This is a genomic window from Amycolatopsis sp. NPDC045836, assembly GCF_056431745.1.
This window is the reverse complement of sequence record NZ_JBWKKF010000011.1, coordinates 228709-283707: the sequence shown is the minus strand read 5'-3', so window position 1 is coordinate 283707 and position 54999 is coordinate 228709. Positions and strand designations below refer to the sequence as shown.

The window sequence follows — 54999 nt, the reverse complement described above, 5'->3', positions numbered from 1 at the left end:
CGTGATTCGGGGAGGTGAGCCCCTTCCCCGTCCCGGGCAGACTTCGGGTCGTGCGGCGGCGTCGGCCGGGGAGCGGTCGGCGGAACCGGCCGGGTTCACGATCGCGCCGGACCTGAACAACCGGCAGCACACCAGCTGAGGCCGGTGGTGCCCTCGGCCCGGTCCGGGCCGAGGGCACCGCTCGGGTTCACCAGGGGTGCCAGGCCCCGTTGAACCACTGCTCGTGGGCGGTGTCGTTGTGGTGGTCGACGTTCCAGTCCTGCGGGTAGTTGTACATGTGGTTGTTCGGGTAGGTCCAGATGCCGGCGGATTCGTCGCAGACGTAGTCCCAGTGGCAGATGGACTTCACCGGCACGTTGCCGAAGTAGCGGTCGGCACCGGCCAGGGGGTAGCCGACGATGCCGCCGAAGGGCACGCTGCCGCCGTTGAGCCCGGGCGGGGCCTGGCGCTTGGGGTCGGCGATGAGCACGGCGTTGACGTTGCCGAAGGTCTGCCAGTTCTCGGTGACCCACACGTGCACCACCGCGGCGCCGAGTGAGTAGCCGACGGCCTTGGCGTGCTGGCCGGGGCACAGGTGGCGCTGCTCGCGCAGCAGCCGGTTCAGCTCGTCGACCCCGGCGCGGACGCTGGCGCCGTTGGGGATGGCGGTGGGATAGCCGACGTGCTGCTGGATGTTGCCGGTGAAGCCGTCGTTGTTCCAGGAGCTGCCGGTGCCGCCGACCACGATCGTGTAGGTGCCTTCGCACGGCGCTTCGGCGGCGGCGGCCGGGCTCGCGGCGGCGGCGAGGCCGGTGCTCAGCAGGATTCCGGCCAGCAGTGCGGGAATTCTTCTCTTTTTCACGGTGTCCCCTCGTCATGGCGGAAGTTCACCGGGGGAAGTTAGCGCCGGGCGATGAATTCGGGATGAAACAGCAACTATAGTGCTAGCTACCTAGTCAAGTGGAGGTAGCGTGCTGGAGTTCCACCTGGACGGCCGGTCCGGGTTGTCGCCGTACCAGCAGCTGGTGCGGCAGGTCCGGCACGCGCTGCGGCTGGGCGTGCTGGCCGAGGGCGACCAGCTGCCGAAGGTCAAGGACGTGGTGGCCGCGCTGGCGATCAATCCCAACACGGTGCTCAAGGCTTATCGGGAGCTGGAGCACGACGGACTGGTCGCGGCGCGGCCCGGGGTGGGCACGTTCGTCACGGCGACGCTGTCCGGGGCGCCGCCGGGGGCGCTGGGGCCGTTGCGGCAGGACCTGCGGCGGTGGCTGGTGAAGGCGCGGCGGGCCGGGCTCGACGACGAGAGCATCGAGGCGTTGTTCACCGCGGCCTTCCACGACACCGCCCGGGAGGACATCGCGTGAGCGTGCTGCGGGCCAGGGGGCTGGGACGGCGGTTCCGGCGCCGGTGGGCGCTGTCGGGGTGCACGCTGGACATCCCCGCCGGGCACGTGACCGGCCTGGTCGGGCCGAACGGGGCGGGCAAGTCGACCCTGCTCAACCTGGCCGCGGGCACGCTGGTGCCCTCGGCGGGCACGATCGAGGTGTGCGGCGGGGTGCCGGGCAGCGGGCCGGGGCAGCTGGCGAAGGTGGGTTTTGTCGCGCAGAACGCGCCGGTGTACGCGTCACTGACCGTGGCGGAGCACCTGCGCCTCGGCGAACGGCTGAACCCGGGCTGGGACGCGGCGCTGGCGCGGGAGCGCGTCGCGCGCACCGGGCTGGCTCCGGCGCGGCGGGCGGGGCAGCTGTCGGTGGGGCAGCGGGCGCAGCTGGCGTTGACGCTGGCCGTGGCGAAGCGGCCCGAGGTGCTGCTGCTCGACGAGCCGGTCGCGGCGCTGGATCCACTGGCGCGCCGGGAGTTCCTGGGGGAGCTGATGGCGGCGGTGGCCGAGCACGGGCTCAGCGTGGTGCTGTCCTCCCACCTGGTCGCCGAGCTGGAGCGGGTCTGCGACCACCTGGTGGTGCTGGGGGATTCGCGGGTGCGGCTGGCCGGTGCGGTGGAGGAGCTGCTGGCCACCCACCACCGGCTGACCGGGCCGCGCCGTGCGGTCGACCGGTTGCCCGGGGTGGTCTCGGCCAGCCACACCGAGCGCCAGTCCACCGTGCTGGTGCGCACCGCGGCGCCGATCCTGGATCCGGTGTGGACGGTCGGGCGGCTGAGCCTGGAGGACCTGGTGCTGGCGTACCTGGCGGAGTCGGCCGCCGCGCCGCCGTCGCTGGCGGTGGTGCGGTGACCTGGCTGGCGTGGCGGCAGTTCCGCCTGCCGCTGCTGTCGGTGCTCGGCGTGCTGGTGGTACCGGTGGCGGTGCTGGTGGTGGCCGGGCGGGTGGAGGCGGAGCTGCTGTACCGGGGCGGGCAGGTCGCGGTGTACGCGCTGCCCGCGCTGCTGGGGGTGTTCTGGGGTGTTCCGCTGATCACGCGGGAGCTGGAGGCGGGCACGCACCACCTGGTGTGGAACCAGAGCGTGAGCCGGGGGCGCTGGCTGGCGGTCAAGCTGGCGGTGGTGGTGCCGGCCGCGGTGGCCGCCGCGGGGTTGCTGAGCGCGGTGGTGAGCTGGTGGGCGGCTCCCTTGGACGAGGCGGCGGCGGTGGACCCCGACGCCGAGTTCGAGCCGCGGGTGGCGGTGGCGATCTTCGCCGCACGCGGGGTCGCCCCGGCCGGTTACGCGGTGTTCGCGGTGGTGCTGGGCGTCGCGGCGGGTTTGCTGCTGCGGCGGACGGTGACCGCGATGGCGGTGACGCTGGTGGTGTTCGCCGCCGTGCAGCTGGCTGTGCCGTTGCTGGTGCGCCCGCACCTGCTGCCCGCCACGGAGCAGTCGGTGGTGCTGACCGCGCAGACCATCGAAGGCGTGCAGTCCGAGGAGGGCCCGTCGGGGGATGTGCCCGTCACGTTGCAGGTGAGCAGGCCCGCGGGTGCGTGGGTGCTCACCGATGAAACCGTGGACGCGCAGGGGACCCCCGCCCGCCCCCTGCCCGAGGCGGTGCGGGGCTGCCTGCCACCTCCCCCGCAGCCGCCGGACCTGCACCGGGTGCACACGTGCTTCGCGCAACTGGCCGAGCTGGGCTACCACCAGCGGCTGGTCTACCAGCCGGGGTCGCGGTTCTGGCCCTTGCAATGGCTGGAAACGGCGTTGTTCGCGGCTTTGTCGGGGGCGCTGGTGTGGTGGTGCTTTCGCAGGCTGCGTCACGTGTCCTGACGCCGCAGAGCAGACAGGGCGAGCAGCAGCGCGACCACGCGGCTGCTGAGCGCCTTGCTGGTTCCGGCGACCACGATGGAGCCGGCCCGCGCGCTCGGTGTCACGCCGAGCTCACCTGAGGTGGTGCCGGTCCAGCCAGCCGGTGAGGGCGGCGGTGACCGCCTCGGGCTGGTCTTCCGGGGTGTGGTGGCCGGCGACGAGGTCGTGGGCGGCGAGGTCGAGGCCGGTGATGTGGGTGGTGCACCAGTCGATGAGGTCTGCGGTGAGCATGGTGCCGAAACCGGGGCGGAAGGTGATCAGCAGTTTCGGCACCTCGGGGCTGGTGGCGAGCCAGTCGACGTGGTGCTCGACGCGGCCGGCCACGTCGGCGGGATCGCCGTCCAGCGGCATCATGCGGGCCCAGCGCAGCAGCGGCAGGCGGCTCTCCCGCGTCGGGTAGGGCTTCCGGTAGGCCGGGGGCAGGCCGTCGAGGAACACCGCGCGGTCGAGCATCAGCTCCTCGCCCACGCCCGGGGTTTTCAGCGCCCGGAACAGCTCGCGCCCGGCTTCGGGGAATTCGGCCCAGGTCATCGGTTTGACGATGGTTTCGGTGACGGCGATGCCGCGCACCCGCCCGGGGTGGCGCGCGGCGTGGTCGAAGGCCAGCGCACCGCCCCAGTCGTGGCCGACGAGCACCACCTGGTCCAGGCCGAGCGCGTCGAACCAGGCGTCGAGGTAGCGGGCGTGGTCGGCGAAGGTGTAGCCGATCGGGGGTTTGCCGGATTCGCCCATGCCGATCAGGTCCGGGGCCAGCCGCCGGCCGGGGCCGACCGCGGGCAGCACGTGGCGCCACAGGTACGAGGAGGTGGGGTTGCCGTGCAGGAACACGATCGGGGCGCCGTCGCCGAGCTCGCGGTGGGCCATGGTCGAGTCGAGCACGCGCTGCACGGCCATCACTGGAACGCGGCGGCGTTGCGGGCGGCCCAGGCGGCGAAATCCCGGGGCGGGCGGCCCAGCACGCGCTCGGCGTCCGGGCTGACTCCGCGTTCGGCGGGCAGCGGCGCACCGAGGAGGTCCAGGGTGGACTCGACGACCGGCTCGGGCATGAACCGCACCATCGCCGCCTTGGCTTGGGCGCGGGTCAGTTCCTCGAAGCGCACCGGCTGCCCGAGCGCGGCGGCCAGGGCCGCGACCCGCGCGCGCGGGGTGAGCGGAGCCGGGCCGGTCAGGGTGTGGGTGCGGCCGTGGTGCCCCGGCCGGGTCAGGGTGTTGCGGTGGAAGCCGCCGGGGCACAGCACCGTCCATTCCGGACTCAGCGTGGTGACGGCGTGCTCGGTGGTGGCGGGGTGCCTGCCGGTGGCCACCCCGAGCGAGGACAGCACCACGATGCGGCGGATCCCGGCGGTGACGGCCGTTTCGACGACCCCGGTGGCGTCGAAGTGGCCGGGGGTGAGCAGGAACAGCGCCGAGGCGCCGTCGAGGGCGGGCCGCAGGGTGTCCGGGCGGGTCAGGTCGGCGTGGTGGTGGCGCACGCCCGGCGCCGTTCCGCGGCGGGACACCGCGGTCACCCGCGCGTCCGCTCCGCTCAGTGCCCGGACCAGTGGCTGCCCCACGTTGCCGGTCGCTCCGGTGACCACGATCATGTTCGCTCCTGGTGTCTGTTGTGGACTGCGGAGCACGCTACTGGCGCGGATATAGTAGGTACCTAGAGGAAAGTATCGGCGAGAGGCGGTTCGCGTGATCGAGAGCACATCCCCGGAGCTGGCGTGCCCGATCGCGCCGGTGGTGGACGTGGTGTTCAGCCGGTGGACCACGCCGATCCTGTGGGCGCTGCACGAGTACGGGCGCCAGCGGTTCGTGGAGCTGGAGCGCCGGATCGCCACGATCACGCCGAAGGTGCTGACCCAGCGGCTGCGGCAGCTCGAGCGGGACGGGCTGGTGGTGCGCACCTACCACCGCGAGGTCCCGCCGCGGGTGGAGTACGAGATCAGCGAGCTGGGCCGCAGCCTGGCGCCGTTGTTCGCGGCGCTGGCGCAGTGGTCGGTGCACCTGCCCGAGGTCGAGCGGTCCCGGGCGGCCTACGACGCCGCCGGTGGCCGCCGCTGAAACCCGGCTGCAGCGGACACCGCGTTGCCGGTCACCTACCGGTGTGATGACCGTGAGAGCGAAACGGGTGAAGGTGCCACCTCCTGCCGAACCCGACACCGAACTGTGGGAGCGCGCGGCCTCGGGTGATGCCGATGCCTTCGGCCGCCTGTTCGACCGACACGTGCAGGCGGTGTGGAACCACGCCTACCGGCTGACCGGCTCGTGGTCGGTGGCCGAGGACCTGGCTTCGGCGACCTTCCTGACCGCCTGGCGCCGGCGGGCGGAGGTCCGGCTGGTGCACGAGTCGGCGTTGCCGTGGCTGTACGCGGTGGCCGGGAACCTGGCGCGCACCGAGCACCGGAGTTCGGCGCGCCGGCTGCGGCTGGTGCGCCGGGCCGAGCCGCCGCCGCAGGTGGCCGACCACGCCGATGCCGTGGTGGAGCGGGTCACCGCCGGTGACCGGTTGCGGGAGCTGGCCGCGGCGGTGGCCGGCCTGCCCAAGGCGCAGCGGCGCGTGGTGGAGCTGTGCCTGCTCGGTGAACTGCCGCCCGCCGACGCCGCCGAACTGCTCGGCCTGGCCGAATCCTCGGTGCGGGCTCACCTGTCGCGGGCTCGGGCCCGCCTGCGCCGTGATCTGGAGGGGAAATGACGACCGAGTTCGACCTGCCGCCGCGGCGGGAGCTGCCCGACGCGGTGCGTGACGGGATCCGGCTGAAACTGCAGGCGGGCATGGACGGGCCGCGGCGGCGTTCGTGGCGGGGCCCGGCGGTGGCCGCGGCCGCGGTGGCGGTGCTGGCCGGTGGCGCCGTCGTGCTGACGGCCGACTCCGGGGAACCGCCACCGGTGTCGGTGGCCGCGTTGCCACCGGGGTTGAGCCTGGATCCGCAGCTGGCGGCGGAGGCGCTCGACCGGTGTTGGGCGGCGCTGCGCACCGCGGGCAAGGACGGGGCGTTCCCGGATCGGCAGCAGTGGCGGCCGGTGGCCAACACCAGGCCACGGCCCGAGCTGGCGCCGTACCAGGTGACGGTGCTGGCCCGGGCCGAGGGCAAGCCGGTGGTCTGCGACACCACGGAGACCACGGTGACCGTGTCAGACCCGAACGCGCTCCCTGCCCACGCGCCGGGGACCTCGACCGCGGCGCTGCTGGCGAGCCCGAACGGGATCCTCGCCGGGATCGGCGAGGGTTCGGTGCCACTCAGCGCGAGTTTCCCGCCCCGGCCGGGCGGTCCGTCCGGCATCAACACCGAGGTGCCCTCGGTCGACGGCCTGTTCCTGTGGCGGAACGCGCCGAGTCCGGTGAAGGCGGTGTTCACCACGAAGGGTGCGCCCCTGGTCGCACCGCCGCCCGCGCTGAGCGTGGTCGACCGGCCCACCTCCGGCGTCGACCGGACCAGTGAACGCGGTCGCCTGCTCGGTACCTGCCTGGCCGAGTCGGGCGCGGTCATCCTCGACCCAGGCAGTTTCCAGCCGAAGGCGTCGCTGGCCGAAGGCCCGGCCACGGTGCTGACCGGGACTTACGGCGAACGCATGGTCTTCTGCGAGATAACCGAACGTGACGGCTTGCGGCACTACCACGCGGAGGAACCGCTGCGCACCGGGTCCGGCCCGCTGCGCAGCTTGAGCGGGTTCGCCAACGGGATCAACTGGTCCGAGCCGGACGGCGGCCGGCCGGTCGCCGGGGGTTTTGTGCCGCCGGAGACCACGCGGATGGAGGTGCGGCGGGGTGGTGGCAAGGCACCGCTGAAACCCGTGGTCGCGAATGGCACGTTCCTCACCGTGCTCCCCGAGGACTTCGCCGTGGATCCGGAGCTGAGCATGCCCCGGGAGGAGGTGACGGTCGCCCTGTACGACGCGCGGGACACGCTGATCCTTGAGCAGCCCCTGCGCTTCCCGATGGGTTAGCGTGGTTTGAGCCGGCGCAGGGTGAAGCCGTGGCCTGCCGGGTCCAGGGCGCGGGTGGCCTGCTTGAACAGGTATTCGGCGCGTTCGTAGGACAGCCTGCGGCGGCCGGTCTCGGGGCAGAGGTCGGCCGCCGCGGGGGTGCGGGCGGGGCCGGGGCGGCGGCCGGCGAGGAACAGCGGGCCGCGGGTGCGCCCGTCGAGCAGGCCCGGCAGCAGGCGGGCGGTGCCCGAGCGCCAGGTGACCCAGGTGCGCCCCGCCTTGGCGCGGCGGTCGTCGAGGTCGAGGTCTTCGACGTTGAGCGAGAGCACGGTCCGCACGCCGGCCCCGGATTCGTGCAGCAGCCGCCACAGGGTCCGTTCCCGCAGCGCGTGCTCGCCGGAGCACAGCGCGTCGAGGGTGCCCGGTTCGATCGGCGGGGTGCGCGGGCGGGTTTCGGCGCGGCGGGCGAGTCCGGCGCCGAGGTCGTCCATCCCGGTCCAGGTGGCGAACGAGCGCACGGCGGCGCGGTGCCGGTTCCAGGTGGCGCCCGCGGCCTGGCCCCAGGCGGTGGTGCACACGCGGGTGACCTGGTCGGCGGTCAGCGAGGCGAGGGGGAGCTGGTCGCCGAGGGTGGCGCGCAGGCGCCGCAGGGTCTGGCCGTAGGAGCGCGCGGTCTGGGCGTCGAGGGTGGCGAGGAACTCCGCGGCGGCGTCGGCGAGGGTGCGCACCGGGGTGCCGTCGGCGGGCAGGGCGCCGGCGCGGCGCAGCAGGAAGGCGCGCTCGGCGGCGTTGCGGGTCAGCGCGGCGGCGCGCTGGAACTCCAGGCGGGCTTCGTCGTTGCGCTCCAGTGCGGCCAGCAGGTCACCGCGGACGCCGGGCAGCAGGTGGTAGTCCTGCAGCGCGGGATCGGCCAGCAGCGCGTCGGTCATGGCCAGTCCGGCGGCGGGGCCGTGTGCCCGGCCGTAGGCGACCGCGCGGTTGAGCCCGACGATCGGGGTGGGCAGCAGCCGGATCAGTGCGTCGTAGAGGGTGGCGATCTGGGCCCAGTCGGTGTCCTCGGCGGTGCGGGCCTGGGCGTGGCACACCGCGATCGCGGCCTGCAGCAGGTACGGGCCGGGTTTGCCGCCGGCTTCGCGGGCCTTGAGCATGGCGGTGAAGCCGCGGCGGATGAGCAGGCGGTCCCAGCGGCCGCGGTTCTGCTCGTGCAGCGGGATGGGTTCGCCGGAGGGGCCGGTGCGCGCGGCCGAGCGGGAGGCCTGGATCTCCATCAGCGCGACCAGGGCGTGCACCTCGGCCTCGTCCGGGGCGAGCTTGGCCAGCAGCCGCCCCAGCCGCAGGGCCTCCAGGGTGAGGCCGGGGCGCATCAGGTCGTCGCCGGAGGTGGCCGAGTAGCCCTCGTTGAAGATCAGGTAGACCACTTCGAGCACGGAGGACAGCCGCCCGGCCAGTTCGGCGCGGGCGGGCAGTTCGAAGGGCACGCGTTCCTCGGCCAGCGTGCGCTTGGCGGTGGCCACGCGCTGGGCGATCTTGGCTTCGCTGAGCAGGAACGCCCTGGCGATCTCGGCGTTGGTGAGCCCGCCGAGCAGGCGCAGGGTCAGCGCCACCCTGGCCGGGGCGGGCAGCACGGGGTGGCAGGAGAGGAACATCAGCCGGAGCACGTCGTCCGGCTCGGGTTCGGCGGGGGCTTCGGCGACGGCGGGCTCGGCTGCCTCGTCGAGCCCTTCGAGCCGCTGGGACCGCCGCAGGTGGTCGATCGCCCGCCGCTTGGCCACGGTCATCAGCCAGGCGCCGGGGTTGTCCGGCACCCCGGACTCGGGCCACTGCTCCAGCGCGGCCACGAGCGCGTCCTGCGCCATTTCCTCGGCGAGGCCGACGTCGTGGACGAGCCGGGTCAGCCCGGCGACCAGCCGGGCCGACTCCAGCTTCCAGACCGCGTCGATCGAGCGGTGGGCGTCCATCCGCAGCTCAGCTGTAGACCCGCTGGATCACGCTGCGGCTGTTGCCGACCATCTTGACGAAGCGGCGGGCGAGCTCCACGACCTCCTCCTCGCTGCGGACCTCGACCAGCGCGAAGCCGCCGACCTCTTCCTTGGCCTCGGCGTAGGGGCCGTCGGTGACGGTGACCTCACCGCCGCTTTCGGCGACCTCGATGCCGGCCAGGGCCATGCCGCCGGTGGCCAGCAGCACCCCGGAGGCGGTCAGTTCCTCGATCCAGGCACCCATCTCGGCCTCGAGGTTGGGGTTGGTGGTCTCGCCGGTCGGGGTGGACATCATCAGAAAGCGCATCGTCTTCTCCTCGGGGTTTCGGGGCCTTCGCTGACACGTCGGGCGGGCGATGTGACAGGGAATGTAGCCGTTCCCTGTCACATCGCGGGCACGACGTGGTGGTGTCCGGAGAAGATTTCGACGAAAGGCACCACGATGACCCTCACCGCTTCCCGCCCCGCGCTCTCCACCCGTTCCCTGCTGACCTGCGCGGTGGTCGCCGGTCCGCTGTGGGCTTCGGTCTCGCTGCTGCAGGCCGCCACCCGGGAGGGCTTCGACCTGACCGTGCAGCCGCTGAGCATGCTCAGCGTCGGCTCGCTGGGCTGGGTGCAGATCCTGAACTTCCTCGTCGGCGGCCTGCTCTCGGTGCTGGGGGCGGCCGGGCTGAGCCGGGTGCTGCCCGGGCGCTGGGCGGCGCGGCTGCTCGCGGTCAGCGGCGCCGGCATGGTCGCGGCGGGGGTGCTGGTCATGGACCCGGCGAACCCGTTCGGCGGGGCGAGCCTGGGGCACATGGTGGCGGGCACGGTCAGCTTCGGCACCGGCATCGCCGCCTGCTACGTGCTGGGCAGGCAGTTCGGCCGGGCCGGGCAGCGCCGCCGCGCGGTGGCCTCCTACGCGGCCGGGACCGCGTTGCTGGCCGGGGACCTGTGGGCGATGAGCGGCGGCACCGCCGGTTCGCTGACCCTGGCCGCCGGCTGGATCGCCGCGATGGTGTGGCTCTCCCGCGTCGCCGCCCTGTACCGCTGACCCCCTCCTGCACGGAAAGGACACCGATCATGCCCAAGTTCACCACCGTCGAGGACTACCTCGGCGCACTGCCCGAAGCGCAGCGGGACCTGCTCGGCGAGCTGCTGCCGCTGATCGAAGCCGAACTGCCGGGCGCGGGTGCGCTCTGGCACGGGCACCCGGTCTGGAGCCTGGGACCGGCGCCGGGCAAGTCGCCGGTGTGCCTGGTCAAGGCCCACGGCGGATACGTCACCTTCGGTTTCTGGCAGGGGCAGGCGCTGGCCGACCCCGCCGGGCGCCTGCAGCCCGGGGCGCGGGAGATGGCCGGGGTCAAGCTGCGTGCCTCGGAGGACATCGACGGGGAGCTGTTCACCGGGTGGCTGCGCCAGGCCCGCGAACTGGTCCAGCCCGCTCATTGATAAACCGAGTACGCGGTCTATTATTCGCCGACATGACGCGCACCTCCTCCTCGACCGTCGTCGCGCTCGCTCCCGGCTGGCGGGTGCTGGGCTGGCTGGCCTGCCCGCTGCTGGGCGCGGCGCTGCTGTGGGGCCTGCAGCGGGCCGCGAGCTGGGTCACCACGCTGGCCTGGTTCCCGTTCCAGGGCCCGTTCCGGCTGGTCGACTCGATTCCCGAGCCCGCCGCCACGCTCGGCGCGCTGGGCCTGGGCGCGGTGGCCGGGCTGGTGCTGGCGCTGCTGGGCGAGCTGGACCTGCTCCGCATCGAGGTCGGGGCGGAGCAGGTGATGCTGAGCCGGGGCGGGAAGAGCCAGCGGTTCGACCGGGCCGGGGTCGGGGCGGTGTTCCACGACGGCAACAAGGTGGTGCTGCTGGGCACCGCCGGTGACGAACTGGCCAGAGAAGCCTCGGACCTGGGCAAGCGGCGGGTCCGGGCGGCGTTCGAGGAACACGGTTATCCCTGGCACGCCGAGGGCGACCCGTTCCGGGAGGACTACCGGCTCTGGGTCGAGGGCACCCCCGAGCTGTCCGGCCGGGCCAACGCGCTGCTGCGGGCGCGCCAGCAGGCGCTGGCCGAGGACCAGGGCGAGGAGGTGCGGGAGCTGCGCCGGGAACTAGTCAAGGCCGGGGTGTTCGTCCGCGAGGAGAAGAAGCGGCAGTACTGGCGCACCACCGGCTGACCGCCTGCTGACCGCACTGACAGCCGGTGGTGCGCATTCGGTCAGCGCCGCGGCCCAGGCTCACGGCCATGACGAAGAAGATCCTGATTTCCGGCGCCAGCGTCGCCGGTCCCGCACTGGCCCACTGGCTGCACCGCTACGGCTTCACCCCGACCGTGGTCGAGCGGGCACCCGGACTGCGCGGGGGCGGGTTCGCCGTGGACTTCCGCGGGGACGTGCACCTGCGGGTGCTGCGGGAGATGGGGGTGCTCGAGGAGGTGCGGCGGCGGCAGACCGGCATGGGTGACCAGGTGGTCGTCGACGCGCGGGGCAGGCAGGTGGCGAAGCTGCCCTCGGCGTTCATGAGCGGCGAGGTCGAGATCGAGCGCGACGAGCTCAGCCGCCTGCTCCACGACCGCACCAGGGACCACACCGAATACCTGTTCGGCGATTCGATCGCGTCGATGACCGAGGGCGCCGACGGGGTGCGGGTGTGCTTCGAGCACGGCGAGCCGCGCACGTTCGACCTGGTGCTGGGCGCGGACGGGCTGCACTCCAACGTCCGGGCGCTGGCCTTCGGCCCGGAGTCGCGGTTCATCCGGTTCCTCGGCCACTACGTCGCCGCGTTCGAGGTGCCCAACTTCCTCGGCCTGGACCACAGCGGGGTGCTCTACAACGAACCGGGGCTCGGGGTGAACCTGGGCAGCGCGGGCGGCAAGACCGACGGCGGGTTCGTGTTCCCCTCGGCGCCGCTGGACTACGACCGGCACGACCTGGCCGCGCAGAAGCAGCTGGTCGCCGACCGCTGCGCGGGGGCGGGCTGGGAGGTGCCGCGGCTGCTGGAGGCGATGTGGGCGGCGCCGGAGCTGTACTTCGATTCGATCAGCCAGGTGCGCATGCCGCACTTCCAGCGCGGCCGGGTCGCCCTGGTCGGCGACGCCGGGTACGGGGCCACGCTGGGCGGGCTGGGCACGGGCACCGCGATCGTCGGGGCCTACGTGCTGGCGGGGGAGCTGGCCATGGCGGGCGGGGACCACCGGGTGGCGTTCCCGCGCTACGAGGAGCGGATGCGGGACTACGCCGCGGGCTGCCAGAAGCTGGCCGAGGGCGCGGGCCCGTTCCTCGCCCCGCCGACGAGGTTGCGGATCTGGCACCGCAACCAGGTGTACAAGGCGCTGGCGTGGCGGCGGCTGGCCGGGATCTTCGACCGGATGACCACGAAGGCGGCCAGGAACATCACGCTCCCGGACTACCCGGTGCCCGCACCCCGCAGCCGCGCTTGACAGCGGCGCTGAAGGCGTCGGCGCAGCCGGTCCTTCGACGAGTTCGCGACCGGGAGGTCCGCCTCACAAGCCGTCCAGGCCCGAGCGCAGCAGGCCGAACGCCTGGTCGGCTTCGGCGGCCGCTGCGAGGTAGCGCTGCGCGGCCGCCTCGCCGGCGGTGATGCGGCGGTGGTTCTCCAGCGCGAGCAGGCGCTGCACGGTGACGATCTGCCCGGCGGCCAGGCGCGGCACCAGGCCGCTGCGCCCGGTCACCTCGCGCAACGCGGTGGTGAGCGCCTCCACGGCGTGGTCGTGGAACCGGGACATGCCCGCGACCAGCGCCGGGGTGTCGTAGATCAGCCGGTTGAGCGCGAGCACCTCGGGCTCGTCGCACAGCCCGGTGATCGGGTCGCGCCGCTCCAGCCCGGCCAGGAAGTGCGCGTGCAGGGCGGCCAGCGGCGGCTGCCCGGCCGCGGCGCGCACCACCGCGGCGGCTTCCTCGCGGTGGTCGGCCAGCCGGTCGATGACCAGGTCCTCCTTGGCGGGGAAGTACTTGAACAGGGTCGGCTTGGACACCTCGGCGGCCGCGGCCACCTCGGCCACGGAAACCCGGTCGAAGCCGGCGTCGAGGAACAGCGAGATCGCCGCGTCCGAGATCGCCTGCCGTGTGCGCAGCTTCTTCCGCTCCCGAAGGCTCATGGCGGCATGCTAACTCCCGGTTGTCCTGGTTCAAAACTTGACCGAGTTAACTTTGGTCTGCCAGGCTGCCGCCATGACCACCACGACCACCCGCACCGCCCGCCGCTGGCCGGGCTTCGCCCTGCTCTGCACCGCCCAGCTGATGGTGCTGCTCGACACCACGATCGTGCAGGTCGCCCTGCCCACCGCCCAGCACGACCTCGGCATCTCCGACACCGACCGGCACTGGGTCGTCACCGCCTACCTGCTCGCCTTCGGCGCCCTGCTGCTGCCCGCCGGGCGCCTGTCCGACGCCGTCGGCCGCCGCCGCGCCCTGCTGATCGGCGTGCTCGGCTTCGGCCTGGCCTCAGCCGCCGGGGGAGCGGCGGTCAACGGCGGCCTGCTCATCGGCGCCCGCGCCGCCCAAGGCGCCTTCGCCGCCCTGCTCGCCCCCACCGCGATGGCCCTGCTCACCGCGTTGTTCACCGACCCGGTCGAACGCGGCCGCGCCTTCGGCCGGTTCAGCGCGGTCGTCGGCGCCGGGGGAGCCGCGGGCCTGCTCGCCGGCGGCCTGCTCACCACCACCCTCGACTGGCGCTGGTGCCTCTACGTCAACGTGCCCATCGCCGTGGTGACCGCCGCGCTCACCCCCGCCCTGCTACCCGAAACCCCGCGCCACCCGCTGCACCTGGACCCGCTCAGCGTGCTGCTCGGCGTCCCCGGCGCCGCCGCGCTCGTCCAGGCCACCACCGGCCCCCTGCTCTGGCTCGTCCCCGCCGCCCCGCTGCTCGGCGCCTTCGCCCTGCGCCAGCGCCGCACCACCCACCCGCTGCTGCCACCCCGCCTGCTCACCGACCGCCGCCGCCTCGGCGCGCTCACCGCGATCGCCACCACCATGGCGGCGATGTTCGGCACCATGCTCGTGCTGACCTACCAACTGCAGGAGGTGCTCGGCTTCGACCCGCTGCGCACCGGGCTGGCCATCCTGCCCGGCACCGCGGCCACCATGCTCGCCGCCTCCCAGCTCTCCGGCAGGCTGATGGCCAAACTCAGCCCCCGCCTGCTGGTCGTACCCGGCATGCTGCTCACCGCCGGCGGGCTCGCCCTGCTCACCGGGCTCACCCCCGAAAGCACCTACACCGGCGGGATCCTGCCCGCCCAGCTCGTCTTCGGCCTCGGCACCGGACTGGTCGTCTCACCCAGCATCAGCGCCGCCCTGACCGGCGCCGGCCCCCGCGACACCGGCACCGCCTCCGCGCTGGTCAGCACCGCCCAGCAACTCGGCGGCTCGATCGGCATCGCCGTGCTCAACGGCATCGCCACCGCCGGAGCCGCGACCACCGCCACCCAGGTCCACGGCCACGCCCTCGCCGCCGCCGTGGCCGCCGGGCTGGTGCTGGCCGGAGCACTGCTCAGCGGAGCGCTCTTCGGCCGCTAGCGCGTGCAACCGCGCGGCCAGTTCCCCCGGCCGCGACAACGCCACCCCGTGGCTGCCCTCGATCACCTCCGGCTCGATCCCGAGCCGCTCCCGCGCCACCCGCCGCATGAACCCCAGCGGGAAGAACCGGTCGTCCCGGCACACCAGCAACCGGGTCGGGACGACCGGCCACGCCGCCAGCGGCCACGGCTGCTCCCACTCACCACCCGCCGGCGCCCGCCCCTTCGCCAGCGCCAGCTCGGCCAGCTCACGCGGCACGTCGTGCAGGAACGCCCCGACCGGATCCACCTCCACGTCCACAGCGGACTCATGCCCGGTGTTGGCCCACCACCGCGACGGCGGCTCACCCGGCCGCGGGATCATCCCGGCCAGCAGCACCAGCAACCGCACCGGCAGCCGATCGCAGACCAGGGGAGCGACCAGCCCGCCGTAGGAGTGCCCCAGCACCACCAGGTCCTCACGCGCACCCACCGCGGACACCACCGCGTCGGCGAACTCGACCAGCCCGCAGGCCGGATCCTCGATCGGCAGGTCCGGCGCCACCACCTCGTGCCCGAGCGCCCGCAACTCCGGCGCCAGCAAGTGGAACTCCCACCCGCTGCCACCACCACCGTGGATCAGCACAAAAGTCGCCATCGGCCCTCCTCGACCACCCGGCCCGCCCGGTCTTCCAGCCCACCGACGAACGCACTACGCCCGGACCGACACCTCCGCCAGCCGCTTCTCCAGGAACCGCCGCTCCACCCCGGTCGGCGCCAGCTCCAGCGCCTGCCGGTAAGCCACCGCCGCCTCCGCCACCCGCCCCAGCCGCCGCAGCAGATCGGCCCTGGCCGCCGGCAGCAGGTGATAACCGGGCAACACCCCGGCCAGCTCGTCCACCAGCAGCAACCCCGCCTCCGGCCCCTCCGCCATGCCCACCGCCACCGCCTGGTTCAACCGCACCACCGGCGAATCCACCACCCGCGCCAGCCGCTCGTACAACGCCGCGATCTGCGCCCAGTCGGTGTCCTCCGCCCGCACCGCCGTCGCGTGGCACGCCGCGATCGCCGCCTGCAACTGGTACGGCCCCGGACGCCGCCGCCGCAACGCCGACTCCAGCAACCGCGTGCCCTCCTCGATCCCGGCCCCGTCCCACCGCGACCGGTCCTGCTCCTCCAGCAACACCAGCTCACCGGCGGCATCCACCCGCGCCTCCCGCCGCGCGTCGTGCAGCAGCAACAACGCCAGCAACCCCAGCGCCTCCGGCTCGTCCGGCATCAACCCCACCAGCACCCGCGCCAGCCGGATCGCCTCCGCACTCAGGTTCCGCCGCACCAACTCGGCCCCCGCCGACGCCGAATACCCCTCGTTGAACAACAGGTACAACACCCCCAGCACGGCGTTCACCCGCTCCGGCAGCAGGTGCGGCGGCGGCACCCGGTAGGGGATCCCGGCATTGCGGATCTTCCGCTTCGCCCGCACCAGCCGCTGCGACATCGTCGCCTCCGGCACCAGGAACGCCCGCCCGATCTCCGCCGTGCTCAACCCCGCCAGCGTCCGCAACGTCAACGCCACCCGCGCCTCGAACGCCAGCGCCGGATGACAGCAGGTGAAGATCAACCGCAACCGGTCGTCGGCCACCCCGCCCTCGTCGGGCACCTCCTCCTCCGGCGGCGGCGTGCCCATCGCCGCCAGCTCCCGCAACTTCGCCGCCCCGACCGCCTCCCGCCGCAGCACGTCGATCGCCCGGTTCCGCGCCGTCGTGGTCAGCCAAGCCCCCGGTCGCCGCGGGACCCCGTCCCGCGGCCAGCGCCGCAACGCCGCGGAAAACGCCTCCTGCGCGCACTCCTCGGCCAGCTCCCAGTCACCGGTCACCCGGATCAGCGTGGCCACCACCTGACCCCACTCCTGCCGGAACGCCGCCGCGACCGCCTCGCGGACCCCAGCGCTCACCGCGCCTCCGGCGGCAGCTCCGCCGGATCGACCACCGGGCGCACCTCGATCACCCCGAACCGCGCCACCGGATGCGCCGCCGCCACCCCGACCGCCTCGTCCAGATCCGCGCACTCGATCAAGCTGTACCCGCCGACCTGCTCCTTCGTCTCCGCGAACGGCCCGTCGGCCAGCAACACCTCACCACCACGCACCCGCAACGTCGTCGCGTCCTCCGCCGGGTGCAGCAACTCCCCGTCGAGCAGCACCCCGCGCCGGGTCATCTCCTCGACCCACGCCTGCACCTCCGCACGCCCGCACACCTCGACCGATTCCTCCCCGGTGTCCTCGCCACCGATCAGCAACAGGTACTTCACCGCGTCCCTCCTCCTCCGCTTCCCGCCCGGTTTCTGTCGGTACGGGCGCCTACCGTACGTCGAGCAGGCGACAGCCACAGCCAGAAAGGCAACCCATGTCCCGCACCCTCGACGTCCCCGGCGCCACCCTGCACTACGACGTGCACGGCAGCGGCCCCGCCCTGCTCTGCATCCCCGGCGGCCCCGCCGACGCCGGCTCGTTCGCCCGCTTCGCCCCCGAACTGGCCACCAGCCACACGGTGATCACCTACGACCCCCGCGGCCTCTCCCGCAGCGCCATCGACGGAGCACCGGGGGAGGACCTCATCGGCCAGCACGCCGACGACGCCCACCGCCTGCTCACCGCCGTGTCCACCGAACCCGGCCACGTCTTCGCCAGCAGCGGCGGCGGCATCACCGCACTCGAACTCCTGCGCCGCCACCCCGGCCGGATCCGCGCGGCGATCCTGCACGAACCCCCGATCACCTCGCTGCTGCCCGACCAGGAGGACGAAGCCCGCCGCACCGCCGCCATCGACGAGGCCTACCGCACCGGCGGCGCCTTCGCCGCCGTCGGCGTGTTCGCCGCGGGCGCCGGCCTCGGCGGTGACAGTGGTGACGGTGGCGACCAGCAGGCCGAACCCACCCCCGAACAACGCGAGCAAATGGCCAGGATGAAACCCAACCTCGACTTCTTCTTCCAGCACCTGATGCACGCCCTCGGCGACTACCGCCCCGACTACACCGCCCTGCGCGCCCTGCCCACCCGCATCACCATCGCCGTCGGCGAAGACTCCCACGGCCAAACCGCCCACCAAGCCGCCCTCGCCGTCGCCGAAGCACTCGGCGTCCAACCGGCGTTCTACCCCGGCGGCCACGGCGGCTTCGACGAACACCCCGCCACCGCGGCCGCCCTCACCCGCAAGATCCTCACCACCTAAGCACCGCCCGGCGCACCGTAGCGACGCGTCAACTCCACCCCGATCCGAGCCAGCTCGGCCCGCACCGGCTCCGACTCCACCACCTCCACCTGCGCCCCCCACCCGGCCAGCTGCTGGGCGATCATCACCGGAGCCGGCGCGGCCAGCCGCACCCGCGCCCGCCCATCCACCGCCACCCCCACCACCTCGCAGTGCCGCCCGAAATGCGACCGCAGGACCGGCACGAACCGCTCCTCGATCAACACCGTCGCCGACACCAAACCCCGGCGGCGCTCCACCTCCTCGACCACCCGCCGCCACGCCCGCGCCAGCTCGAACCCCGCCGGCCGCGCCGCCGGCTCCTCGGTCACCACCGCCTCGGCGATCCGATCCAGCCGGAACGTCCGCTGCCCACCCTCGGTCCCGGCGATCAGGTACCAGAGATCGTCCTTGTCCACCAACCCCCACGGCTCCACCAGCCGCGTCCGCCGCTCACGATCCCGCCCGGTGTAGACCAACCGCACCTTGCGCCGCCGCACCGTCGCCTCCTGCAGCAACCCCACCAGCTCCGGCCGCTCCCGCTCACCCTCACCCCACCGCGACGAATCCACCACCACCGCACTCGCCGCCACCTCCGCCTCCGCCCGGAACGTGTCCGGCAACGCCCGCACCAGCTTCCGCAACGCCGACCGCGCCTCCGCCGACACCGCCGCCCCCGGACCGGCCAGCAGGAACAACGCCCGCGCCTCCACCGAGGTCAACCCGCTCAGATCCGTCCGCGCCCCACCCACCAGCGACCACCCCCCACCCCGCCCCGGCTGCGGGTACACCGGCACCCCCGCCGCCGACAACGCCTCCAGGTCCCGCCGCGCCGTGGCCACCGACACCTCCAGCTCACCAGCCACCTCCGCCGCGGTCACCCGCCCCCGCGACTGCATCAGCAACAACGTGGCCACCAGCCGATCCGCACGCATGCCCCAAGTCTGGCAAACAAAGTGCGCACAAGATGAGCACTTTACCCGGAAGACTCCTCCCCAACACCAACGGAAAGGACCCCCAAATGCTCCGCGGACTCGCCCAGACCACCTTCTACGCCGCCGACCTCGAAGCCGCCAAAACCTGGTACACCGAACTCTTCGGCATCGAGCCCTACTTCAACCGCATGCCCGGCTACATCGAGTTCCGCATCGGCGACTACCAGCACGAATTCGGCATCGTCAACGCCGCCTACGCCCCACACCGCGGCCAGTCCGAACCCGGCGGCGCCATCGCCAACTGGCACGTCGACGACATCGAAGCCGCCTTCACCCACCTGCTCGACCTCGGCGCCACCGAATACGAACCCATCACCGAACACGGCCCCGGCTTCATCACCGCCGCGGTCACCGACCCCTTCGGCAACGTCCTCGGCATCATGTACAACCAGCACTACCTCGACATCCTGGGGGAGAAGCAGTGACCACCGTGCTCGACACCGCCGACCCCGCCGAATGGCGCGACTGGCTCGCCCGCCACTGCACCACCGCCACCGAAGTCCAGCTCGTCCTGCACCGCCAGGACAGCGGCACCCCCACCCTGCGCCAGGACCAGGCCGTCGAAGAAGCCCTCTGCTACGGCTGGATCGACAGCACCTCCGTCCGCCGCGACCACCACAGCCGCTACCAGCGCTTCAGCCCCCGCAACCCCCGCAGCCACTGGAGCCGCATCAACCGCGAACGCGCCGAACGCCTCATCGCCCAAGGCCGCATGACCCACCACGGCCAAGCCCTCATCGACCTCGCCCACCGCACCGGCACCTGGACCGCCCTCACCGACGCCGAAAACCGCCTCGTCCCCGCCGACCTCCAACACCGCCTCGACGACAACCCCACCGCACTCGCCAACTACGAACGCTTCCCACCCTCCTCCCAAACCCGCATCCTCGCCTGGATCCTCACCGCCAAACGCCCCGAAACCCGACAACGACGCATCAACCGGACCGTCGAACTCGCCGCGGCAGGCATCCGCGCGAACCACCCCGGCACCACGGTGTAGCGTCCCGGCCCCGTGCACGAAGTGATCAACAGACTCCGCCAGGCGGGCTGCGTCTTCGCCGAAGACGAAGCCCGCCTGCTCACCCAAGCCGCCACCACCCCCGCCGAACTCGACGACCTCGTCACCCGCCGCGTCGCCGGCCTACCCCTGGAGCACCTGCTCGGCTGGGCCGAATTCCACGGCCACCGCATCACCGTCGACCCCGGCGTCTTCGTCCCACGCCGCCGCACCGAATGGCTCGTCGACCAAGCCACCACCCTCGGCGGCCACGTCGTGGTCGACCTCTGCTGCGGCACCGGCGCCATCGCCGTCGCCCTGAAAGCCCAACTGGGAAACATCGAACTGCACGCCGCCGACCTCGACCCCGCCGCCGTCCGCTGCGCCCGCCGCAACGTCGAACCAGCCGGGGGACAGGTCCACCGAGGCGACCTGTTCACCGCCCTGCCCCCACACCTGCGCGGCCGCATCGACCTGCTCGTGGTCAACGCCCCCTACGTACCCACCGACGCCATCGCCACCATGCCACCCGAAGCCCGCGACCACGAACCCCGCACCGCCCTCGACGGCGGCCACGACGGAACCGACCTCCACCGCCGCATCACCACCGAAGCCCCCGGCTGGCTCACCCCGGGCGGCCACCTGCTCATCGAAACCAGCCGCGCACAGGCACCCCTCACCGCCGCCGCCTTCACCGACGCCGGACTGCGACCCCGGATCACCCACTCCGAAGAACTCGACGGCACCGTCGTCATCGGCACTGTCATCGGCACCGTCATCAGCACCCGCTGCTAACGTCCACCGCCGTGACCGAACCCACCTACCTCACCAACACCCGGCACGGCTACAACGCCATCGCCACCGCCTACGCCAAGGAATTCGACGGCGAACACGACGCCATCCCACTCGGCCGCGCCATGCTCACCGCCTTCGCCGAACTCACCCGCGACCACGGCCCCGTCCTCGAAGCGGGCAGCGGACCCGGCTGGGTCACCTGGTTCCTCGACTCCCTCGGCGTCAAAGCCACCGGCATCGACCTGTCCCCGGCCATGGTCACCCTCGCCCGCGAAACCTACCCCGGCCTGCAGTTCGACGAAGGCTCGATGACCGCACTCGACCACGCCGACAACTCACTCGCCGGCCTGGTCGCCTGGTACTCGATCATCCACATCCCCGCCGAAGAACTGCCCCGCGTCTTCACCGAATTCCACCGCGTCCTCGCCCCGGGCGGCCACCTGCTGCTCGCCTTCCAGGGCGGCGACGAAATCCGCCACTACGACGAAGGCTTCGGCCACCCCGTCAACCTCGACTTCCGCCGCCTGCAACCCGACCGCATCGCCGAACTGCTCACCGAAGCCGGGTTCACCGTGCAAGCCCGCCTGGTCCGCGAACCCAACGCCAGGGAAACCTCCCCCCAGGGCTACCTGCTCGCCTCCACCAGCCAAGCCGCCGAGTCGTAACGAACCCCGTGCTCACCCAGGTGCCCGGCCAGATCCGCCCGGAGCTCCCCGGGCACCTGGGCCCGCACCTCCTCGGGCAACTCCCGCGCCATCCACCCGAACTGCGCCTCCACGAACTCCGCCGCGTCCTCCACGTCCCGCCCGAAGAACATCGGCTCACCCACCCCCGTCACCCGCACCCCGCGAAAACCGGCGGCACCCAGCACCTCACGGATCGACTCCGGATCGTTCAGCCGGTTCGGATCCGGGGGAGCGGCCGACACCGGACCACCCGCGGTGAAGATCCGGCGGAACGTGCTCACCCACTCGTTGCGCACCGACGGCTGCCAGGTCAGCAACACCAGCCGCCCACCCGGGCGCACCGCCGACGCGAGATTGGTGAACGCGGCCTTCGCATCCCCGAAGAACATCGACCCGTGCCTGCTGATCAACACGTCGAACGCGGCGGTGGGGAAGTGGTGCACCTGGGCGTCCGCCTGCAGGAACTCCACATTGGCCAGCCCAGCCGACCGCGCACGCGCCACCTCCACCAACCGCGACGACAGATCGACGCCGAGCGCACGCCCATCGACCGCCAACCGCGCCGCAGCACGCGTCGTCTGCCCAGCCCCGCACCCCACATCGAGCACCGTGGAAGCGGACTCGATCGCCGCCGCCTCGAAGAACCGCTCGTGGTAGGCAGCCACCCCGTCGTCGAACCGGTCCGCCCGCTCCACCCAGAACGCGCCCTGATCACCGTCCCACGCAGCCAACTGCTCAGCATTCAAAGGATCAATACGCACCCGGCCACCTTAGTGACGGGGGAGCCCGGCAAGGAAGTTCCGCCAGGGGAGAGACCAAGGGGTCGCCGAGCGAATCGACGACCCCGCAACTCGATCAGGTCTTGTCGCTCGTCCATCCGCTGCACTTGTCGATGAGCTTGTCCACACAGCCCCGGTATTCGATCCTCTTGTTCTCAGCGAAATCCAGGTTGATCGTGGAGGAGTTGTTGCACCCGCCACTGAACGTGTGCTTCACCTCGCTGCCACCGTTGTACTTGTAGTACATGAAGACCGGATTCGCGTCGCACGCCGTGTCTTTGAGCGTGAACACCTCGCCCTCCGACTTGAAGGTGACCGTTACCCCGTCGATCTTCGCCGAACCGTCCGCCAACGCACTCGGCGCGTTGAGCATCGACACGCTGACCAACGCGGCGAGAACGGTTCCTCCGGCTGCCCACCGTTTCGTGTTCTTCATGTGCTGTTCCTTCCTGTGTTGGCGAACGATGACTACATGAGCATCGACAAGCCGCTTTCAGGAGACTTTCGAGCACTTACCTGCCCGTGTGAGCAAGTTGATCCCGGCCTACCCGGGGGGCAGCGGGTGGCGTTTACTTAACATAATGTCGCTTATCGGCGTTTGCGTGAGCTGGCACAGGCCGCCTCAGAGGAGGTTTCCTGGCGGAGTCTCCGGGCGGCTGAACGCGTGCCGCGGATGGCGCGGCGCCTGCAATCAAACGCGAGCCGGGTCGGGCGGCGGCCAGTGGTCGCAGCAGCCCGACCGGGAAGCCCTCGGGCTCGACTGGCCGAACGAGCCCCCGGCGGAGATGCATCCGGGTACACCACCTCAAAACGTCACTGTGACGAAACTGGAGTGGGTAATCCGGGCAGACCGAGGCGAGCTGTCGAGTCATCGAATTCACCGAGCCGTCCGAGCCATCCGGCCCAACCCGGCGCCTCCAGCCCGCGAACACCAACCACATGGCGAACGCACCAAAAACGGGACGAAACGCGCCGGAACACGTCCAGGAGGCACCCTCAGGGAGCCCCGAAGAGACACCGTCCCCCAAGGGGCGCCCGCCTCGCTCACACCGGCGTTTCATGCATAATGGCGATTATGCATGAAACCGGCAGCAACCGAACCCAAACCGTCGGTGCCGTGCGGTACAAGATCCACATGCGAGTTCTCGACGCCCAGCAAGCCTTCTTCGCTGCCCGCCGCCCCCGCAAGGACTCGCCGCACACCACGGCTGCCTATCGCCGGGATCTGGCCGGCCTCACTTCCCTGCTGGCCGAGGCCGCCGGTCGCGCCGTCGAGGAGTTGCGCGTCGAGGACCTGACCACGGCCTCGTTGCGCACGGCGTTCGGGGCGTTCGCCGACGGGCACGCCAAGAGTTCGGTGTTGCGCGCCTGGTCGACCTGGAACCAGTTCCTCACCTTCTGCGTGTCCGACGGCCTGCTGCCCGGCAATCCGATGGGCGCGGTGGCCCGGCCAAGGACCCCTCCCCTGGTGCCCAAGCCGCTGCGGGGTGAGGACACGCCGGAGCGGCTGCTCGCGGCGGTCACCGAGGGGGCGCGGCGGAACCGCGACCCGTGGCCGGAGCGGGACGTGCTGGTGATCGCGCTGGGGCTGGTGGCCGGGCTGCGGGCGGCGGAGATGCGGTCGCTGAGCGTGGAGTCGCTGATCGGGCGGTCCGGTGAGAAGCGGTTGCACGTGCAGGGCAAGGGCAGCCGGGACCGGTCGATCCCGGTGCAGCCGGTGATGGAGAAGATCATCGACGACTACCTGGCCTCGTGCCGGCGGCGGTTTCCGCACCAGCGGTTCGGGCGGTCGGCGCCGTTGCTGCGGGACCGCGCCGGGGAGCCGATCGGGCGGGGCGCGCTCGACTACCTGGTGAAGTCCTGCTACCGCGCCGCCGGGTTGCAGGACCGGGTGCCGACGGGGGCGAACCTGCACGCCCTGCGGCACACCTTCGCCACGCGGCTGGCCGAGGACGGGGCGACCGCGTCGGAGATCATGGCGTTGCTCGGGCACGCGAGCCTGGCGACCAGTCAGAACTACATCGAGGCGACCGGGCGTGAGCAGCGGGCGGCGGTGGCGAGCAATCGGACCTACCAGGCGTTGAACACCGGTTTCACGGGATCAGCCGGGTGATTTCGCGGTAGCCGGGGAGGTCTTCGGGGGCCTCTCCCCCGTCGCGGATGGTTTTGGCGAGGTTGGTGGCGGTGTGCACGGCGGCGCGGAAGAGCAGGGAGCCGAGGCTGACCCGGCCGACGCCGAGGTCGGTGTATTCGAGGCCGCGGGTGTGGAGGATGTTGATCGGGATGGGGATGCCGCCGACGAGGGCGGTGATGTCGGCGGGGTCGGTGAGGCCGGGGACGAAGATGCCGTCGGCGCCGGCTTCGGTGTAGTGGCGGGCGCGGTCGAGGGTGTGGGTCAGGGGTGGTGGGTTGTCGGTGAGCCAGTGGGTGTCGGTGCGGGCGTTGAGGAACAGGCGGGGGGCGCGGTTCTTCACGGTTTTGATGAGGGTGGCGTGGTCGCGGGGGTCGGCGAGGCCGCCGGGGCGGCTGTCTTCGAGGTTGAGGCCGGCGATGCCGTAGGAGTCGAGTTCGGCGGCGAGGTCGGCGACCTCGCCCGGGTCGGGGCTGAAGCCCGCTTCGATGTCGACGGTGATCGGGCAGGGCAGGCGGCTGAGTGAGCGGGCGAGGGTGAGGGTTTCGGTGCGGGTGCGGCCGTGACCGTCGGGCAGGCCGTTGGCGGCGGCGACGCCGAGGCTGGTGGTGCCGATGGCGGGGAAACCGGCTTGGTGCAGGGCGGCGGCGGTGGCGAAGTCCCAGGCGTTGGGCAGCAGGAGCGGGGTGCCGGTGTGGTGGAGGGCGGCGAAGTCGGTCATCGGGTGGTCTCCAGTGCGGTGGCGAGGGTTCGGCCGGGGCATTCGTGGGGTCCGGCGCCGAAGCGCAGGCCGGTTTCGAGGAGGTCGATTTCGATGGTGTGGCCGTCGGGGGTTCGGCGGCGGGTGGTGCGGACGGGTCCGGAGAGGCCGGCGTGGGCTTGGACGAGGATGCAGATGCGGGCGGCGGTGTGTTCGTCCCAGGTGCCGCCGCAGGCGTGCACGAGGCGGGTGAGGGCTTGTTCGGCGGTGGGGTCCGGGGTGTGGTGGGGGTGGGTGACTTCGGCGATGTCGGCGGGGTCTGCGGGGATGCCGAGGGCTTGGGCGAGGGCGGCGGCGGGTGGGGTGTGGCGGAGTTGTCCGGGGTCGATGCCGTCGAGCAGGGTGGTGACCAGGGCGCGGCGTCGCCGGTGGGGTTCGCCGTCGCAGAATCTGGGGACGTGGTCGCGGAGCCAGCCGATGGGGCCTTGGTGGTGGTTGGCCGGCATGGGGAGGTGGAGGGCTTCGGTGGTTTGCACGGGGGTCAAGTTAGGGCGTGGTCGGTTCGGTGGGGGCCGAAGTGTGGGTGCGGGAGGATGGGGGCATGACCAGTGCTGAGCTCGCCGGGTTGGCGGGTTTGCTCGCCGATCGGACGCGGGCGGCGTTCTGCTTGGCGTTGCTGGATGGGCGGGCGTGGACGGCGGGTGAGCTGGCTTCGCACGCGGGGGTGGCGGCGTCGACGGCGAGTGAGCACCTGCACCGGTTGGTCGAGGGTGGGTTGCTGGTGCAGCGGCGGCAGGGGCGGCATCGGTACGTGGAGTTGGCGGGGCCGGAGGCGGCTCGGTTGATCGAGGATCTGGTGGGGTTCCTGGGGCCGCCGCGGGTGCGGGAGCGGACGTTGCGGGCGGTGAGCGCGTCGGCGGCGATGGCGCGGGCGCGGACGTGTTATGACCACCTGGCTGGTGGGTTGGGGGTGGCGTTGAGTGATGCGCTGGCTGGTCGCGGGTTGCTGGATCAGGTGGGTGGGTTCGCGGTGACCGAGGCGGGGCTGGGGTGGTTCGAGGGGGTGCTGGGGGCGGATGTGGCGGGGTGGCGGTCGTCGCGGCGTCCGGTGGCGAAGGCGTGCCTGGATTGGACGGAGCGGCGGTCGCACCTGGCGGGGTCGGCGGGGGCGTTCCTGTGCCGGTGTCTGCTGGAGCGGGAGTGGGTTCGGCGGGTGGGGTCGGGGCGGGCGGTGCGGGTGACGCCGTCTGGGGTGGTGGCGTTGCGGGAGTTGCTGGGGTTGGTGCTGACTACTGAGTAATCGGTGCCGGGGTGGTGGTGTCCTTTTTGGTAGGTAGTCGAACCCCCGTCGTCGGTAGGCAAGCGGGGGTGCGGCCGACCTTCGTCGGTTCCGGTGGGGCGGGGTGGTTGCCTAGTTTTCGGCGCAGCCGCCGGGATCCCGGCGGGTTTCCGCTGTCTGAAAGGACCTCGACCGTGAGCCGAGTCCGCACCCTTGGCACGCTTTGTGCCGCTACGGCCACTTTGGCCATGTCGTTGCTCGCCGGTGGGACGGCCACCGCGGGTGTGCAGCCCGACATCGTCGGTGGTGGTGCTGCGCCGTCGGTGCCGTGGGGCGCGCAGGTCTACGTCAACGGCAATTTCAACTGTTCGGGCACGATCATCGCGCCGCAGTGGGTGCTCACCGCGGAGCACTGCCTGGGTAGTTCGATGAGTGTGCGGTTGGGTAGCAACAACCTGGGGGCCGGTACGCAGGTGGCGGTGGATCAGCAGCGGGTGTCGCCGGTCGGGGACATCGCGTTGTTGCACTTGTCGCGGGCGTACAGCACGACGTACATGACGCTGGGGAACGCGGATCCGGCGGTGGGGTCGACGAACCAGATCTACGGGTGGGGGCGGACGACGCCGACGGGGCCGGCGTCGTCGGTGTTGAAGACGGCGAACGTGCGGGTGACGGGGCGTTCGACCGATGCCTACGGTGGTCCGGCGATTCAGAGCCGGGGGGTCGACGGTGCGGCGTGGAAGGGTGATTCGGGCGGTCCGCAGGTGTCGGGTGGGCGTCAGGTGGGGGTGGCTTCGACGGTGCAGAACCAGGGTGGGAGCAATCCGACGGGGACGAACAACTACGCGAGTGTGGCGAGCAGCCGGTCCTGGATCAGCCAGACCGCGGGCGTGTGAGGTGGTGGTGTCCGCGGGCGGTGTGGTCCGCGGGCACCACCGGGTTCAGCGGAGTTGTTCGAGGTTTTGGGCGTTGCGGGCGAGTTCGTGGGCGAGTTCGCGGAGTTCGGCGGTGGTGGCGCCGTCGTCGGCGGCGGTGACGAGGTCTTCGGCGGCGCAGCGGAGTTGGTAGAGGCGGTCCTGGAGGCCGGCGATTTCGGTGTCGGAGAGCACGACGGCGTCGTCGGGCAGGCCGCTGCGCTGGAGTGCGGTGCGGCGTTCGTAGGCGCGCTGGCGGCAGGATTGGCCGCAGTAGCGGCGGCGGCGGCCGCGGTTTTCGCCTTCTTCGAGACGCCTGCCACACCAGCCGCAGTGGGTGGCCGGGCCGGGTCGGCGCATGCGGGTGAGTTCTTCGCGGGTCACGCTGGGTTTTTCGGCCACCTCGGTCACGGGGTCGACCTTATCCGGCCACCCGGTGCTCATGCCGGGGCCACGCCGGGGAGGCAGACTGTGCTGGTGAAGTCGTCGCACCCGTATCTCGCTGAGCCGCTCCCCCGTGCCTTCGCCCACCGGGGGTGGCATTTGGACGAGTTGGCGGACATGGAGAACTCGTTGTCGGCGTTCCGGCGGGCGGTGGCGGAGGGGTACCGGTACGTGGAGACCGATGTGCACGCTACTTCGGACGGGGTGGTGGTGGCGCAGCACGATGCGACGCTGGATCGTACGACGGATGCGTCGGGGGCGGTGGCGTCGTTGCCGTGGTCGCGGGTGCGGCTGGCGAGGATCGGTGGTCGTGAGGGGGTGTCGCGGCTGGAGGATGTGCTGGAGGAGTTGCCGGAGACGCGGTTCAACGTGGATTTGAAGTCCGACGCGGTGGTGGAGCCGTTCGTGCGGGTGCTGGAGCGGATGGGTGCGTTCGACCGGGTGGCGGCGGCGTCGTTTTCGGATGGGCGGCTGGCCAGGGTGCGGCGGCTGGCGGGGCCGCGGTTGGTGACCGCGCTGGGGCCGCGGTCGGCGGGGGTGTTGTGGGCGAACGGGTGGTTGCCGTTCCTGCGGCTGGGGTTTCTGAGCCGGGGGGTGATGGCGCAGGTGCCGGTGCGGCAGGGGCGGGTGCGGTTGGTGGATCGGTCGTTCGTGCGGGTGGCGGGTTATGCGGGGGTGGAGGTGCACTGCTGGACGATCGATGACGCGGCGGAGATGCGGGCGTTGCTGGATCTGGGGGTGCAGGGGCTGGTGACGGATCGGCCGGATGTGTTGCGTGGGGTGTTGATCGATCGGGGGGTGTGGGAGGCGGCGTAGTGGCGGGGCGCTTGCACTCCCCTGGTTTGGGGTGGGTGCACCTCAGCGTGGGGGTTTGCCGTCCCAGGCGGCGTTCCAGGTTTTGGGGCCGAGCAGGCCGGAGTCGTTGATGCCGTTGGCGCGCTGGAGGTCGAGCACGGCCTGCTTGGTTTTGTCGAGGTAGCAGCCGGTGCCGGTGAAGCCGTAGCCGAATGCGTTCATCCGCAGTTGGAAGGTTTTCAGTGGTTCGGCGCAGTCGCCGTAGGCGTAGACGACGCCGGGCCACGGGGGTTTGCCGGCGGGTTGGGGTGGCGGGGTGGGGTGGCCGCCGATGTAGGCGGATTCGGCGTAGGTGGGTTTGCGTTTGCTCTTGGCGTCGGCGTCGGGTTGGAGGCCGAGTTTGCCGGCGCATTCCCAGGGTTGCCAGCCGCGCATGCGGTAGAGGTGGAGGGCGCGGTGGTCCTGTTCGGCGGGGGTGGCCTGGTCGGGGCGGCCCGCTCCCCCGACGCTGCGCCAGGTGGGCAGGTCGAACTGGTAGGCGCCGTAGTAGCCGTTGCCGGTGTTGGCGTGGTAGCGGTCGCCGGATTCGCACGTGCGGAGCTTGGCCCAGGAGGCGGCTGGTGGGTCGGCGGTGGCGGCGGGGGCTGCTGCCAGGTGCAGGGCGAGCAGTACGGCGGTGAGCACGCTGGTCCGGATGGGTCTGCCCATGCTGGGGACAGTAGGTGTGACGGTGGGTAGTCACAAGGTTCCCGGGTGCAACATCAGCCACTCGTGCACCGGTCGCGATCCGGACACGTTCTCCGGGTCCTGGCCGCGCGGGGGTGGGTGCAGGCCGTAGCCTGCCCGCGCAACCACCCCTTCGCACGCTCGGAGTTCCCGCACGCCATGAGCACGACCTCCCCGGACACCGCGCCGGTCGATCCGGTCCGCGACCGGCGCCGCCAGCAGCGCGGCTGGTACTTCTACGACTGGGCGAACTCGGCCTTCTACACCACGGTGATGGCGGTGTTCGGGTCGATCTACATGAGTTCGGTGGCCGCCGCCGACGCCAGGACCGATCTGGGGCGCAACGGGCCGGTCCCGTGCGTGGACGGTGATGGTGTGGAGTCGACGCTGGTCAACTGTGACATCAGCGTGCTGGGGCTGACCTTCCCGGCGGGTTCGCTGTGGGGGTACCTGCTGTCGGTGGCCACGGTGATCCAGGTGGTGGTGCTGCCGGTGTCGGGGGCGATCGCCGACCGCAGCCGGTACAAGAAGCGGTTCCTGGCGGGGTTCGCCTTCCTCGGTGCGGTGTCGTCGTCGCTGCTGTTCTTCATGGCGGGCACGAACTGGCAGATCGGGATCGTGTTCTTCGTGCTGGCCAACATCGGTTACGGGGCGTCGATCGCGATCTACTACTCGTTCCTGCCGGGGATCGCCTCCCCCGACGAGCGGGACGCGGTCTCGACCAGGGGGTGGGCGTTCGGTTACCTCGGTGGCGGGGTGGCGCTGGGGTTGCAGCTGGCGTTCTACCTCAACCACGAGGCGCTGGGGGTGGAGCAGTCGATGGCGGTGCGGATCTGCTTTCTGACCACGGGGTTGTGGTGGGCGGGGTTCACGCTGGTGCCGGTGCTGCGGTTGCGTGAGGCGCCGCCGGTGCCGCGGGAGCCGGACGGGCGTTCGGTGCTGACCGCGGGGTTCGCCGAGTTGCGGGACACCTTCCGCTCGGCGAAGGCGTTTCCGCTGACGCTGGCGTTCCTGGGCAGTTACCTGGTCTACACCGACGGCATTTCCACGGTGGTGACGATTTCGGCGCAGTACGGCAAGGAGGAGCTCAAGCACCCGACGGAGGTGCTGATCGTGACGATCCTGGTGATCCAGTTCGTGGCTTACTTCGGCGGGCTGGCGCACGGGTTGCTGGCGCGGCGGATCGGGGCGAAGAGGACGATCGTGGTGAGCTTGGCGGCGTGGATCGTGGTGCTGGGCGGGGCGTACTTCGTCGAGGCTGGTCAGGCGGTGCAGTTCTACTTGGTGGCGGTGGGGATCGGGCTGGTGCTCGGGGGGACGAACGCGTTGTCGCGGTCGTTGTTCAGCCAGATGATCCCGGCGGGCAAGGAGGCGCAGTACTACGCGCTCTACGAGGTCGGTGAGCGGGGTACGTCGTGGCTGGGGCCGCTGGTGTTCGCCGCGGTGGGCCAGGCGACGGGTTCGTTCCGGCTCGGGGTGCTGGCGCTGGTGGTGTTCTTCCTGGCCGGGATCGTGCTGGTGGCGCTGATCCCGGTGCGGCGGGCGATCGCCGCGGCGGGAAACCGTGAGCCCGCGCTGGTCTGATCACCGCGACCGATAGGGTCGAATTTTGTGACTGTGCCATCAACGCCCGTGCCCGTGCCCGACCCGACCGACGCGTTGTCCTCGGTGCCGGTGGCCGGGTTCCGGCGCGGCACCCCGGCGGCGGGGAAGCTGAAGTTCTGCTACGGCCCGATGGACTGCGGCAAGTCCACGCTGGCGCTGCAGATCGACCACAACCACGCGCGGCAGGGGCGGCGCGGGGTGCTGCTGGTGCGCCACGACCGGTCCGGGGCGCCGCAGATCAGCAGCCGGATCGGGATCACCCGGCGCGCGGTGGAGGTGGGTGAGCACACCGATCTGCGGTTGCTGGTGCGCGACCAGTGGGTACAGGGGCAGCACGTGGACTACCTCATCGTCGATGAGGCCCAGTTCCTGTCGCCGGAGCAGGTCGAGCAGCTCGCCGAGCTGGCTGACGACGCGCAGCTGGACGTCTACTGCTTCGGGATCGCGACCGATTTCCGGAGTTGCCTGTTCCCGGGGGCGCGGCGGTTGTTCGAGCTGGCCGACGAGTTGCAGCCGGTGCAGGTGGAGGTGTTGTGCTGGTGCGGGCTGCCGGGCCGGTTCAACGCCAGGGTGGCTGACGGGGAGGTGCTGCGGGCCGGTGACACCGTTTTCGTCGCGGATACCGATCACGCGGAAGTTGAAAATTCACCCTCGGCACCCGATCATCCCGAGGCGATCACCGTGCGTTACCAAGTATTGTGCCGCCGGCACTTCCGGCGCGGGGAACTGGGCCCGCGCGCCGGCGACCACGGCCAGCTCCGGCTGACCTGAATGGCCTCGACCTAGCCCAATTGGGGGATTTCCCCAGAAAGAAGGCCGAATGCGCGTCACATCGGCGCGCCGGCCGACTCCCTTGAGAGTAAGCCGTTGACGACGGGTGACCCACCTCATCGTGAGCGACGACATGCCAGTCCGGGAATCCTGCGGACCCGCCGGTCGTTGCATAGGGTGAGCATCGCCCAGGCTCCACCCGGAGCCGACTGAAAGGACCCCATCATGGCCGACCGTGTACTCCGAGGAAGCCGGCTGGGAGCCGTCAGCTACGAGACCGACCGGAACCACGACCTGGCCCCGCGCCGCGCGGTGCGCTACGCCTGTCCGAAGGGGCACGAGTTCGAGGTTCCGTTCTCCGACGACGCCGAGATCCCCTCGGTGTGGGAGTGCCGTCTGCACGGCAGCGAATCCGAGATCGTCGACGGCGGACAGCCCGAGCAGAAGCAGGTCAAGCCGCCGCGCACGCACTGGGACATGCTCCTGGAGCGCCGCTCCATCCCGGAGCTGGAGGACCTGCTCAACGAGCGGCTCGAGGAGCTGAAGGGCAGGCGGACCACCCGTTCGGCCTGAGTCCCGGCCCGTTCCCACCACCGAAGAGCCCCCGCGCCCTCCCGCCACGGGGGCTCTTCGCTGCCCCCGTGTGGGTGAGGTCACCGGTGTTCGACCGGGGGCCGGGAAGCGGGGTGGGGCAGAATCCCCCGCGTGACCGAGAACTCACTGACTCCGGATGAAGCCCTCGCGACGCTGCTCGAAGGCAACCGCCGCTTCGTCGGCGGCCGCCGGGAGCACCCGCACCAGGACGCCGACCACCGCACCGCGATCGCCCCCGCCCAGCACCCGTTCGCGGTGCTCTTCGGCTGCTCGGACTCGCGGCTGGCCGCGGAGATCATCTTCGACCGCGGCCTGGGCGACCTGTTCGTGGTGCGCACCGCCGGGCACGTGCTCGGCCCGGAGGTGCTGGGCAGCATCGAGTACGGCGTGGAGGTGCTGGGTGCGCCGCTGGTGGCCGTGCTCGGCCACGAATCCTGCGGGGCGATCGCGGCCGCGCAGGAGGCGATGACCACCGGTGCCCGCCCCGGGGGGTACACCCGGGACGTGGTGGAGCGGGTGATGCTCAGCGTGCTGGCCACCCCGGAGGGGGTGCCCAGCCCGGACTCGGCGGTCGAAGCGCACACCCGCAACACCGTCGACCTGCTGCTGGACCGCTCCACCGCGATCGCCAAGCGGGTGGCCGACGGCACCTGCGCGGTGGTGGGCCTGACCTACCGGCTCGACGAGGGCACCGCCCGCGTCATCGCCGGGCACGGCCTCAAGACCGGCTGAACCACGGCACCGGCGGTGGGGTGTTCCCGCGGGAACACCCCACCGCGTGCGTTCAGGGGCGCTTCTTGCCGCCGAAGAGGCCGCGCACCTGCTGCCAGCGGTGCCGCAGGCCCCACACGCCGACCCGCAGGATCGCCTCGAACACGATCGAGCTGCTCATCTTGGAGTCGCCGATCTCGCGTTCGGTGAAGGTGATCGGCACCTCGACCACCTCGAAGCCCTGGCACTTGGTCTGCCACGCCAGGTCGATCTGGAAGCAGTACCCGGCCGAGGCCACCTCGTCGAGCGGGAGCTTCTGCAGCACCTCGCGGCGGTAGGCGCGGAACCCGGCGGTGATGTCCTTGATGCCCGCGCCCAGGCAGATCCCGGCGTAGACGTTGGCCAGCTTCGACAGCAGCTGCCGCCGGAACGGCCAGTTCACCACGCTGCCACCGGGCACGTAGCGCGAGCCGATGACCAGGTCGGCCTCCTTGAGCGCCTCGAGCACCCGCGGCAGGTCCTCCGGGCCGTGCGAGCCGTCGGCGTCCATCTCCACGATGGTCTGGTAGTCACGCGCCAGGCCCCAGCCGAAACCGGCCACGTAGGCCGCGCCGAGCCCGGCCTTCTCCGTGCGGTGCAGCACGTGGACGCGGTCGTCGGCCGCGGCCAGCTCGTCGGCCAGCGCGCCGGTGCCGTCCGGGCTGCCGTCGTCGACGACCAGCGCGTGTACCCCGGGCAGGGCCTCGTGCAACCGGCTCAGGATCGGTGTCAGGTTCTCCCGCTCGTTGTAGGTCGGGATCACCACCAGCACCGGTTCGATCGGCTGTGCCCCCCGTGGCGCCTGCGCCATCCGCTAGTCCTCCATGTTTCCGCTTGCCCCGGCGTCGGCACGCCGGGCTCGTATCCGGACGATGCCGCCGGCCAGCACCCCTGCCACCGCCAGCCCGGTCACGCCGATGTCCGTCCACGCTCCGAGTTGATCCGACAGCGTAGTCTGCTGCCGCAGCGGCACGCGTTCGACCAGCGATGCCGCGGTGAACAGGCCGGTCGACCGCGTAACGCCGCCGTCGGGTGCGACGATAGCGCTCACCCCGCTGGTGGCGGGCACCACGACCGCCCGGTCGTGTTCCACCGCACGCAACCGCGAGATCGCCAGCTGCTGGTAGCTCATCTCCCCCGGCCCGAACCAGGCGTTGTTGGTGGGGGTGAACAGCACCTCCGCGCCGGCGAGCACGGCGTCGCGGGCCGGGTAGTCGAAGGCCACCTCGTAGCAGATGGTGGTGCCGAAGACCAGGTCGCGGCTGTGCAGCGCGGGCGGTTCCCCCGAGCCCGGGAGCATGTCGCCGGTGTCGTCGACGAACGGGGTGACCAGGCGGGCGAGGTCGCGGGCGGGCACGTACTCGCCGAAGGGCACCAGCTGCTGCTTGGCGTAGCGCTCCCCCGGCCCGGTCCGCGGGTCCCACACGATCATCGAGTTCTGCACGGCGCCGTCGGCGGCGCGGTGGAGGGCGCCGACGAGCATCGGCACGCCGAACTCGCGGGCGAGCCGGTCGAGCTCGGGGTCGCGGCGGCCTTCGGTGACGTCGGTGGCGGTTTCCGGCCACACCACCAGGTCCGGCTGCGGCACCCGCCCGGCGCGGATGTCGGCGAGCAGCCGCTCGCTCTGCACCAGGTGGTTCTCGCGCAGTTCACGGCGGCGGCCCAGCAGCGCCAGCCCGACGTCGGGGGCGTTGCCCTGCACGATCGCCACGGTCAGCGAGCCGTGCGGGGCGGCCCCGCCCAGGAAGGGCCACACCAGCAGCCCCGCCGCCAGCGGCAGCGCCGTGGCCGCCGCGGCGAGCACCACCGCACCCCGGCGGCGGGCACGCAGCAGCGCGGCCAGGCCGAACCCGGTCACCGCGACCGCGAACCCGACCAGCGGGGCGCCGCCGAGCGAGGCCAGCGCCAGGAAGGCGCCTTCGGGCTGGGTGAACGCCACCCGGCCCCAGGCGAACCCGCCCAGCGGCCACACCGAGCGCGGCAGCTCCACCGCCACCACCACCAGCGCCATCCACACCGGGGCACCGGGCAACCGCGCCACCCAGGTGTTCACCCCGCCGCACAGCCCGGCGAAGGCGGCCAGCACGGCGGAGACCCCCAGCCACGGCAGCGGCCCGAAGTCGGCGCCGAGGAAGTCGTTGAGCCAGGTGAACAGCGGCAGGAACCAGCCGAGGCCGAACACGAAGCCGTAACCGAAACCACCCCAGAACCGGCGGCCGTGCGCGAGCAGGCCCCAGCCGGCGAAGGCCAGCGGCGCCAGCCACCACAGCGGGCGGGGCGCGAAGCTGAGGTAGAGCAGCACCCCGGACACCGCGGCGGCGAGCAGGCGCAGCAGCCACGGGCGCCACGGCCGGCGCGCGCGGCCGGGAACCGGCTCCACGGCGGTCGCTGTCACGGTCACGACCTTAGGCACCGGAGGTGAACTCGTCGTGCAGGATCCGTCCCGCGTGGACGGTGCGCAGGCAGCGCGGCAGTTCGGCACCCGGGTCCAGCGGCGGCAGCGACGGCACCCCGGACCGCGGGTCGGTGGACCAGCGCTGCACCCGGGCGTCCGCGGCCGGGGCGACCAGCTCGGCGGCGGCCCAGATCGCGTAGTGCGCGGGCGCCCCGGGCTGCAGGGTGCCGGTGACGCCGTCGCTGATCCCGGCGGCGCGGTGCCCGCCGCGGGTGTGGGCGCCGAACGCGGCCCTGGCCGAGATCCCGGAGCCGGGCGTGTGGTGGTGCACCGCCGCGCGGACCGCGGCCCACGGGTCGACCGCGGTCACCGGGCAGTCCGAGCCGAAGGCCAGCGGCACGCCCGCGGCGGCGAGCGCGGAGAACGGGTTGAGCGCGGCGGCCCGCTCACCGAGGCGGCGGGCGTACATGCCGTGCTCGCCGCCCCAGTAGGCGTCGAACAGCGGCTGGACCGAGGCGGTGACCCCCCAGCCGGCCAGCGCCGCGGCCTGCTCGGCGGTGACCATCTCCAGGTGTTCCAGCCGGTGCCTGCGGGCGGCCAGCGCGCGGCGGCCGACTTCCCGCTCGGCCAGTTCGAACCCGCGCACCACCTCGGCGGCCGCGGCGTCGCCGATGACGTGGAACCCGGCCTGCAGCCCGGCTTCGGTGGCCGCGACCAGGTGCGCGGCGATGCCCTCGGCGTCGCGGTAGAGCGAGCCGCGGCCGGGGCCGTCGGCGTAGGGCTCGAGCAGGGCGGCGGTGCGGGAGCCGAGCGCGCCGTCGACGAACAGGTCACCGGCCAGGCCGCGGGCCCCGAGCCGGCGGGCGGTCTCGACCGCGCCGGGCTCACCCCAGTAGCCCACGACCTCGGGCAGGGCGGGATCGGCGGCCAGGGCGAGCAGGTCGGCCAGGTCCTGCTCGCCGGAGATGTCCGGGCCGGCGCACTCGTGGACGCTGACGATGCCGCGGGCCGCGGCGGTGCGCAGGAACGCCTCCTGCGCGCGGCGGCGTTGCGCGGCGGTGAGGTTGTCCCGCATGGCCCGGCGGGCGTGGTGGTGCGCGTCGCGGGTGAGCGGGCCGGTCTCGGACCAGCCCCCGGCCTGCTTCGCCGCGGGCACCAGCTCGACCAGCGCGCTGGAGACCAGGGCGGAGTGCACGTCGACGCGGCTGAGGTAGACCGGGGCGCCGCCGGCGGCTTCGTCCAGTTCGGCGCGGCTGGGCAGGCGCGGGCTGGTCCAGCTCGACTCGTCCCAGCCGTGGGCGATGAGGACCTCGCCGGGGCGCACCGCTTCGCTCACCGCGGCGAGCAGCTCACCGGCGTCGTGGACGGCGCTGAGGTCGAGGCCGTCGAGGTGCAGGCCGGTGGCGGTGCTGTGCACGTGCGCGTCGACGAAGGCGGGGGCGACGAACGCGCCGTCGAGCTGGACGACCTCGGCGCCGGGGTGCAGCGCCCGGCCGGGGCCGTCCTGGCCCACCCAGACCACGGTGCCGCCGGTGACCGCCATCGCGGTGGCATCAGGTGAGCCCGGCGTGTGGATGCGTCCGCCGAGCAGGAGCGTCGTGCTGCTTTCCGTCACGGGCCCCAAGTCTGCCCGGTGCACCCGACCGGGTGAGCAACCAGGGCAGTCCAGAAGATTTTACGTTTTATCGCCGGTGTGACAGGATATTTTAACGCGTTCCCGACGACGAGGAGTACAAGTGACTGCGACCCAGGAACCTGTGGCCCCCGCCGAAACAGCCGGCCCCGCTGTCGACACCGCGGTCGAGCAGCCCTACGCCTACGCCCGCGAGGAGCTGGTCGAGCCCGACTGGCGGCGCTTCCCCGGCTGGCGGGACGTGACCGAGGCCGAATGGCGCGACCCGCAGTGGCAGCGGGTCAAGTGCGTGCGCAACGTCAAGCAGCTGCGGCTGCTGATGGGTGAGCTGCTCGAGGACCGCTTCTACGAGGACCTGCTCGCCGACCAGCGCGAGATGGCCACCATGTCGATGCTGCTGCCGCCGCAGATGCTCAACACCATGGCCCCGCACGCCGGGGTCGACCCGGCGAAGTTCACCGAGGCCTTCTACGCCGACCCGATCCGGCGGTACATGCTGCCGGTGCGCAGCGACCGGCACCCGGTGTGGCCCTCGCACCCGCACTCCGAGCGCGACTCCCTGCACGAGGCCGAGATGTGGGTGGTGGAGGGGCTGACCCACCGCTACCCCACCAAGGTGCTCGCCGAACTGCTCTCCACCTGCCCGCAGTACTGCGGGCACTGCACCCGGATGGACTTGGTCGGCAACTCCACCGAGCTGATCGACAAGCACAAGCTCACCCTCAAGCCGGTCGACCGCCAGGACGCGATGATCGGCTACCTCGAGCGCACGCCGGGCGTGCGCGACGTGGTGGTCTCCGGCGGGGACGTGGCGAACGTGCCGTGGCACCAGCTGGAGTCGTTCCTGATGCGGGTGCTCGACATCGAGACCGTGCGCGACGTGCGGCTGGCCACCAAGGCGCTGGCCGCGCTGCCGCAGCACTGGCTGGCGCCGAAGGTGGTCGAGGGCCTGCAGCGGGTGGCGCTGACCGCCCAGCGGCGCGGGGTCAACCTGGCCATCCACACCCACGTCAACCACGCGCAGTCGGTGACCCCGCTGGTCGCCGAAGCCGCCAGGACCGCGCTGGACGTCGGCGTGCGGGACGTGCGCAACCAGGGGGTGCTCATGCGCGGGGTCAACGCCACCCCGGCGCAGCTGCTCGACCTGTGCTTCGCGCTGCAGGGCGAGGCGAACATCCTGCCGTACTACTTCTACATGTGCGACATGATCCCCAACGCCGAGCACTGGCGCGTCTCGGTCGCCCAGGCGCAGGAGCTGCAGCACGCGATCATGGGTTACCTGCCCGGGTACGCCACCCCGCGCATCGTCTGCGACGTGCCCTACGTCGGCAAGCGGTGGGTGCACCAGCTCGCCGAATACGACCGCGAGAAGGGCATTTCGTACTGGACCAAGAACTACCGCACCGGCATCGAACTCGACGACGCCGAGGCGTTGCAGCGGCGCTACCCCTACTACGACCCGATCGACACCCTGCCCGAAACCGGGCGGCAGTGGTGGACCCGGGGGAACGCGGCGGAATAGCGGTTCCAACTCTCGCTGACGCGATTTCCCCGCTTCGGGAAGCGTGCTGCCATCCGGTGGCACCGACCGGATTCCCCGGCCGGTGCCACCGGATGAATGCGCAACGGCGCGAAGTTCGCCGCAGCTGCTCCTCAGCAGTAGAACTCGCGCTGCGGCGACGACAGGTCGCGCCAGCCGACGCCGGGTGTTTCGTAGCGGATGTAGTACCTGCCCAACCACACCAGTCCGCCGTTGGGTGTGTAGCGGTACATGAACCGGTATTCGAAGGTGAACGGCCCGCTGGTCCGGTAGAAGGTGCCGGTCGGGCAGTTCTGCCCGTTCAGGCTCGGCGGGACGATCTCCGCGCGCGGCTCCGCGGCGGCGGCGGTCCCGCTCAGCACCACGAGGGACGTGGCCACCGCGAGCAGCAGTTTCTTCAGCACGGGCGAAAGCCTCCAGTCGAATCGGGTTGGCCGATGCCCCGGAAAGCTATCTCCTCGCCCGCACCCGCCACGGCGCATTCAGCAATCGCTGAATCGTGGCCTGCGGCCATCCGGTGACCTCGGCAGCCTCGGGCGAATGGCGCTGTCGAAACGGGAACGGGAACAATTCCTCGCCGAACCGCACACCGGGGCGTTGTCGGTGGCCGGGGGAACCGGACGCGCCCCGCTGACCGTGCCCATCTGGTACCGGTACACCCCCGGCGGGCAGCTAAGGCCCGCGCCATCGAAGCCGCCGGCCGGTTCGGCCTGATGGTGCAGCGGACCACGCCGACCGTGCGCTACGTCACCGTCGAGGGAGCGGTGACCGGGACCGCGCCCGGCAGCCACGAACGGTCCTGGGAAATGGCCGCGCGCTACCTCGAACCGGACGAGGTGGCCGGTTTCGTCGACCACGAGCGGACCCGGCTCGGCGAGCACATCGCCATCTTCCTGCGGCCCGAGCACTGGGTCTCCGCCGACCCGGGGGCGTTCTGAACCCGGGTCACCACCCGAGGCTGACGTTGCAGGCGGCCAGCCACGCGTTGAGCCGGACCGGGGTCTCGTCGTGCAGCGCCCGGTCGATCATCGACGGCGCCCGCTTGACCGGCGCGTCGAGGTGCGCCTGGATCGCGTCGAGGTCGAACAGCGGCAGCCCCGGCGCACCCGGGTCCGCGGCGACCTCGGCCAGCTCCCGCTTGAGCATCCGGTCGTAACCCGGGTCCTGGGTCGAGGGGTACGGGGCCTTGCGGCGCTCGACGATCGAGCGCGGCAGCAGGTCCTCGGTCGCCGCGCGCAGCAGGCTCTTCTCCCGGCCGTCGAAGGTCTTGGCCGACCACGGCGCGTTGAACACGTACTCCACCAGCCGGTGGTCGCAGAACGGCACCCGCACCTCCAGGCCGTTGGCCATGCTCATCCGGTCCTTGCGGTCCAGCATGATCGGCAGGAACCGGGTCAGGTTCAGGTAGCTCGCGGTCCGCATCCGGTGCTCCTGCGCGGATTCGCCGTCCAGGTGCGGCACCTCGGCCACCGCGGTGCGGTACTGGTCGGCGATGTAGGCGGGCAGGTCCAGCTCCTTGACCAGGTCCTGGCTCAGGAACGCGGTGGCCTCCTCGGTGACCGGGCGGGCCCCGAGCACGTGCCACGGGAAGGTCTCCCCCGCGACCGCCCGCTCGTCGTGGAACCACAGGTAACCGCCGAACACCTCGTCGGCGGACTCCCCCGACAGCGCCACGGTCGACTCCTCGCGCACCGCCTGGAACAGCAGGTACAGCGACGGGCCGTGGTCGCCGATGCCGTAGGGCAGGTCCCAGGCGTCCCACACCGCCGAGCGCACCCGCGGCGCGGCCAGGTCCGCGTTGTCCAGCAGGATCTCCCGGTGCTTGGTGCCCACGTGCTCGACCAGCTCCGCGGCGAACGGCGCGTCCGGGGCCTCCCGGAACACCTCCGGTTCGAAGTTCTCCACGTGCCCCACGAAATCCACCGAGAAGCTGCGGATGCGGTCACCGCTACCGGCGTCGAGCGCGCCCTGGGCCAGCGCGGTCAGCGCACTGGAGTCCAGGCCACCGGAGAGCAGGGTGCACAGCGGCACGTCGGCGACCATCTGCCGGGGCACGATGTCGTCCAGCAGCGCCCGCACGGTGCGCACGCTCGTGCCCACGTCGTCGGTGTGCGGCTGGGCCACCAGCCCCCAGTACCGCTCCTCGGACAGCTGCCCGCGCCGCACGCGCACCAGGTGACCCGGGCGCACCTCGTACATGCCCTCCAGCGGGGTCTGCCCCGGCACGCGCAGGAACGAGAGCACGTCGCGCAGCCCGTCGAGCGAGAGCACCGCGCGGCTGCCGGGGTGGGCCAGGATCGCCTTGGCCTCGGAGCCGAACAGCACCCCGTCACGGGTCGGGTAGTAGTACAGCGGCTTGATGCCCAGCCGGTCCCGGTAGAGCAGCAGTTCCTCGTGGCGGGCGTCCCACACGGCGAAGGCGAACATGCCGTTGAGCCGCCCCACGAACCCCGGGCCCCACTCCAGGTACGCCCGCAGCACCACCTCGGTGTCGCTGCGGGTGGCGAAGCGGTGCCCGCGGCCTGCCAGCTCCTCGCGGAGCTCGCCGAAGTTGTACACCTCACCGCTGTAGCTGATCGCCGCCACCGGGCTGCCGTCGGCCAGCGTCTCCGGGGTGAGCATCGGCTGGGCGCCACCCTCGAGATCGATCACCGACAGGCGGCGGTGACCCAGCGCGACGTGCGGGGCGGTCCAGCAGCCCTCGGCATCCGGGCCGCGCCGGACCATCGTGTCCACCATCTTCCGCAGCACCCGCGTCTCGCCGGTGAGATCGCGAGCGAAGTCGGCCCAGCCGACGATTCCGCACATCGCACACCCTTCTTCCGGTTTTGCCGGTGATTCGCCGAATCCCATCAAGCGGTGCCCCAGCCAGTCCCCGCACCGCGATCTCAGCCACCATTATTGTAACTTTCCCACCACACCCCGGCGACCCGGGACGCCCGGCGAGGAATTTGCTTGCCAATTCGAACGATTATCCACTTCGGACATTTCCCCGGCGTCCGCGCACCCGCCCGCCCGCCATTCGGCGGATTGACCGGGGTGCCGAACGGTGGAAGTCGAGTGGGATTCCCAGTGCGGGTCCCGGCATATCGGAACAACTGCGCCGCCCCGGTCGACACCGGCACCATCGTGCGGTACAGGTAGGAATTGACCAGCGGACAGTCAGCCGACGGCGGGCCGCCGAAATTTCACCCACGGTAACCCGTGGTCACGGGGGGCGGAGCACCGAAGGGGAAACAGTGCCGGAGCCAACACAACAGGATGTCAGGAGCGCTTTCGACGGAAACCTCCCGGCGCCGCGGAACACCGGTTCCGTGATCGTCGTCGGGGCCGGGCTGGCCGGTCTCGGCGCCGCCTACGAACTGGCGAAACGAGGGACCCGGGTCACGGTGTTCGAAGCCACCGGACGACCCGGCGGGCGCACGCGCACCCTGCGTCACCCGTTCTCCGACGGCCTCTACGCCGAAGCCGGCGCCATGACCGTCACCGAGAACTGCCACTACACCATGCACTACCTGCGTGAGCTGGGACTGGGCCTGGACCCCAGCGACCTCGTCGACACCGATTTCCGCTACTACCGCAACGGGATGCGCATCCGGCCCGACCAGATCACCGAGCACGCGGAGTCACTCGGGCTGGCACCGCACGAACGCGGACTCGGCGTCGGTGACCTGCTCGCCGAGTACGTCACCAAGCCCAACCAGGACATCGGCCCGGAACTGCTGGAGCTGACCTGGTCCCCGACCCCGCGCCTGCTCGAACTCGACCGGCTCTCGGTGCGGCGGGTGCTCGAGCAGCGGGGTGCCTCGGCCGCGGCGATCAGCCTGATGGAACCGCTGTTCCTGGAGATGCGCGGCGGCGAGCTGGAATCGGCCTCGGCGATGGCGTGGGCGCGCTACGAGTCCGGGCCGCGGGCGCTGTCCACCGCCGACGCCAAGTGGCACAAGATCAGCGGCGGCACCGACCGGCTCGCCCACGCGCTGGCCGACCGGCTCAGCACGCAGATCCACTACGGCAAGCCGGTGGTCCGCATCGCGCAGGACGAGCACGAGGCGCGGGTGAGCTTCCTCGACCACGACCGGCTGCGCACGGCCGCCGCCGACCGCGTCATCGTCGCCGCGCCCTTCAGCAGCCTGCGCCGGGTCAACCTGTCCATGGCCGGGCTCCCCGCCGAGAAGCACGCGACCATCCGCCGGCTGCGGTACTGCTCCGCGGTCCGGGTCTTCCTCCAGGTGCGCCGGAAGTTCTGGCCGGAGGACAAGCTGATGCTCTCCACCGACACCACGATCTGCACCGTGCGTGACGCCACCCCGCGCCAGCCCGGGCAGCGCAAGATCGTCGAGGTGTGGTTCACCGGCTGGGCGGCGCAGGCGGTGGGCGGGCTCGGCCACGACGAGCAGGTCTCCTTCGCCCTGGCCGAGGTCGAGCCGATCCTGCCCGGCGTGCGGGAGCACTTCGAAACCGGCACCTCGATCGCCTGGGACAACGAGCCCTACGCCGAGGGCGCCTACCTCCTCCCGGAAAAGGGCCACAGCGAACTCATGGCGCACACCAGGACGCCGTCGGGCCGCATTCATTTCGCCGGCGAGCACACCGCTTTCGAACCCAACGGCGGCTCGATGAATTACGCACTGGAGTCGTCGATCAGAACCCTGGTCGAACTTTCCACTGACTGAACCGCGTCGAAATGCGGGGGTTTTGACACGGTGTTACAGTAGGCCACGCCGAAATTTTGCAAGCTGCGGGGAGCCGATGACACACCGGTGCCTCCCGCTACGCGCGGTAACGCGGGATGACGGCAGAATTACCCACATAAACAACCGTCGACGAAAATTACCATCGGCGGTATCCGGGGGCGGCCGCGCTGGTGATCGCTTTCCGGGCCGAGGCCGCCGAACAACGGGTCGAACCCTGCCGTTGACCGGGACGCACAAGGAGATCGCGCTTTGCTTCACCCAGGCCCGCACGTGTTGGTCGTGGCGGATTGCGAGGGCGTCGAGGAGATGGTCAAGGACCTGCAGCGCCACGGCTTCGAGGCCGAGGCCGCCTCCACCGGGGCGGCGGCGATGGCCTCCTACGGCAGTTTCGACGTGGTGCTCATCGACCTGGACCTGACCGACTTCGACGGGCTCACCCTGTGCCGGGAGATCCGCAACGCCAGCGACGTGCCGATGATCGGCTTCGCCTCGGTGCGCGAACTCGACCGGGTGCTCGCCCTGGAAGGCGGCTGCGACGACTGCATCGAAAAGCCCTACCGCAGCCGGGAGCTGATGGCCCGCCTCGACGCCCTGCTGCGGCGCGTGCGCATGAGCTCCCAGCCCACCATCAACGCCGGTCGGCTGGAGATCTGCCCGGCACTGCACGAGGTCCGCGTCGGCGAGCGGCCGATCGACCTGACCCGCAAGGAGTTCGAACTGCTGCGCCTGCTCGCCACCGAGACCGACAAGGTGTTCACCAGGGCCGAGCTGCTGCGCCGGGTGTGGGCTTACGACAACGTCGACGACGAGGTGACCTCGCTGGCCAGCCGCACCATCGACACCCACCTGAGCAGCATCCGCAAGAAGCTCGGCTCCCCGGACTGGATCATCACCGTGCGCGGGGTCGGGTTCCGGTTCAACGAGCCGGTGCGGCCCAAGGCGGCCCAGGCAGGCCCGGCGGGCAGCGACGGCGCCGCCGGGTGAGCGGGCGGCCCGAGTCCTGAGTGGACGGCCCACCGGGCGACGCCGGGGCGAGATCGCCCAGTACCCCGGGAGGCCGCGGCCAAGCCGCCGCGAGCCCCGGAAGCGGGGCGGCCTCCGCGCTCCCCGCGGGCCACCGCTGAGGCGAGCCTTGCAGCACCCCGCCCGAGCTGCTGCAAGGCCACCGCGCGGGACGGGTACCGCTGAGGCCAGGCCGCTCAGCATCCCCGGTGGGCCGCGCCGAGGGCACCGCGCAGTACCCCCGCGGGCCGCGGCCGGCCTGCCGCAGACCCGAACCGGGGCGGCCCCCGCCCGGCCGCCCGCTTCCGCCGCGGGTCAGCCGGCTCGTGCTCGGCGGAAGCCGTGACCCGACATCGCCACGTAGTCGTCGATGATGGTGTCCTGGTCCCGCCGCAGGTCCCGGCCGCGGCAGGCCGCGTCCAGCACCGAGCTGGCCTCCTGGTGCACCCGCTGCGCGGCGTCGTAGGGCACGTTGGTGAAGGCCACCAGCTGGTAGAGCGGGGTGTAGAGGTCCGGGTGCTGCTCGTGCAGCCGCACCTCCAGCGCCCGGCGCGCCAGGAACGACCGGCTGTTCACCCGGTTCGACAGCTCCTCGAAGTTGCGCAGCGACAGCTCGGCCAGCGCGTGCCCGGCCCCGACCCTGGCGTCGCTGTACTCCTCGACCACCGCCTCCGCGACGGCCCCGCTGTTCCCCCGCAGCGCGAACTGGAACTTCTCCAGCAACCGCGCCAGGGTGGCCACGTCCTCGAAGCTGCAGTTGATGCCCTGCCCGAAGAACGGCACCACGGCGTGCGCGGCGTCGCCGACCAGCACCGCGCGCCGGTGGTGGTAGGGAGCGCAGTTGACGATGCGCAGCTGCCCCGGCCCCCGGGTGGTCAGGTCCCGGCCGACCCCGGCCATCCGGACGAACACGTCGGGGAATTCGGCCGCGCAGTGGTTGCGGACCGCTTCGGGGGTGGTCAGCTCGGAGAAGTGCCGGTGCCGCGCGCTCCCGGCCAGCGGTTTGAACAGGCTCGTGGTGAAGGTCTGGTCCCGGTTCGGCTGGGCTTGCAGGAAGTGGTCGTCACGCGGCCACAGGTGCATCCCGGTCGGGTCGGCGTCGCCGTAGTCCATGGTGATCTCGGCGTAGCCGTGGGCGATGGTGTCGCGTTCGACCCACATGCGGCCGTCGGCGGCGATGGCTTCCCGTACCGCGCTGTTGGCCCCGTCGCAGGCCACCAGCAGGTCACCGGTGACCCAGCTGGTCCGGCCACCGGCGTCGCGCAGCAGTGCCGCCGGGCGCGCGGTGTCGACCTCCAGGCACGACTGCCCGTAGTGGATGCGCGCCCCCGCCCGCAGCGCCTGGTCGCGCAGGATGTCCTGCAGCACCCCGCGGGGGATGGACAGCAGGTGGTGGGCGTGGGTGGCGCCGTAGGGCTGGGTGGAGATGGCGCCGTCGCGGTGGTGGATGATCCGCTTGACCAGCACCGAACCCTGCAGGTACAGCCGCCGCTTCACCGAGCGGGGCAGGCAGTCCAGCCCGCGTGAGGTGAGGGTGAGGTTGAACGAGTGGCCGGAACCGGTGCCCGCCGATTCCGCTCCCCGTTCGAACACGTCGACTTCCAGTCCCTGCCGCCGCAGCAGCGTGGCCAGTGCGCAGCCGACCGGACCGGCGCCGACGACCACCACCGAACGCGGTTCTGACTCAGGCATGACGACCTCCCGGGTAGCCCCCGTCGGGCGGTGGAACGGCGCCGACGGCGCGAAAGTACTCGAACATCCGGCGGATCCAGTCCGGGTCCGCCGCCGGATCCGGGCAGCCGACCTCGGTCAGCGCACGCCGGGTCCGCTCGTTGCCGAAGGACAGCGCGCCCAGGCGCAGCACGCCCTCCCGCATCAGCGGCACCAGCGGTCCGAGGCCCCGTCCCCCGGTCTCCGCCTGGCTTTCCAGTGCCGCCAGCCACGCCGGGCCCGAGGCCGGGTCCACCGGATAGCCCTCGGCCCGGATGGTGTCGATGATCTCCGGCCAGGCCAGTCCCTCGGCGTGGTGGAGGTGCCAGTTCTCGTCGTCCGGCTTGCCCTCGGACAACGCGATGATCGCCCTGGCCACGTGGTCCACCGGCAGCAGGTCGACCGCCGGTGCGCCGCCGAGGTCCTCGGGGTAGCAGCCCAGCAGCGCGAACCCCTTCACCTGCAACCAGAAGAAGTCGTCGTGGCGGCAGGCGCCGGTGCGGCTGTGCCCGCCGATGCGGCCCACGCGGTGCAGCGTCACCGGCAGCCCGGCCTCCCGCGCCTGCAGCGCGAGGTGCTCGGCGACCCACTTGCTCTGCGAGTACCCGATGCCCAGCGACGCCGGGTCCCCCGGCACCGTGTGCTCCTCGACCGGCCCGGACGTGGCGTCGGGCGGGAAGACCCCGAGGGTGGAGACCAGCCGCAGCGGGGTGCGGTTGAGCCCGCAGAACGCCAGCAGCTGCCGCAGGCCGTCGACGTTGGTGCGCTTGACCGTGTGGTACGGCACGACGAAGTTGATGTGCGCCGCCGCGTGGTAGACCTCGCTGACCGCCAGCGCCTGCGCCCGGTACTCCTGTTCCCCCAGCCCGAACCGCGGCTCGGCGAGGTCACCGAGGCAGATCTCGGCGCCGTCGAGGCGGGACGGGTCGAGCGCGAACTTCTCGAACGCCTCCCGCAGCCGCTGGTGTGCCTGCTCGGCACCGTCCGCCCGGACCAGGCAGCGCACGCGGTGCCCGGTGCGCAGCAGTTCGTCGAGCAGGTGGCTGCCGAGGAAGCCGGTGGCGCCGGTGAGCAGCACCACGCCGTGCTCCGGTTCCCGCCGCCGCTGCACCACCAGCCGCCCGAGCCGGGCTTCGGCCCGCAGGTCCAGCGCCGGGGCCTCGTGGCCGCCCAGGCTCTTGGTCATGCCCGGCACGGTCGGGGTGCGCAGCAGCGCCGAGAGCTCGACCTCGGTGCCGAAGCGCCGCTTGACCGACCGGTGCAGGCGGGCCGCGAGCAGCGAATTGCCGCCCAGTGCGAAGAAGTCGGCGTCCGGGGTCACCGGCGGGTGCCCGAGCACCTCGGCCCACACCTGCGCCATCTCCCGTTCCGCGCCCGACCACTCGCACGTCGGCGCGGGACCGCTGTCCTGGACCGGCAGCGCGGCCAGTGCCCGGCGGTCGGTCTTGCCGTTGGCGTTGACCGGGATGGCCTCGAGGCGGGTGACCTGGCGGGGGATCATGTAGCCGGGCAGCACGGCAGCGAGCCGGGCGCGCCAGTCCGCCGGCGGGTCCTGCTCGCCGCGCACGAACGCGTGCAGCACCCGGTCCCCACCCGCGGGCACCGCGATCACCGCCGCCGCGTCCACCCCCAGCTCCCGTTCCAGCGCGGCCTCGACCTCACCCGGCTCGACCCGGTAACCGCGGATCTTGACCTGGTCGTCGGCCCGGCCGCGGTAGTGCAGCCGCCCGTCCGGGGCCAGCACCACCACATCACCGGTGCGGTACATCGTCTGGCCGGGCGTGACCGGGTCGGGCACCATGGCCTGGCGCGTCTTCTCCGGCAACCCCAGGTAACCGGGGGACACCACCGGGCCGCTGATGCACAGCTCACCCTCGACCCCGAACGGCGCCCGCTGCCCGGCGTCGCCGAGCACGTGGGCGTCGACCCCGTCGACCACCCGGCCGATGGACGGCATGGCCGGCCACCGGCCGGGATCGGCCGGGAGCCGGTCCTGGCTGCACAGGTGCGCCTCGGACGGGCCGTAGGCGTTGATCAGCCGCGCGCCGGGGTGGCGCCGGAACATCTCCCGCAGGTCCTCGGTGACCACCAGCCGCTCACCGGTGACGTAGACCTCCCGCAGGTGCGGCAGGTCCACTTCGGACGTCCGCAGCGCGGCGGCGAGTTCACGCAGCGCGACGTAGGGGAAGAACACCCGCTCGATGCGCTGCTCGGCCAGCAGCGCGGCCAGCGCCTCGAAGTCGGTGCGCGCCGGTTCCGGCGGCACGACCAGCGTGCCGCCGTTGCCCAGGGCGCCGAAGACCTCGATGGCGAACACGTCGAAGGCCGGGGGCATGTACTGCAGCGTGCGCATCGGCGTGCCCGCCTGGTTGTGCACCAGGTTGGCCAGCGTGGCCTCGGTCAGCTCGACGCCCTTGGGACGGCCGGTGGAACCGGAGGTGTACACGACGTACGCGGCGTCCTGCGGGGTCTTCCGCGGTCCTTCCAGCGGCGCGGACCCCAGTTCGTCCAGGGTGAGCGCGTCGGCCACCGGCAGGCCGGTCTTCTCCGCGCACAACAGCAGCTGCGCGCCGCAGTCGGTCAGTTCGAAGCTCAGCCGGTCCCGCGGCTGGGCGAGGTCGAGCACGACGTAACTGCCGCCCGCGCGCAGGATGCCCAGCACCGCGGTCACCAGGTCCAGGCCGGGGCGCAGCAGCACCGCGACCGGGCGGCCGTCCCGGATCCCCCGCTCCGCCAGCCCTTCGGCCACCGCGTCGGCGCGCCGGAGCAGTTCGGCGTAGCTGGTCGTGGTGCCGTCCGCGACCACCGCGGGCGCGGCACCGACGGTGGTCGCGGCCGCGGCGACCAGGTCGGCGGTCAGTTCGGTGCCCAGCTCGGGTGCCGCGGTCCGGCGTGCGCACCACTCGGTGATGGCCCGCTCTTCGGCGTCGCTGATCCAGCGCAGGGCGGGCACTTCCGCATCCGGGTCGGCGAGCACGCTTCCGACCAGGGTTTCCAGTCGCTGCGCCAGGAACGCGGTGAAGGGCTCGCCATCGGGTGAGGTGCTCGCGTGCTCGACGATCAGGGTGAACCGGTCGGGCAGTTCGTCCACGGTGAGCGCCAGGTCGTACTTGGCGCCCCCCGGCGGGTGCTCCCAGGTCTCCACGCCCCAGCCGGGCAGGTCCAGGCGGCGGGCGCCGGAGGGCATCACGGTGACCATCGCCTTGAACAGGTCGGCACCGGACACGCCGAGGGCGCCGACCACGGCTTCCAGCGGGGTGTGCCGGTGCCGCAGCGCGCCGAGCACCTCCCGCTTCACCGCCCGCAGCACCTCACGCGCGGTCGTGCCCCGGGTCAGCCGGTGGCGCAGCACCACGGTGTTGGTCAGGTGCCCGAGCACTTCAGCGTCCCCGGTCTCGCGCACGCTCACCGGCAAACCCAGCAGCAGGTCGTCCTGCCGGGTTTGCCGGTGCAGCAGCACAAACCCGAGGGCGAGGAAGAACATGCTGGTGGTGATGCCCTCGGCGGCGCAGAACTCCCGCACCCGTGCCGAAAGCCGCTCGTCCAGGGCCAGCCGCCGGGTCACGTTGCGCACCGGCTGCTCCCCGGGCAGCCCGATCGGCACCGCGACCGGGGCACCGGCGAGCTTGTCGCACCAGAACTCCGTGCCCCCGCACCGCTGCGCCCAGCGGGCGTAGGCCGCCGGGGCCTGGCGTTCCGGGGGCGCCGGTGGTTCCCGGCCCTCGGCCAGCGCCGTGTACGTGGCCGCCAACCGGGTCAGGTAGGGCCGCCAGGACAGGCCGTCGAACACCGTGTGGTGGATGTTGACCACCAGCACCCCCGGGCCGTCGCCGGAGCGCAGGTGCCGGATGCGGGCGAGCGGGCCGCGGCGCAGGTCGAACTCGGTGCGCGCGACCTCGGCCACCTGCTCGGCCACCCACGCTTCCCGGTCGCCGCCGGGGTGGTCGCGGACCTCGGTGATCGGTTCGAGTTCCCCGTGCACCACCTGCCGCAGTTCGCCGTCGGCGCCCATCTCGAAGGTGGTGCGCAACGCGATGTGGGCCTGGTGCTCCACCCGCAGCGCGCCGACCAGGACGTCGTGGTCCAGCGGTACCCGCGGGCGCAGCAGCAGCGGCTGGTTGTACGCGGTGGGGTCGTCCCCGTAGGTGCTGGCGAACCACAGGCCGGGCTGGGCCGGTGACGCCGGCAGCCGGTCCGCGCCGGTCACGGGTCGCAGGCTCGTGGTACTCATGGTCACCTCAAGCACGCTTGGTGCGGATCAGGTCGGCGACACCACGCGCGGTGCCCGCGCCGACGAGTTCGTCCGGGGCCAGTGCGACGCCGGTCAGGTCCGCCAGCCGCGCCCCGAGGTCGATCAGGTGCAGCGAGGTGACCCCGTGTTCGAGCAGGCCGTCGTCCGGGCCGAACCGCTGGTCGCTCACCTCGGTCAGCGTCGAGCGCACCAGCCCGGTCAGCCGGTCGGCGTGCTCCCCGCTCCCGCGCGGCTGGGCGGATCCCAGCCGGGAAGCCAGTTCCTTGCGGTCGATCTTGCCGTTGGTGTTGCGGGGGAAGGAGTCGAGCACCCGCACCAGCGACGGCACCATGTAGTCGGGCAGCCGCTCACGCAGGTGGTCCAGCAGTTCGCTTTCGGCGGGCCGCTGCCCCGGCGCGGGCACGCACCACAGCACCAGCCGGTCCGCCGCGGCCTGCACCACCGCCTGGTGCAGGCCGGGGAACGCCTCCGCGGTCACCTCGACGTGCCGCGGCTCGACGCGGAACCCCCGGACCTTGAGCATCTGGTCGGTGCGCCCGGCGAGCACGATCTCGCCGCGCTCGGTCAGCTTGGCCAGGTCCCCGGTGCGCAGCAGCCGCTTGCCGTCGTGGCGCACGAACTTGCGCCCGGTCAGTTCCCGGCCGCCGAGGTACCCCAGCGCCACGCCCTCACCGGCGATGCACAGCTCCCCGAGCTGCCCCGGCGGGCATTCGCCGAGCCACTCGTCGCGCACGGTCAGCTCCACCCCGGGCATCGGGCTGCCCACCGGGACCTCGGCCGTGCCCAGGTCCGCGGTGGTGATCTTGTGCACCGCGGTCAGCGCCGAGTTCTCCGTGCAGCCGAAGGCGTTGAACAGGTCCCCGCCGGCCACGGCGAGCGCCCGTTCCAGGTGCGCGGTGGACGGGAAGTCCCCGCTGACGATCACCGAGGACGCCTGCGCGATGGTCTCCGGGTGGTGCTCGACGAGCAGGTTGAACAGGCCGACCGGCAGGTTGAGCACGGTGGTGCGCTCCCGCGCGATCAGCCGGGCCAGCGCACCGAGCGGCGGCACCTCCTGCGGGGCCACGCTGAGCCGCCCGCCCCGCAGCAGGCAGGTCCAGATGTCGGTGGTCGACGCGGCGAACGCCGGCTGCGCGAGCTGCAGGAACCGGTCACCGGGGCCGGGGGTGAACCCGGTCAGCTTCCGCGACACCCTGGCGATGCCGCGGTGCGCGATCACCACCCCCTTGGGTTCGCCGGTCGACCCGGAGGTGAACAGGATGAACGCGGGGTCCTCCGGTGACGACCGCGGCCGCAGCGGGGCCGGGGACAGCGGCTCCGCTGCGGTCAGCAGTTCCGCCACCGGCAGGCAGGCGCCCGCGGGCAGCCCGCCGGGTGGCGTGGCGGTGTCGGTCACGACGAGGGCCGGTTCGGCGGCGCGGCACAGCTGCGCCTTGTGCTCGGCGGGGTGGACCGGGTTGACCGGCACCACCACGTGCCCGGCTTTGAGGATGCCGAGGAACAGCTGGTAGGTGGCCGGGCAGCGGTGCAGGTGCACCGCGATCGGGCCGCCCGCGGGCAGGTCCCGCTCATCCAGTGCGCGGGCGATCCGGTTGCTCACCGCGTCCAGTTCGGCGTAGGTCAGGGTGGTGGTGCCGTCGGAAAGGGCCTCGCGGCCGGCGTGGTCGCGGGCGGTCCTGGCGAAGGCGTGGTCGATCGTCTCCGCCGCCGATCGGGCGGCGAGCCCCGGGGACGCCGGGGTCACACGGGTGCCGAGGTCGCTGGTCATCGGGTTCTCACCGTTCCTTCCGGGGTGCGCAAGTGCGCCAGGCTGGCCCGGCCGAAGGGGGTCGACGGATCCACCAGGTCCAGCGGCAGGTCGAAGTGGTCACGGCCGGGCACGATCCGGCCGCTGACCGGGGTGCCGAGGGCGGCCAGGTGCGCCAGGTAGCCGTCGTGCTGACGGAGGTAGGCCGGGGTCTCGTACTGCCCGGCGGCGAGCAGCACCTCGTCGCACCGGGGCGCGGGCATCCGCGCCGGGCTGCAGTCGCGCGCCGCCGCCGGGGTCAGGCCGAGCGCGTGGTTGACGTAGGTCCGCGGGATCTCGCTCAGGTCGTAGAGCCCGCTGAGCAGGCACGCGCTGCGCACCCGCGGGGTGCGGTCACCAGCCAGCGCCGCGGCCAGCAGGTGCGCGCCCGCGCTGCTGCCGGCCACGTGCAGCTGGTCCGGGTCGATCCCGTACCGCGGGCCGGTGACGGCCAGCCAGCGCAGGGCCCGCGCGACCGAGGCGATCATCTGCGGCAGCGTGCGGGCCGGGGCGAGGCCGTAGCCGACCGCGACGAACGCCAGGCCGCGGGCCACGGCGTGCTCGGCGGCGAAGCAGGCGTCGTCGATACCGGACTCCTGCCAGTGCCCGCCGTGCACGAAAACCAGGGCCGGGGCGCCGGCGGGGAACACGTGGCACCGCTCACCGGGCTCCGTGCCGTAGGCGACCGCCTCGTGCACGCTCAGGCGCGCCCGCGCGGTGTCACCGCGCTCCCGGTACCGCCGCAGCGATCCGGCGGGGTCGCGGGCGGCGGAACTCGGCGAGTACGCCCGGTCGAGCGCGCTGGGCTCACGCATCGGGCTTGCGCCCCTCGATCACCCCGTGCGGTGTCCAGCCTTCGTTGTGGATGCGGGTGATGCCGGTGAACCCGGCGGCGGTCAGCCACTCCTCGTGCTCGCTCCACTCGTAGATCGTCGAGTCCTCCGAGGGCAGCGTCGCGAAGTAGACGTTGTCCAGCGCGGTGTAGAGCGGGCCGTTGCCGTCGTCGGCGGCGAAGGCGTTGAACACGATCACCCGGCCACCCGGCCGCAGCGCCTCGTACGCCTGCTTGAGCAGCGCCTGGTTCTGCTCCGGCGACCAGATCACGAACTGGTGGGCGAACAGCACCGCGTCGTACCCGGCGGGCATCGGCTCACCGAACATGTCGCCGGCCACCACGTCGATCCGGTCGCCCAGCCCGGCCGCGGCGATGTTGTCCCTGGCCACCTCCACCGCGCCTTCGAGGTCGAACACGGTGGCCTCCAGGTGCGGGTGCGCCCGCACCAGGGCGATCGCGTTGACCGCGCTGCCGCCGCCGACGTCGAGCAGCCGGTGCACCCCGCGGTAGTCCACCTGCCGCAGCAGCACCGGGTTGGACAGCTCCGACCACGAATGCATCCCGCGGTAGAACAGGTTCTCCAGCTCCGGGGTCTGCTCCAGCCGGGCGTAGAGGTTGCTGCCGGTGCCCGGCACGTGCTTGAGGCCCTGGTTCTTCCCGGTCCGCAGCGATTCGGCGTACTCCTGCGCGGGCAGGTAGGACAGCTGGTGCTGGAAGTCGATGATGTTGCGGATCAGCGGCCAGGTGCCGTCCTCGATCGCGGTGCGCAGCGTCCGGCTGGGGGCGTAGCGGTTGGCTTCGCGTTCGGTCAGCCCCAGCGAGGTGGTGCCCAGCAGCAGTTTGCGCGCCGACTTGGCCGGGATGCCCAGCCCGGTGGCCACCTGCTCGCCGGTGGACGGCCCGTTCAGCGTCAGGTACTCGAACAACTGCAGCTCCGAGGCCGCCCGCAGTTGCTGGAAGGCGGCGAAGCCGAACAGCACCGGCACCAGCGAACCGAGGTCGACCGGTTTGCCCGTCTCCCCCGCCGCCGCGCCGGGTGTGGTCTGGGTGTCGAGATCCTGCATCGCGCTCCTCCGTCGTCTTCGGTCTTCGGTCGTCGGCTCTCAGAGCCGGGTGCGGAAGGTCCACAGCTCCGGGAAGAACCGGTGCTCGTTGATCGTCCGCAGCCAGGCGGCGCCGTCGCTGCCGCCGGTCCCGCCCTTGCCGCCGAGCATGCGTTCCACCACCAGCAGGTGCGTGGAGCGCCAGCAGGAGAACTGGTAGGCGACCTCCAGCAGGCTTTCGGCCAGCCGGTGCTCCTGCGGGTAGCGCTCCGGGTGCCGGTAGACCTCCAGCCACGCGTCCTCGACCAGCGCGCTGGGCTCGTGCTGCCGCGTCGGCTCCCGGTCCAGGCAGTCCGAGGGCAGCGAGAACCCCCGCCGGGCCAGGTACCGCAGCGCCACGTCGTAGAGCGACGGCTTGGCCAGTTCGGCGCGCAGCAGCGTGTGCCCGTCCCGGCGCGCGGCTTCGACCTGCCGCCCGGGCCGGTTGCCCATCACGAACTCCAGCGTCCGGTAGGCGAAGGACTGCACCCCCGACGCGTCGTTGAGCACGTCGCGGAACTGCACGAACTCGTCGGCCGACATGCCGTTCATCGACTCCCAGCAGGCCACCAGCACCCGCTGGGTGCGCGTGGCCCGCGACAGCGCCAGGCAGGCGTGCGGCACGTCGTCGTGCTCCAGTTCCCGGCGGGCCCCGTCGAGGTCGTCGATCACCGCGCGGAACAGCAGTTCCTTGACGTGGCTGAGCAGGATGAAGTTCAGCTCGCCACGGGCTTCGCTGCGCGGGTGCTGCAACTGGTGCAGTTCGTCCATGCGGGCGTAGGAAACGTACTCGGGTGCCTGGGTCATCGCGCTCCCTCCACGGCGTGGCCGAGCGCGTCGACCGCGCGCCACACCTGTTCGTGCGTCACGTACAACGGGGCGAAGGCGAACCGGATCAGATCCGGCGGCCGGCTGTCGACCAGCACGCCGTGCTCGGCCAGCACCGCCTCCACCCGCTCGGCGCCGGGCACGCGGAGGGCGAGGTGCCCGCCACGGGCTTCCGGGTCACGCGGGGAAACCAGTTCCCGTGCCAGCTCGGGGGCGCGTTCGGCCAGGCGGTCGAGGAAGAACTCCCCGAGTTCCGCGCTGCGGGCGCGCAGGGCCTCGATCCCCGCGTCCAGCAGCGGGTCGAGGGCGTGGTCCAGGCCGATCAGGCTGAGCACCGGCGGGGTGCCCGTGCGCGCCCGGTCGGCGTCGCGGGCCGGTTCGAACTCCGGCGCCATCGCGAACGGGCGGGCGTGCCCGTGCCAGCCGGCCAGCGGGAAGTCCACT

At 72.1% G+C, this 54999-nt stretch carries 57 protein-coding genes and 1 pseudogene (2 of these 58 cut by a window edge); 30 read left to right on the top strand and 28 right to left on the bottom strand.

Going from position 1 to position 54999, the window contains the following annotated elements:
* Nucleotides 1-18: the 3' portion of a DmpA family aminopeptidase gene (locus AC07EG_RS22870; RefSeq protein WP_478255179.1), read on the top strand. The gene continues 1065 nt to the left of window position 1, outside the view; only the last 18 of its 1083 coding nucleotides appear in the window; the start codon falls outside the window, past its left edge; its stop codon occupies nt 16-18.
* Nucleotides 19-187: 169 nt separating this feature from the next.
* Here the strand turns inward: AC07EG_RS22870 and AC07EG_RS22865 are convergent, their stop codons facing one another.
* Nucleotides 188-841, bottom strand: a complete 654-nt coding sequence (locus AC07EG_RS22865; RefSeq protein ID WP_478255178.1) for a cutinase family protein — start codon at nt 839-841, stop codon at nt 188-190.
* Between the two features lie 109 nt (nt 842-950).
* Here AC07EG_RS22865 and AC07EG_RS22860 point away from each other — a divergent pair, with 109 nt between their 5' ends.
* The 3 genes from AC07EG_RS22860 to AC07EG_RS22850 are packed head-to-tail and all read left to right on the top strand — an operon-like array spanning nt 951 to nt 3174.
* Complete coding sequence (locus AC07EG_RS22860; RefSeq protein ID WP_478255177.1) at nt 951-1343, top strand: GntR family transcriptional regulator; 393 nt, start codon at nt 951-953, stop codon at nt 1341-1343.
* Complete coding sequence (locus AC07EG_RS22855) at nt 1340-2212, top strand: ABC transporter ATP-binding protein (protein WP_478255176.1); 873 nt, start codon at nt 1340-1342, stop codon at nt 2210-2212. Before AC07EG_RS22860 ends, AC07EG_RS22855 begins: the two co-directional genes overlap by 4 nt.
* Nucleotides 2209-3174, top strand: a complete 966-nt coding sequence (locus tag AC07EG_RS22850; protein ID WP_478255175.1) for a transporter — start codon at nt 2209-2211, stop codon at nt 3172-3174. Before AC07EG_RS22855 ends, AC07EG_RS22850 begins: the two co-directional genes overlap by 4 nt.
* A gap of 111 nt (nt 3175-3285) precedes the next feature.
* Here AC07EG_RS22850 and AC07EG_RS22845 read toward each other — a convergent pair whose 3' ends face one another.
* Both AC07EG_RS22845 and AC07EG_RS22840 read right to left on the bottom strand, forming a co-directional pair.
* Nucleotides 3286-4107, bottom strand: coding sequence for a haloalkane dehalogenase (locus AC07EG_RS22845; RefSeq protein ID WP_478255174.1), 822 nt, complete (start codon nt 4105-4107; stop codon nt 3286-3288).
* Nucleotides 4107-4796: an NAD(P)H-binding protein gene (locus tag AC07EG_RS22840; RefSeq protein WP_478255173.1), complete on the bottom strand. Its 690-nt coding sequence runs from the start codon at nt 4794-4796 to the stop codon at nt 4107-4109. The genes AC07EG_RS22845 and AC07EG_RS22840 overlap by 1 nt, the downstream gene beginning before the upstream one ends.
* Before the next feature lie 97 nt (nt 4797-4893).
* Here AC07EG_RS22840 and AC07EG_RS22835 point away from each other — a divergent pair, with 97 nt between their 5' ends.
* From AC07EG_RS22835 to AC07EG_RS22825, 3 genes are read left to right on the top strand one after another with little or no spacing between them, the layout of a single operon-like run.
* Nucleotides 4894-5259 (top strand): winged helix-turn-helix transcriptional regulator, encoded by a 366-nt coding sequence (locus AC07EG_RS22835; protein WP_478255223.1) that lies wholly within the window; start codon nt 4894-4896, stop codon nt 5257-5259.
* A 46-nt stretch (nt 5260-5305) separates the two neighbouring features.
* Nucleotides 5306-5890 carry an RNA polymerase sigma factor gene (locus tag AC07EG_RS22830; protein WP_478255222.1) on the top strand — a complete coding sequence of 195 codons (585 nt, stop codon included), beginning with the start codon at nt 5306-5308 and terminating at the stop codon, nt 5888-5890.
* Nucleotides 5887-7143 (top strand): hypothetical protein, encoded by a 1257-nt coding sequence (locus AC07EG_RS22825; RefSeq protein WP_478255172.1) that lies wholly within the window; start codon nt 5887-5889, stop codon nt 7141-7143. Before AC07EG_RS22830 ends, AC07EG_RS22825 begins: the two co-directional genes overlap by 4 nt.
* On the opposite strand, the gene AC07EG_RS22820 is transcribed toward AC07EG_RS22825, so the two are convergent.
* Nucleotides 7140-9080, bottom strand: a complete 1941-nt coding sequence (locus tag AC07EG_RS22820) for a sigma-70 family RNA polymerase sigma factor (RefSeq protein ID WP_478255171.1) — start codon at nt 9078-9080, stop codon at nt 7140-7142. The two genes, AC07EG_RS22825 and AC07EG_RS22820, sit on opposite strands and share 4 nt — an antisense overlap.
* Nucleotides 9081-9087: 7 nt before the next feature.
* Nucleotides 9088-9408, bottom strand: a complete 321-nt coding sequence (locus AC07EG_RS22815; RefSeq protein ID WP_478255170.1) for a YciI family protein — start codon at nt 9406-9408, stop codon at nt 9088-9090.
* A 135-nt stretch (nt 9409-9543) separates the two neighbouring features.
* Between AC07EG_RS22815 and AC07EG_RS22810 the strand changes: the two genes are divergently transcribed.
* The 4 genes from AC07EG_RS22810 to AC07EG_RS22795 all read left to right on the top strand — a co-directional run bounded on the left by AC07EG_RS22810 (nt 9544) and on the right by AC07EG_RS22795 (nt 12513).
* A complete protein-coding gene (locus AC07EG_RS22810; RefSeq protein ID WP_478255169.1) occupies nt 9544-10134 on the top strand; it encodes a DUF998 domain-containing protein in 591 nt (196 codons plus the stop codon).
* Nucleotides 10135-10163: 29 nt separating this feature from the next.
* The gene (locus AC07EG_RS22805) at nt 10164-10532 is read left to right on the top strand and encodes a DUF1801 domain-containing protein (protein WP_478255168.1); all 369 of its coding nucleotides are present in this window, start codon (nt 10164-10166) and stop codon (nt 10530-10532) included.
* Between the two features lie 32 nt (nt 10533-10564).
* Complete coding sequence (locus AC07EG_RS22800; RefSeq protein WP_478255167.1) at nt 10565-11251, top strand: YqeB family protein; 687 nt, start codon at nt 10565-10567, stop codon at nt 11249-11251.
* A 68-nt stretch (nt 11252-11319) separates the two neighbouring features.
* Nucleotides 11320-12513 (top strand): FAD-dependent monooxygenase, encoded by a 1194-nt coding sequence (locus AC07EG_RS22795; RefSeq protein ID WP_478255166.1) that lies wholly within the window; start codon nt 11320-11322, stop codon nt 12511-12513.
* Between the two features lie 63 nt (nt 12514-12576).
* Here the strand turns inward: AC07EG_RS22795 and AC07EG_RS22790 are convergent, their stop codons facing one another.
* On the bottom strand, nt 12577-13191 hold the full coding sequence (locus AC07EG_RS22790; protein WP_478255165.1) for a TetR/AcrR family transcriptional regulator: 615 nt from the start codon (nt 13189-13191) through the stop codon (nt 12577-12579).
* A gap of 73 nt (nt 13192-13264) precedes the next feature.
* Between AC07EG_RS22790 and AC07EG_RS22785 the strand changes: the two genes are divergently transcribed.
* The gene (locus AC07EG_RS22785; protein ID WP_478255164.1) at nt 13265-14608 is read left to right on the top strand and encodes an MFS transporter; all 1344 of its coding nucleotides are present in this window, start codon (nt 13265-13267) and stop codon (nt 14606-14608) included.
* A gap of 24 nt (nt 14609-14632) precedes the next feature.
* Here AC07EG_RS22785 and AC07EG_RS22780 read toward each other — a convergent pair.
* The 3 genes and pseudogenes from AC07EG_RS22780 to AC07EG_RS22770 form a co-directional block, all read right to left on the bottom strand.
* Nucleotides 14633-15244, bottom strand: a pseudogene (locus tag AC07EG_RS22780) (alpha/beta fold hydrolase); the annotation flags it as partial.
* Between the two features lie 54 nt (nt 15245-15298).
* Nucleotides 15299-16540: an RNA polymerase sigma factor gene (locus tag AC07EG_RS22775; protein ID WP_478255163.1), complete on the bottom strand. Its 1242-nt coding sequence runs from the start codon at nt 16538-16540 to the stop codon at nt 15299-15301.
* Nucleotides 16537-16896, bottom strand: a complete 360-nt coding sequence (locus tag AC07EG_RS22770) for a YciI family protein (RefSeq protein WP_478255162.1) — start codon at nt 16894-16896, stop codon at nt 16537-16539. The genes AC07EG_RS22775 and AC07EG_RS22770 overlap by 4 nt, the downstream gene beginning before the upstream one ends.
* A 95-nt stretch (nt 16897-16991) precedes the next feature.
* Here AC07EG_RS22770 and AC07EG_RS22765 point away from each other — a divergent pair, with 95 nt between their 5' ends.
* Nucleotides 16992-17816 (top strand): alpha/beta fold hydrolase, encoded by an 825-nt coding sequence (locus AC07EG_RS22765; protein ID WP_478255161.1) that lies wholly within the window; start codon nt 16992-16994, stop codon nt 17814-17816.
* Here AC07EG_RS22765 and AC07EG_RS22760 read toward each other — a convergent pair.
* A complete protein-coding gene (locus AC07EG_RS22760; RefSeq protein WP_478255160.1) occupies nt 17813-18769 on the bottom strand; it encodes a helix-turn-helix transcriptional regulator in 957 nt (318 codons plus the stop codon). The two genes, AC07EG_RS22765 and AC07EG_RS22760, sit on opposite strands and share 4 nt — an antisense overlap.
* Nucleotides 18770-18855: 86 nt before the next feature.
* Here AC07EG_RS22760 and AC07EG_RS22755 point away from each other — a divergent pair, with 86 nt between their 5' ends.
* Genes AC07EG_RS22755 through AC07EG_RS22740 form a run of 4 tightly spaced genes read left to right on the top strand, consistent with a single transcriptional unit; the run spans nt 18856 to nt 21286 of the window.
* Nucleotides 18856-19254, top strand: a complete 399-nt coding sequence (locus tag AC07EG_RS22755) for a VOC family protein (protein ID WP_478255159.1) — start codon at nt 18856-18858, stop codon at nt 19252-19254.
* The gene (locus AC07EG_RS22750; protein WP_478255158.1) at nt 19251-19829 is read left to right on the top strand and encodes a YdeI/OmpD-associated family protein; all 579 of its coding nucleotides are present in this window, start codon (nt 19251-19253) and stop codon (nt 19827-19829) included. Before AC07EG_RS22755 ends, AC07EG_RS22750 begins: the two co-directional genes overlap by 4 nt.
* Before the next feature lie 21 nt (nt 19830-19850).
* Complete coding sequence (locus AC07EG_RS22745; RefSeq protein WP_478255157.1) at nt 19851-20621, top strand: putative protein N(5)-glutamine methyltransferase; 771 nt, start codon at nt 19851-19853, stop codon at nt 20619-20621.
* An 11-nt stretch (nt 20622-20632) separates the two neighbouring features.
* The gene (locus AC07EG_RS22740; RefSeq protein WP_478255156.1) at nt 20633-21286 is read left to right on the top strand and encodes a class I SAM-dependent methyltransferase; all 654 of its coding nucleotides are present in this window, start codon (nt 20633-20635) and stop codon (nt 21284-21286) included.
* Here the strand turns inward: AC07EG_RS22740 and AC07EG_RS22735 are convergent.
* A complete protein-coding gene (locus tag AC07EG_RS22735; protein WP_478255155.1) occupies nt 21247-22038 on the bottom strand; it encodes a class I SAM-dependent methyltransferase in 792 nt (263 codons plus the stop codon). The genes AC07EG_RS22740 and AC07EG_RS22735 overlap by 40 nt on opposite strands.
* Before the next feature lie 124 nt (nt 22039-22162).
* Complete coding sequence (locus tag AC07EG_RS22730) at nt 22163-22522, bottom strand: hypothetical protein (RefSeq protein ID WP_478255154.1); 360 nt, start codon at nt 22520-22522, stop codon at nt 22163-22165.
* Nucleotides 22523-23203: 681 nt separating this feature from the next.
* Here AC07EG_RS22730 and AC07EG_RS22725 point away from each other — a divergent pair.
* Nucleotides 23204-24199: a tyrosine-type recombinase/integrase gene (locus AC07EG_RS22725; RefSeq protein WP_478255153.1), complete on the top strand. Its 996-nt coding sequence runs from the start codon at nt 23204-23206 to the stop codon at nt 24197-24199.
* Here AC07EG_RS22725 and AC07EG_RS22720 read toward each other — a convergent pair.
* Nucleotides 24180-24938, bottom strand: coding sequence for an isocitrate lyase/PEP mutase family protein (locus AC07EG_RS22720; protein ID WP_478255152.1), 759 nt, complete (start codon nt 24936-24938; stop codon nt 24180-24182). The genes AC07EG_RS22725 and AC07EG_RS22720 overlap by 20 nt on opposite strands.
* Nucleotides 24935-25453, bottom strand: a complete 519-nt coding sequence (locus AC07EG_RS22715; protein ID WP_478255151.1) for a hypothetical protein — start codon at nt 25451-25453, stop codon at nt 24935-24937. Before AC07EG_RS22715 ends, AC07EG_RS22720 begins: the two co-directional genes overlap by 4 nt.
* A 65-nt stretch (nt 25454-25518) precedes the next feature.
* Between AC07EG_RS22715 and AC07EG_RS22710 the strand changes: the two genes are divergently transcribed.
* Nucleotides 25519-26217, top strand: a complete 699-nt coding sequence (locus AC07EG_RS22710) for an ArsR/SmtB family transcription factor (RefSeq protein ID WP_478255150.1) — start codon at nt 25519-25521, stop codon at nt 26215-26217.
* A gap of 173 nt (nt 26218-26390) precedes the next feature.
* Nucleotides 26391-27092 carry a S1 family peptidase gene (locus AC07EG_RS22705; protein ID WP_478255149.1) on the top strand — a complete coding sequence of 234 codons (702 nt, stop codon included), beginning with the start codon at nt 26391-26393 and terminating at the stop codon, nt 27090-27092.
* 45 nt (nt 27093-27137) lie between these two features.
* Here the strand turns inward: AC07EG_RS22705 and AC07EG_RS22700 are convergent, their stop codons facing one another.
* Nucleotides 27138-27470, bottom strand: a complete 333-nt coding sequence (locus AC07EG_RS22700; RefSeq protein ID WP_478255221.1) for a hypothetical protein — start codon at nt 27468-27470, stop codon at nt 27138-27140.
* A gap of 117 nt (nt 27471-27587) precedes the next feature.
* On the opposite strand from AC07EG_RS22700, the gene AC07EG_RS22695 reads away from it, so the two are divergent.
* Nucleotides 27588-28370 carry a glycerophosphodiester phosphodiesterase family protein gene (locus AC07EG_RS22695; RefSeq protein WP_478255148.1) on the top strand — a complete coding sequence of 261 codons (783 nt, stop codon included), beginning with the start codon at nt 27588-27590 and terminating at the stop codon, nt 28368-28370.
* A gap of 42 nt (nt 28371-28412) precedes the next feature.
* Here the strand turns inward: AC07EG_RS22695 and AC07EG_RS22690 are convergent, their stop codons facing one another.
* The gene (locus AC07EG_RS22690) at nt 28413-29057 is read right to left on the bottom strand and encodes a transglycosylase family protein (RefSeq protein ID WP_478255147.1); all 645 of its coding nucleotides are present in this window, start codon (nt 29055-29057) and stop codon (nt 28413-28415) included.
* 177 nt (nt 29058-29234) lie between these two features.
* Between AC07EG_RS22690 and AC07EG_RS22685 the strand changes: the two genes are divergently transcribed.
* The 4 genes from AC07EG_RS22685 (at nt 29235) to AC07EG_RS22670 (ending at nt 32777) form a co-directional block, all read left to right on the top strand.
* On the top strand, nt 29235-30659 hold the full coding sequence (locus tag AC07EG_RS22685) for an MFS transporter (protein WP_478255146.1): 1425 nt from the start codon (nt 29235-29237) through the stop codon (nt 30657-30659).
* A gap of 48 nt (nt 30660-30707) precedes the next feature.
* On the top strand, nt 30708-31451 hold the full coding sequence (locus tag AC07EG_RS22680; protein WP_478255145.1) for a thymidine kinase: 744 nt from the start codon (nt 30708-30710) through the stop codon (nt 31449-31451).
* Between the two features lie 225 nt (nt 31452-31676).
* The gene (locus AC07EG_RS22675; protein ID WP_478255144.1) at nt 31677-32024 is read left to right on the top strand and encodes an RNA polymerase-binding protein RbpA; all 348 of its coding nucleotides are present in this window, start codon (nt 31677-31679) and stop codon (nt 32022-32024) included.
* A gap of 132 nt (nt 32025-32156) precedes the next feature.
* Nucleotides 32157-32777, top strand: a complete 621-nt coding sequence (locus AC07EG_RS22670; RefSeq protein ID WP_478255143.1) for a carbonic anhydrase — start codon at nt 32157-32159, stop codon at nt 32775-32777.
* Between the two features lie 52 nt (nt 32778-32829).
* Here AC07EG_RS22670 and AC07EG_RS22665 read toward each other — a convergent pair whose 3' ends face one another.
* The 3 genes from AC07EG_RS22665 to AC07EG_RS22655 are packed head-to-tail and all read right to left on the bottom strand — an operon-like array spanning nt 32830 to nt 36805.
* Entirely contained in the window at nt 32830-33606 is a 777-nt protein-coding gene (locus AC07EG_RS22665) for a polyprenol monophosphomannose synthase (RefSeq protein WP_478255142.1), read from the bottom strand.
* Between the two features lie 3 nt (nt 33607-33609).
* Nucleotides 33610-35190 carry an apolipoprotein N-acyltransferase gene (lnt, locus tag AC07EG_RS22660; RefSeq protein ID WP_478255141.1) on the bottom strand — a complete coding sequence of 527 codons (1581 nt, stop codon included), beginning with the start codon at nt 35188-35190 and terminating at the stop codon, nt 33610-33612.
* Between the two features lie 10 nt (nt 35191-35200).
* Nucleotides 35201-36805 (bottom strand): amidohydrolase, encoded by a 1605-nt coding sequence (locus AC07EG_RS22655; protein WP_478255140.1) that lies wholly within the window; start codon nt 36803-36805, stop codon nt 35201-35203.
* 121 nt (nt 36806-36926) lie between these two features.
* Here AC07EG_RS22655 and AC07EG_RS22650 point away from each other — a divergent pair, with 121 nt between their 5' ends.
* A complete protein-coding gene (locus tag AC07EG_RS22650) occupies nt 36927-38345 on the top strand; it encodes a KamA family radical SAM protein (RefSeq protein ID WP_478255139.1) in 1419 nt (472 codons plus the stop codon).
* Nucleotides 38346-38476: 131 nt separating this feature from the next.
* On the opposite strand, the gene AC07EG_RS22645 is transcribed toward AC07EG_RS22650, so the two are convergent.
* Complete coding sequence (locus tag AC07EG_RS22645) at nt 38477-38767, bottom strand: hypothetical protein (RefSeq protein ID WP_478255138.1); 291 nt, start codon at nt 38765-38767, stop codon at nt 38477-38479.
* A gap of 136 nt (nt 38768-38903) precedes the next feature.
* Between AC07EG_RS22645 and AC07EG_RS22640 the strand changes: the two genes are divergently transcribed.
* Nucleotides 38904-39077, top strand: a complete 174-nt coding sequence (locus AC07EG_RS22640; protein WP_478255137.1) for a hypothetical protein — start codon at nt 38904-38906, stop codon at nt 39075-39077.
* Nucleotides 39077-39301, top strand: coding sequence for a hypothetical protein (locus AC07EG_RS22635; protein WP_478255136.1), 225 nt, complete (start codon nt 39077-39079; stop codon nt 39299-39301). Before AC07EG_RS22640 ends, AC07EG_RS22635 begins: the two co-directional genes overlap by 1 nt.
* Before the next feature lie 7 nt (nt 39302-39308).
* Here the strand turns inward: AC07EG_RS22635 and asnB are convergent, their stop codons facing one another.
* Nucleotides 39309-41171, bottom strand: a complete 1863-nt coding sequence (asnB, locus tag AC07EG_RS22630; protein WP_478255135.1) for an asparagine synthase (glutamine-hydrolyzing) — start codon at nt 41169-41171, stop codon at nt 39309-39311.
* A 506-nt stretch (nt 41172-41677) separates the two neighbouring features.
* On the opposite strand from asnB, the gene AC07EG_RS22625 reads away from it, so the two are divergent.
* Complete coding sequence (locus tag AC07EG_RS22625) at nt 41678-43039, top strand: flavin monoamine oxidase family protein (RefSeq protein ID WP_478255134.1); 1362 nt, start codon at nt 41678-41680, stop codon at nt 43037-43039.
* Nucleotides 43040-43339: 300 nt separating this feature from the next.
* The gene (locus AC07EG_RS22620) at nt 43340-44044 is read left to right on the top strand and encodes a response regulator transcription factor (protein ID WP_478255133.1); all 705 of its coding nucleotides are present in this window, start codon (nt 43340-43342) and stop codon (nt 44042-44044) included.
* 333 nt (nt 44045-44377) lie between these two features.
* Here AC07EG_RS22620 and AC07EG_RS22615 read toward each other — a convergent pair whose 3' ends face one another.
* The 7 genes in view from AC07EG_RS22615 to AC07EG_RS22585 are tightly spaced (at most 39 nt apart) and all read right to left on the bottom strand, a layout consistent with a single transcriptional unit that may run on beyond the window.
* Nucleotides 44378-45754: an FAD-dependent oxidoreductase gene (locus AC07EG_RS22615; protein WP_478255132.1), complete on the bottom strand. Its 1377-nt coding sequence runs from the start codon at nt 45752-45754 to the stop codon at nt 44378-44380.
* Nucleotides 45747-50003, bottom strand: coding sequence for a non-ribosomal peptide synthetase (locus tag AC07EG_RS22610; protein ID WP_478255131.1), 4257 nt, complete (start codon nt 50001-50003; stop codon nt 45747-45749). The genes AC07EG_RS22615 and AC07EG_RS22610 overlap by 8 nt, the downstream gene beginning before the upstream one ends.
* A gap of 7 nt (nt 50004-50010) precedes the next feature.
* Nucleotides 50011-51792, bottom strand: coding sequence for a non-ribosomal peptide synthetase (locus tag AC07EG_RS22605; protein WP_478255130.1), 1782 nt, complete (start codon nt 51790-51792; stop codon nt 50011-50013).
* Nucleotides 51789-52625, bottom strand: a complete 837-nt coding sequence (locus AC07EG_RS22600; protein ID WP_478255129.1) for an alpha/beta hydrolase — start codon at nt 52623-52625, stop codon at nt 51789-51791. The genes AC07EG_RS22605 and AC07EG_RS22600 overlap by 4 nt, the downstream gene beginning before the upstream one ends.
* A complete protein-coding gene (locus AC07EG_RS22595) occupies nt 52618-53709 on the bottom strand; it encodes a methyltransferase (protein ID WP_478255128.1) in 1092 nt (363 codons plus the stop codon). The genes AC07EG_RS22600 and AC07EG_RS22595 overlap by 8 nt, the downstream gene beginning before the upstream one ends.
* A 39-nt stretch (nt 53710-53748) precedes the next feature.
* The gene (locus AC07EG_RS22590) at nt 53749-54534 is read right to left on the bottom strand and encodes a tryptophan 2,3-dioxygenase (RefSeq protein ID WP_478255127.1); all 786 of its coding nucleotides are present in this window, start codon (nt 54532-54534) and stop codon (nt 53749-53751) included.
* Nucleotides 54531-54999, bottom strand: partial view of an aminotransferase class V-fold PLP-dependent enzyme gene (locus tag AC07EG_RS22585; protein WP_478255126.1) — the final stretch only. It continues 695 nt past the right edge of the window; the window shows 469 of its 1164 coding nt (coding positions 696-1164); its start codon lies off the right edge, out of view; its stop codon occupies nt 54531-54533. The genes AC07EG_RS22590 and AC07EG_RS22585 overlap by 4 nt, the downstream gene beginning before the upstream one ends.

Bases quoted from the DNA above. Each gene is read 5' to 3' on its own strand.
- AC07EG_RS22845 (WP_478255174.1), bottom strand. From the start codon at position 4,107: ATGGCCGTGCAGCGCGTGCTCGACTCGACCATGGCCCACCGCGAGCTC.
- AC07EG_RS22840 (WP_478255173.1), bottom strand. From the start codon at position 4,796: ATGATCGTGGTCACCGGAGCGACCGGCAACGTGGGGCAGCCACTGGTC.
- AC07EG_RS22830 (WP_478255222.1), top strand. From the start codon at position 5,306: ATGACCGTGAGAGCGAAACGGGTGAAGGTGCCACCTCCTGCCGAACCC.
- AC07EG_RS22825 (WP_478255172.1), top strand. From the start codon at position 5,887: ATGACGACCGAGTTCGACCTGCCGCCGCGGCGGGAGCTGCCCGACGCG.
- AC07EG_RS22820 (WP_478255171.1), bottom strand. From the start codon at position 9,080: ATGGACGCCCACCGCTCGATCGACGCGGTCTGGAAGCTGGAGTCGGCC.
- AC07EG_RS22815 (WP_478255170.1), bottom strand. From the start codon at position 9,408: ATGCGCTTTCTGATGATGTCCACCCCGACCGGCGAGACCACCAACCCC.
- AC07EG_RS22810 (WP_478255169.1), top strand. From the start codon at position 9,544: ATGACCCTCACCGCTTCCCGCCCCGCGCTCTCCACCCGTTCCCTGCTG.
- AC07EG_RS22805 (WP_478255168.1), top strand. From the start codon at position 10,164: ATGCCCAAGTTCACCACCGTCGAGGACTACCTCGGCGCACTGCCCGAA.
- AC07EG_RS22800 (WP_478255167.1), top strand. From the start codon at position 10,565: ATGACGCGCACCTCCTCCTCGACCGTCGTCGCGCTCGCTCCCGGCTGG.
- AC07EG_RS22795 (WP_478255166.1), top strand. From the start codon at position 11,320: ATGACGAAGAAGATCCTGATTTCCGGCGCCAGCGTCGCCGGTCCCGCA.
- AC07EG_RS22790 (WP_478255165.1), bottom strand. From the start codon at position 13,191: ATGAGCCTTCGGGAGCGGAAGAAGCTGCGCACACGGCAGGCGATCTCG.
- AC07EG_RS22785 (WP_478255164.1), top strand. From the start codon at position 13,265: ATGACCACCACGACCACCCGCACCGCCCGCCGCTGGCCGGGCTTCGCC.
- AC07EG_RS22765 (WP_478255161.1), top strand. From the start codon at position 16,992: ATGTCCCGCACCCTCGACGTCCCCGGCGCCACCCTGCACTACGACGTG.
- AC07EG_RS22760 (WP_478255160.1), bottom strand. From the start codon at position 18,769: ATGCGTGCGGATCGGCTGGTGGCCACGTTGTTGCTGATGCAGTCGCGG.
- AC07EG_RS22755 (WP_478255159.1), top strand. From the start codon at position 18,856: ATGCTCCGCGGACTCGCCCAGACCACCTTCTACGCCGCCGACCTCGAA.
- AC07EG_RS22730 (WP_478255154.1), bottom strand. From the start codon at position 22,522: ATGAAGAACACGAAACGGTGGGCAGCCGGAGGAACCGTTCTCGCCGCG.
- AC07EG_RS22720 (WP_478255152.1), bottom strand. From the start codon at position 24,938: ATGACCGACTTCGCCGCCCTCCACCACACCGGCACCCCGCTCCTGCTG.
- AC07EG_RS22710 (WP_478255150.1), top strand. From the start codon at position 25,519: ATGACCAGTGCTGAGCTCGCCGGGTTGGCGGGTTTGCTCGCCGATCGG.
- AC07EG_RS22700 (WP_478255221.1), bottom strand. From the start codon at position 27,470: ATGCGCCGACCCGGCCCGGCCACCCACTGCGGCTGGTGTGGCAGGCGT.
- AC07EG_RS22690 (WP_478255147.1), bottom strand. From the start codon at position 29,057: ATGGGCAGACCCATCCGGACCAGCGTGCTCACCGCCGTACTGCTCGCC.
- AC07EG_RS22685 (WP_478255146.1), top strand. From the start codon at position 29,235: ATGAGCACGACCTCCCCGGACACCGCGCCGGTCGATCCGGTCCGCGAC.
- AC07EG_RS22675 (WP_478255144.1), top strand. From the start codon at position 31,677: ATGGCCGACCGTGTACTCCGAGGAAGCCGGCTGGGAGCCGTCAGCTAC.
- AC07EG_RS22665 (WP_478255142.1), bottom strand. From the start codon at position 33,606: ATGGCGCAGGCGCCACGGGGGGCACAGCCGATCGAACCGGTGCTGGTG.
- AC07EG_RS22640 (WP_478255137.1), top strand. From the start codon at position 38,904: ATGGCGCTGTCGAAACGGGAACGGGAACAATTCCTCGCCGAACCGCAC.
- AC07EG_RS22635 (WP_478255136.1), top strand. From the start codon at position 39,077: ATGGTGCAGCGGACCACGCCGACCGTGCGCTACGTCACCGTCGAGGGA.
- asnB (WP_478255135.1), bottom strand. From the start codon at position 41,171: ATGTGCGGAATCGTCGGCTGGGCCGACTTCGCTCGCGATCTCACCGGC.
- AC07EG_RS22615 (WP_478255132.1), bottom strand. From the start codon at position 45,754: ATGCCTGAGTCAGAACCGCGTTCGGTGGTGGTCGTCGGCGCCGGTCCG.
- AC07EG_RS22610 (WP_478255131.1), bottom strand. From the start codon at position 50,003: ATGAGTACCACGAGCCTGCGACCCGTGACCGGCGCGGACCGGCTGCCG.
- AC07EG_RS22605 (WP_478255130.1), bottom strand. From the start codon at position 51,792: ATGACCAGCGACCTCGGCACCCGTGTGACCCCGGCGTCCCCGGGGCTC.
- AC07EG_RS22600 (WP_478255129.1), bottom strand. From the start codon at position 52,625: ATGCGTGAGCCCAGCGCGCTCGACCGGGCGTACTCGCCGAGTTCCGCC.
- AC07EG_RS22595 (WP_478255128.1), bottom strand. From the start codon at position 53,709: ATGCAGGATCTCGACACCCAGACCACACCCGGCGCGGCGGCGGGGGAG.
- AC07EG_RS22590 (WP_478255127.1), bottom strand. From the start codon at position 54,534: ATGACCCAGGCACCCGAGTACGTTTCCTACGCCCGCATGGACGAACTG.